Origin of the sequence: Aeromonas sp. Y318-1, from assembly GCF_027706125.1 — a bacterium.
Taxonomy (GTDB): Bacteria; Pseudomonadota; Gammaproteobacteria; order Enterobacterales; family Aeromonadaceae; genus Aeromonas; species Aeromonas hydrophila.
Genome location: NZ_JAPDCM010000007.1, coordinates 113128 through 170798, shown reverse-complemented (window position 1 = coordinate 170798; position 57671 = coordinate 113128). Strand labels below are relative to the sequence as shown.

Genomic DNA, 57671 nt, shown 5'->3' with positions numbered 1-57671 from the left:
GTGTCCACATAGATGCTCTGACCGGTACTGAGCAGCGGCAGGATGAAGGGGAAGACCTGCCCCTTGACCCGGATCAGCCCCACCAGGTAGGCCCCCTTGTTGCGGTAGAACACCTCCTTGAGCAGCTCGATGGCGAACGGCTCATCGTGCAGAATGGCCGGCCCGTTCTCGGCAAGATGGCGCTGGATGTCGACAATATCCCGCTGTTTGTCCTCATAGGGCAGGGTGAAGCTGTAATCCCCCAGCAGTTGGCTCAGGGTCTGCGGCAGGTGGGCGAGGTCGGTGCGATAGATGCGCAGCAGGGCGCTCAGGTCGGGGTGCTCCCCCCGGCTGCGAAACGGATGGATATAGAGGTTCTCGTCGCGAATGTTGCGATGGCGGAAGATGCGGCGATAGACGGAGTTGAAGAAGGACTCCGCCACCTCGAAGTTCTCGCACTTGGGCAGCAGATCGCTGAACGCCCCCTTCACTTGCTTGAGCAGGGCCTGGCTCGGCAGGGTTGCCCCCATCATCTGCTTGATCAGCGCCGTGGTGGCGCCGACGTGATGATCGTAGAGGCGAATGCGCTCGCGCCCGGCGAGCTGAACCCCGAGCCAGTCGCTGTTCTCGAAGCGGCTCTTGCTGCCCTGGGTGATTTCGAGAAACCGGCTGTAAAACGACTCGAAGCGTTGCAGAATCGTCTCGGCGACGGCCTGTTCCAATGGCTGCTGCATCTCTCTCTTCCTTGTGATCTGTCGGGCCGATGGCGCCTGGGATTGGCTGCAATTTGTTCACATTCCCGGCCACTATGGCAACATTCAAACGTCTGTTCAAGTGGCAATTTTCGGGTGAAAACGGTAGATTGCGCCCCTGTTTTGCCGATGATCCGCTGTTGTTTGCGCGTTCGGCCCTGCCCAGGAGAAAACCCGATGAGACTCTATTTTGTGCTGGTGGCCCCCGCCCGCCCCGCCAACGTGGGCGCTGCCGCCCGCGCCATGAAAACCATGGGCTTTGATGCCATGCGGCTGGTGGCAAGCCGGGTGCACGAAGAGGAGGAGGCGAGCTGGGTAGCCCACGGTGCGCAGGAGGTTCTGACCCAGGCCGAGGCGTTCGACACCCTGGAAGAGGCGCTGGCCGACATGGACCTGGTGGTGGCCACTACCGCCCGCCAGCGCGGCCGTTATCAGCACTACCTCACGCCGGCCGAGATCCGCGACCAGATCAAGGCCAAGCCGTCGCTGGACAAGGTCGCCATCGTGTTTGGCTGCGAGGAGTCGGGGCTCTCCAACGAGCAGCTGGCCCAGGTCGACCTCATCAGCTATCTGCCGCTCAAGGTGAGCTACCCGTCCCTGAACCTGGGGCAGGCGATCATGCTGTACGCCTACGAGCTGAGCCAGTTGCTTGATGAACCCGAGGTGCTAGCAGAAAATGTTGATAACACCGGACAGGTTCGGGTGCTGAAACGAAAAACAGCAGAAATTCTTGGTGAACTCGGAGTTTCGCAGGATGAAAAACTGCATCAATGGGTGATGGACCGAGTGCCCATGCTGCCGCAGCGGGATTTGAACATGCTCCACCTGCTCTGCAAAGACCTTGCCCGCAAACTTGGCAAAGAGGTTTAGGTTGACAGCCCTGCGCCCGGCGCGGTATTGCTAAAAGCCAGCTTCGTTCAAGAGTGTTCGTCATGCAGTTATTCACCAACGTCATCACCACCATTATTACCGGTACCACCACAGGTGGCACTGGGGCCGGTTGATGCGCTGACGAACAAGCACAGAAATCAGAAAAGGCCCGTACCCACCCAGTACGGGCCTTTTTGTTGGATGATTTTCAGAACCATTTTCGGGCAAATTTGCAAGGATCACAGGGAGAGAAAGCGATGAGAGTGTTGAAGTTTGGCGGGTCGTCACTGGCCGATGCAGAGCGTTTTTTACGGGTCGCCGATATCGCGGTGAATACCCACGGCCAATCCCAGGTTGCCCTGGTGCTGTCGGCACCGGCCAAGGTGACCAACCACCTGGTGGCTCTGGTGGAGCAGACCAGCCGCGGCATGGATGCCAGCAGCACATTGTTCGAGATCAACGGCATCTTCTCCCGCCTCTTGGCCGGCTTGAAGGCAGCCTATCCGGCGTTGGATGACAAGGCTCTGCAGGCTCGTCTGACCAGCGAACTGGATCAGGTGGAGCGGCTGATGCAAGGCATCCGCCTGCTGGGGCTCTGCCCGGACAACGTGCAGGCCCGCATCCTGAGTCGGGGCGAGAACCTCTCCATCGCCTTCATGCACGAGCTGCTGCGAGTGCGCGGCCTCGAGCTGGACGTCATAGTGCCGGAGCAGCTGCTGGTGACCGACGGCGGCTATCTGGAGGCGCACGTCGACATCGAGGCCTCCCGCCTGCGTTTCGCCGCCAAGGGCCTGCGCTCCGATTGCCTCTACCTGATGCCGGGCTTCACCGGTGGCAGCGACAAGGGTGAGACCGTGCTGCTCGGCCGTAACGGGTCGGATTACTCCGCCGCCGTGCTGGCCGCCTGTGTCGATGCCGAGTGCTGCGAGATCTGGACCGACGTCGAGGGCTGCTACAACTGCGACCCGCGTCTGGTGCCGGATGCTTACTTACTGAAAACCCTCTCCTACAAGGAGGCGATGGAGCTCTCCTACTTCGGTGCCAAGGTACTGCACCCGAAAACCATCGCGCCGGTGGCCCAGTTCCACATTCCCTGCCTCATCAAGAACAGCTTCAACCCGCAGGGGCCGGGCACCCTCATCGGCGTCGAGCAGGGGGATGACGACCTGAAAGTGAAGGCCATCTCGGATCTCTCCGGCATGTGCATGTTCAACGTCTCCGGCCCCGGCATGAAGGGCATGGTGGGCATGGCCGGCCGCATCTTCTCCGCCGTCTCCCGCGCCGGGGTCAGCATCGTCCTCATCACCCAGTCATCCTCCGAGTACAGCGTCAGCTTCTGTATCCACAGCTACGACTGCGACAAGACCCGCAAGGTACTGGAGCGCGAGTTCGAGCTCGAATTCAAGAACCAGCTGCTGGATCCGCTGGAGATCATGCAGGATCTGGCGATCATCTCCCTCATCGGTGACGGCATGCGCACCTCCAAGGGGATGGCGGCCCGCTTCTTCACCTCGCTGGCACAAGCCTCCATCAACATCGTCGCCATTGCCCAGGGCTCGAGCGAGCGCTCCATCTCCGCGGTGGTGCGGGATCGCAAAGTGGCGGAAGCCATCAAGGCCTGCCACCAGAACTTCTTCGGTAGCCAACAGTTCATCGATCTCTTCGTGGTCGGCGTCGGCGGTGTCGGCGCGGCCCTGGTGGATCAGATTGCCCGCCAGCAGCCGGTATTGGCCGAGCAGGGCACCGGCCTGCGGGTAGTGGGCATCGCCAACAGCCGCCAGATGGCGGTCAACAAGGATGGGCTGAACCTCGCCAACTGGCGTGAACAGCTGGTGGAGGCCCGTGACAGCTTCAGCCTAGAAGCGGTGCAAAAGCTGGTGGAAGAGAGCCACCTCATCAACCCGGTGATCGTTGATTGCACCTCCAGCGAGGCCATCGCCGTCCAGTACGCCGACTTCCTGGCCGCCGGCTTCCACGTGGTCACCCCGAACAAGAAGGCCAATACCGGGTCGCTCGATTACTACAAGGCGCTGCGCCGCACCGCCCGCCAGACCCGTCGCAAGTTCCTGTACGAGACCAACGTGGGCGCCGGCCTGCCGGTCATCGAGAACCTGCAGAACCTGATCAAGGCCGGCGACAAGCTGCGCGCCTTCGACGGCGTGCTGTCCGGGTCGCTCTCCTTTATTTTCGGCAAGCTGGATGAGGGGATGGCTTTCTCCGACGCCACCAAGATTGCCCGTGGCAACGGCTTTACCGAGCCGGATCCCCGCGACGATCTCAACGGCATGGACGTGGCCCGCAAGCTCCTGATCCTGGCTCGTGAGGCCGGCATGGCGCTGGAGCTCTCCGACGTGGAAGTGGAGCAGGCCCTGCCGCCCGGCTTTGATGTAAGTGGCGATGTGGAAGCCTTTATGGCCCGCCTGCCGGAGGCTGACGGCTGGTTCCGCGACCAGTTCGCGGCGGCCCAGCGTGAAGGCAAGGTGCTGCGCTACGTGGGCTCCATCGAGGGTGGCAAGTGCAAGGTCGCCATCAAGGCGGTCGGCGCCGACGAGCCGCTGTTCAAGGTCAAAGACGGGGAGAACGCGCTCGCCTTCTTCTCTACCTACTACCAGCCGATCCCGCTGGTGCTGCGCGGCTATGGCGCCGGTACCGAAGTGACCGCCGCGGGCGTCTTTGCCGACGTGCTGCGCACCCAGAACTGGAAGCAGGAGTTGTAAGCATGAGTTCAGACATGTACCAGAGCAGCAGCGTGGTGGCCTATGCCCCCGCCTCCAGCGCCAACCTGAGCGTGGGATTCGATGTATTGGGGGCGGCGCTCGCCCCCGTGGATGGCTCTCTGCTCGGGGATCGCGTCCAGGTCAAGGCGGCCGATGTACCGTTTGCCCTCTCTTCCGTGGGCCGTTACGCCCACAAGTTGCCGGCTGACCCGAAAAAGAACATCCTCCATGACTGCTGGCTCGCCTATGGCGAGGCGCTGGAGAAGCGGGGCCTTGGTCTCAAGCCGCTCGAGATGGTGCTGGAGAAGAACCTGCCGGTGGGCTCGGGTCTGGGTTCCAGCGCCTGCAGCGTGGTGGCGGCACTGGAAGGGCTGAACGCTTTTCACGGCGCGCCGCTCAATGAACACGACCTGCTGCTGCTGATGGGGGAGATGGAAGGCAAAATCTCCGGCTCCGTCCACTACGACAACGTCGCCCCCTGCTATCTGGGCGGCATGCAGCTGGTGCTGGAAGAGCACGGCGTCATCAGCCAGGGCATTCCGGTGTTTGACGAGTGGTACTGGGTGGTCTGCTACCCGGGCACAGTGGTCTCCACCGCCGCCGCCCGCGCCATTCTGCCGGCCCAGTATCGCCGGCAGGATTGCCTCACCTATGGCCGCCGGCTGGCCGCCTTCGTGCACGCCAGCTACACCGGGCAGGAGGGGCTGGCGGCGAGCGTATTGAAAGACGTGATTGCCGAGCCCTACCGCGCGGCGCTCATTGAAGGTTTTGCCGAAGTGCGGGCCCAGGCCGCCCAGAACGGGGCACTGGCCACCGGCATCTCGGGCTCGGGCCCCAGCGTGTTCGTGGTGATGAAGGATCTGGCCCAGGCCGAGCGGATGAAAGATTGGATGGATGCACATTTCGTGCAGAACGAAGATGGATTTGCCCGGGTTTGCAAACTCGACATGGCCGGGGCACGGGTAACAGGAAGCGAGCTATGAATCTTTACAATATCAAGGACAAGAGTGAACAGGTGAGCTTCGCCCAGGCGGTGCGTCAGGGTCTGGGCCGCGAACAGGGTCTGTTCTTCCCCGAGCGGCTCGAGCCGCTGGCCGATGTGGATGCCCTGCTCGATCTGCCGCTGGTGGAGCGCTCCGCCCACATCCTCAGTCACCTGCTGGGGGATGAAGTGGCCGCGCCTCAGGTACACGAGCTGGTCAAGGCCGCTTTCACCTTCCCGGCGCCGCTGGTCAAATTGAAAGATGGCACCTATGCCCTCGAACTGTTCCACGGCCCGACCCTGGCGTTCAAGGACTTCGGCGGCCGCTTTATGGCTCAGTGCCTGGCGGCGTTCAGAACCAACGACAAGATCACCATACTCACCGCTACCTCCGGCGACACAGGCGCCGCCGTGGCCCACGCCTTCTACGGGCTGGAGGGGATCGAGGTGGTGATCCTCTACCCCAAGGGCAAGATAAGCCCGTTGCAGGAGGCGCTGTTCTGCACCCTGGGTGGCAACATCCGCACCATCGCCATCGACGGCGACTTCGATGCCTGCCAGGCGCTGGTGAAGCAATCCTTCGATGACGAGGAGCTGAAAAAGGCCATTGGTCTGAACTCCGCCAACTCCATCAACATCAGCCGATTGCTGGCCCAGGTCTGCTACTACTTCGAGGCGCTGGCCCAGCTGCCGAAAGCCGATCGTGCCAAGGCGGTCATCAGCGTGCCGTCCGGCAACTTTGGCAACCTCACCGCAGGTCTTATCGCCAAGGCGCTGGGGCTGCCGGTGAAGCGCTTTATCGCCGCCACCAACGCCAACGACACCGTGCCGCGCTACCTGAAAACCGGCCAGTGGGATCCGCACCAGACTGTCGCAACCCTGTCGAACGCCATGGATGTGAGCCGCCCCAACAACTGGCCTAGGGTAGAGGAGCTGTGCCGTCGCAATGGCTGGGCGCTGGAGACCCTGGGGTCAGGCATGCGCAGTGATGCCGAAACCCGTGATGCGCTGAAACGCCTGCATGAGCTGGATTACCTGTGCGAACCCCACGGGGCGATTGCCTGGGATCTGCTGGGCGAACAGCTGGCTGAGGACGAAGTGGGGGTGTTCCTCTGCACCGCTCATCCGGCCAAGTTCAAGGAGTCGGTGGACGAGATCCTGGGGCTGGACGTGCCGCTGCCCGGTCCGCTCGCCAAGCACGCCGTGCTGCCGCTCTTGTCCCACAACCTGCCGGCGGAGTTTGCTCACCTAAGGGCCTTCCTGCTCGGTTAAGTTGATTGCCAATCCCCCGAGCTCGGGGGATTTTTCTATCCGTTGCTTTTTATCCGTGACAGGGCGGGCAAGCCGCCCCATAAGGAGTGAAGATGAGTCAGCATCCCCTTCGTGCTCTTATCGAGACCTGCGACGCCGCCATCTCCCGGCGCGATCTCGACGCCCTGATGGCCTTCTACGCCGAGGACGCCGCCCTGGTGGTCAAGCCCGGCATGGTGGTGCGCGGCATTCCCGCCATCCGCCGCGCTTTCACTGCCATCTCGGATTACTTTCAGGGGCAGCTCAAGGTGGAACAGGGCGCCATGGAGGTGATCGAGGGGGCCGACAATGCGCTGGTGGTCATGGAGACCCGGCTCAATTACCCCGATGGTCAGGGGGGCCTGACTGATGAAACCCGCCGCGCCACCTATGTGTTTCGCAAAGAAGCCGATGGGCAGTGGCGCTGCACCATAGACAACTCCTATGGCACTGCGTTGCTGGCAGCGGTGGGGGCCGACGTCCGGCCTTCTACTGATTAGAGCCGTGGCAACTTATCTCGGACGGGATGTTTTTTTATTTCCGATCATCCTGAACCGTGGCCCGATGAGCGCGATAGTCCTCGAACGGCTGGTTGTGATAACAGGATTGGCGGTCCGGTTAAGTGATTGACCAACCAGCACTCGTCGGGTTAGCCTCTTGGCTCTTCTGATATATGAGTACTTCCTCCGATGCGCATTTAACCTGTCCGCACCCCGCTTTTGATTCCTCTCCCGCCTGGGAGATCGGGTGCGTCTTACCGTGACAGGTTGATGCTGATTCCTTGCTTGTTTTCCCATTCGTGGACACGTGTCCCTGTCATTTGGCTTGGCTCTTGGCCTGCGGCTTCCGCATTGGCCCACAGGAGTTCAGATGACCCATATCGCATGTCATATCAACGCCTTGCAGCTGCCCTTCGGCGCCTGCACTGTGCCCCTTACCTTCACTTTGCCCGCTGCGGGCTGCACCCTGATCGGCCGCAACGGCATCGGCAAGAGCCTGCTGCTCGAACTGCTGGCGGGCCAGCGCCGCGCGGCTGCTGGCAAGATTGAGTGGTTGACCCCCATCAGCTGGTTGTCCCAGTTTGCGCCGGCTCAAGCTCATGACGGTGCAACCAGCGTGGCGGACCTTATCGGCTGGGGCGAGCCGCTGCGGGCCCTTGAGCGCATCGAGCAGGGGAGCTGCGCCCTGGACGATTTCGAGCGGCTGGCTGATCGCTGGAACCTGCGCAGCGATCTCGCCGACCTGCTGGCAGAGGCGGGCCTCAGACTCGATGCCCATGCCCCGGTCAGCACCCTGAGCGGCGGCCAGCTCACCCGTTTGCGCCTGCTGGCACTGTTTGCGAGACCAGCTCACTTTCTGCTGCTCGATGAGCCGGACAACCACCTGGATGCCAGTGGCATCGCGTGGCTGAGCCAGCGATTGGCCAGCCACAGTGGTGGCTATCTGCTGGTAAGTCACGACCGGCGGCTGCTCAATCAGGCCAGCCAGATACTGGAGCTGGGGGAGCAGGGGCTGCAGAGTGCCAGCCTCTCGTTTGAGGCATTTCTGGCGCAGCAGGCCGAGCTGCAGGCTGCCCGCAGCGCCCGGCTGGCACAGGCGGAGCGCCGTGAAAAGGCGGCGGCGCGCAGCGTGCAAAAGGTGCGCGAACAGGCAGCCAGACGAGCCAGCCAGGGGCGGCGCGAGCGCGGCTCCCAGGCCAAGATCCTGCTCGATTTCAAAGCGGAACAGGCGGGCAAATCCCTTGGCAAGGTGCTGGATCGCCACCAGCGGGGCCACAGTGCCCAGGTGGAGGAGCGCGCCGAGGCGGCAGCCGCGCTGGCGGCGGTGCAGCCGCTAGTCATGCAGTGGCCGGCGGAGCACGATCGCAAGGGGGCGGCCCAGCCGCTGGTGATCACGGCGGCGCGTCACAGGCGCTGGCATGGTCAGCAGGTAGATCTGGTGCTGCAACGGGGGGCTCGCTGTCTGTTGGCCGGTCGCAACGGCAGCGGCAAGTCGAGTCTGCTGCAGATGCTGCGCGGTGAGTTGGCGCCCGAGGCGGGCAGCTTTCGCATCAATGGCCGGCTGGTGTGTCTTGATCAGGGGCTCAGCCTGATTGCGCGAGACCTCAGCCCGCTGGCCAACCTGCTGGCAGTAGCACCGAGTCTTTCCGAGAGCGACGCGAGAACCCGACTGGCGGGTATCGCACTGTGCGGCGATCGCGCCCTGATGCCCTGTCATGGTCTGAGCGGTGGCGAGCGGCTAAAGCTGGGCCTCTTGATGGTGCTGGCGCAACTGCCCGACCTGTTGCTGCTGGACGAGCCGGACAACCATCTGGATCACCCCTCGCGCCAGTTGCTTATTCAAGTGCTGGCCGACTACCCGGGCACCCTGCTGCTGGTCTCCCACGATCCCGATTTTGTGGCCGGGGTGGGGGTTGAAAGGGAGTATTGGTTGGAGGGATAGAGGGATAAAGCGTGAGCCAGTCGGTTCATGGCTGGCTCAGAAAGGTGGTCGACTAGGGTTTTCTTGATTTTTGATAGATGTTCCTGATTTCTAATGTAGCGTAAGAAAGGCACCGATTTGAAGGTCAGTGCCGTGCACCGTACAGACAGTATTATGGAGGGCTAGTTCCCTCAATTTTACTTATTTTCATAATTTTTCTAGATATGACATCCTAGATGATCTTGCCATTTCCGCCGTAAGGTCTGAAATTAAATTAACTATGAATGCCTCCTCGGTAGCGTTATTTGCCTCCATCAACATACTAGTAAGTTTTGCTACTTTTGTTTTAGCGTCAATACTTATTGGAGAGTAGCTTACGTACTCGTAAACAAATCGAAGAAGCCCACATACCTCTATTGTTCTTCTCCCTTTCAGAGATGTTGGTATGAAATAATTACCGTCAACTACCTTTATGTGTTCATTATATTCATCCAAATGTGGATGTATTATTATATAATCAGTGCCTGATTCAGGTAATATTTTTTTATCCTTATTTACAAGAACGTTTTTATTACCTTTCTCTGTATTGCAATCTTTACAGGATATACAAAGATTTATAGACTCAAACATAAGTTCAGGATGACTGCTTTTAGGTATTATATGTTCAGTGTCCCAAGCGGCATTATGCTTGACAGAAACTCTCTGTCTGCAGTATGGGCAAGTGTAATCCTGAGCTTTAAGATAATGATTCTTTATTTCTTTTTTGAGCTTTTTTAAATCAACATCATCGTCTCTATCCCAATAAGAACCATTAATTTCTGTTTTTGGTAGAGCCTTGAACACACCTATTTTAACTAGGGCGTCTTTGGAAAAATCGATAGCTTTAATTCCCATGCCTAGCTACCTTCATTGCCTTTTCTGCCAATGAAATTAATTTTCCAACAGGATCACTATCATCGATTATTCCTTTGAGAGATATAATGTCCTTGATGCTTGTATATTCTTCCTGTGATATTTCTTCATGTGCAGAGAGCTTGGTTAAGAACGCAATTAGCATTCTGGTAAGATATTCATTTTTATAGCCAGGAGCCTTGAATATGCTTGCTAGCTGAAAATCTATAGACTTGTTAATAAACTCCTTTGCATCTCTTGCTAATCCATCCTGCATTGAGATAACGAAACAGTTTTCATTGACCAGTTTTGATGTGATTTGAGGGGAGTGTGTAGCGATAATAAAATGGCAGCCATTATAATGCCTAAAAGTATCAATCAAGATAGGTATATATCTTTCTTGCCATTCAGGATGTAAGCAAATTTCTGGCTCATCAATGCATATTAAGGAGTTGTCCTCAATTTGACTGGCTATTCCTATTATGCTCATTACTATACATTGCTCACCAGAGCTAGCATCGCTTATCTTGTATTTGAAACCACTGTCTTTTTTCTTTAAAAGAATATCTCTTGCTGTTATGAATCCTTGCTCTAATAAATGAACGAAGGCATTAATCCTCTTGTCATTATAAGATACCTTCACATCTTCGAAAAATAATTCATTACCATGTATTTGTATTGTACCTGTTCTACCTGTTCTATCTATATCTAAACCCTTCATCATATCAACAGTATGCATTATGTTATCTTTATAGTAATTATTGTCACTGCTTACATAGTGATTGGAATTTATAGAATTGAAAGGTGTTACATTCAAGAACTCACTTGAAAACGAAGATGTTATATCTTTTGATTCAGTAACTTTCTTTAGCTTTGAGTTTGAAAACTTATAGCTAAAGAATATTTCAATCTTATCTTCATATCCTAGATAGGCAAGAACTCGACCTATCTCACTCATGTCTATATTATGATAAAGAATAGAGGATATAAGTTTTGATATTATTCTTGATAGATATTCCTTACTAAGGTTTAATGTATTTCCTAGTCCTCTTACACCTAGGTACGAATAGTAGCTAAGTCGTTCTCTCTTTCTAGGCACTGGAAATTTGTCAAACGCACTAGTAGAAACAGCAATGATTTTATTTATTATATTGCCTTGTTCTATTTGGTAGCTAGAGTTTTCAAAGGTTCGCTCTCTTCCATTTATATAAAACTTATCATGGCTTTCAGCTCTATATGATATGAAATCATTTACAATAGCACTAAGTAAGCGGCTTTTTCCTACTCCATTTTTCCCTGTAATTATGCTGTAAATGTTTTTATTTTTATTTATCTGATTATCGTTTAATAAATGGTATGTTTTGTTTTTTAATGTTACGGATTTAATCAAAACAATCTCCAAGCTCCGTATGGAAAATATTTTCCATCATCTTAATAATAGATATATTGTCAGCTCCACTCTACCGCCCGTGGATTACAGCTTCCAAAATGCTCCATTGATCAGCGAGGGCTGCAGCCCATCACCGATGAATAGGCACCGGATGGCTATGTTAAGCCAATCGAATCTGATCTCACCAGTCAAAAAATGACGTAACTATCAGGAATATCTGCGTTTTATGCGCTGGCTCAAGAAATCGCTGTGGTGGGGGCCGGATTCCCATGGCCCTTGATTCTATTGGGGTTGGCGAGCGTTGCGTAGAAGAGGGGTCTGACTTGCTGTTGAGACTGAACTGGACGGGGAGAATCCCGCTTAGCCAATCGGCGCTATAGTGCGGCCATGGTGCCCTGTGCTCCGTGGCCCTGGCTGGCAAGGCGGGGGATTTACGGCAACAATCAGCTGTTGTCATAACAGTTACTTGCAATCAGATCACCATGCAAACAGGTCACCATGTCAACACATCACAATAAGGAACGTCATATGAAGCGTATTGCCATCCTGTTCGGCCTGCTCTGCGGCAGCATGCTGCTGGCCAATCCGGTCTTTGCCAACGACGCAGCCCAGTTGCAGTGCGAGGCGCAGGCTGCGGCCAAAAAACTGGCGGGCGCGGCCAAAACCAGCTTTGTCGGCAAGTGCGTGAAAGATGCCGCCGGTGCTGTGAGCGGCGAGTGCGAGAAGGCGGCAGCGGACAAGAAGCTGGCCGGAGCGGCCAAGAACAGCTTTATCCAGAAGTGCGTGAAGACGGGCGCGGCGGTGGATCCTGCGGCCAAGTGCGAGAAGGCGGCGGCCGACAAGAAGCTGGCTGGCGCGGCCAAGAACAGCTTTGTCCAGAAGTGCGTGAAGGATAGCGCCGCCAAGTAAGGCATTTTCTCATCCGGTGTGTTTGCGGGGGGCCATCAGGCCCCCCGCGCTTTTTGGGGCGGGCACTGTTGCGTTATCGCTGAGCGGGTGACGGGGCGTTTGCCGCAGGGGCAGGGCTGATTTAGGGCAGACAAGTGGCAGAGAAGGAGGGCAACCCAGAGAGCCTTGGAGAAGTTGCCGGAACTGGGATCTCGATCGGGGCAACAGGACTTTTGTCCTGCAAGGGGCGAGGAGGCGGGGGCTAGGATGCCCTCATACACACGAGTCAAACTGGAGCACAACAATAATGACCGCTCATATCAATGCCAACCCGGGCGATTTCGCCGAGACCGTCATCATGCCGGGGGACCCGTTGCGGGCCCGCTATATCGCCGAGACCTTTCTGACCGATGCGCGCGAGGTGACCAATGTGCGCAACATGCTGGGCTACACCGGCTACTACAACGGCCAGCGTATCTCGGTGATGGGCCATGGTATGGGGATCCCCTCCATGGTGCTCTACGCCCACGAGCTGGTGAACGACTTCGGGGTCAAGCGCATCATTCGCATCGGCAGTCTGGGGGCGACCCAGCGCCACGTGCAGATGCGTGACGTCATTCTGGCGCAGGCGGCGGGCACCGACTCCCCGACCAACGCCAAGCGCAGCGCCGGTTACCAGATGGCCACCTCGGCCGATTTCGCCCTGCTGCACAAGGCGTTTACCAAGGCGCAGGAGAAGGCGATTCCGGTCAAGGTGGGCAATATCTTCACCGGCGATCTCTATTACGATCCGGACGAAAACCTGATCCCGGCGCTGGAGAAGTTTGGCGTGCTCGGCATCGACATGGAGGTGGCCGGTCTCTACGGGCTGGCCCATCAGCAGGGGATAGAGGCGCTCGCCATCCTGACTGTCTCCGACCACTGCCTGACCGGTGAAGAGACCACTGCCGAGGAGCGGCAACTCTCCTTCAACCAGATGATCGAGCTGGCGCTGCACACCGCGCTGTAAGCGCCGCGGCCCGCCCAACCCTGCACGCACCCTGACCTTATGAGAGATCCAATATGAACAATAAGCTCTCCCTCACTGCCATCAGCTTCCTGGCCAACTTTGTGATGGCCGGTTTTGCGACCCAGTTTGGCATGCTGATCGACCCCATCGCCGCCAAGTTCGGCGCCGACGTCAATCAGGTGGCCTCCATCTTCTCCCTGCTCAACGGCGGTGCGCTGGCGGGCACCATTGCCGCCTTCTTCCTCATCGAGAAAGTAGGCCTCAAGCGGATGACGCTGCTCTGCTACGGCCTGATCGCGCTGGCGGCGGCTTCGCTTCATCTTACCGGCTCGCTCTATGTGGTGATGGTGGCCATGACGGTGATCGGTCTGTGCGGCGGGGTAGGGCTCTGCATTGCGGGGACCCTGGTGGTGAGCGTCTGGCAGGCGCGGATGCAGAGCACCATGCTGGTGGTGCAGGATGCCACCTTCAACGTGGCCGGGGTGGTCTTCCCGCTTATCACCACCTATACCCTGACCCACGCCATGGCGTGGAGCTGGAGCTATCTGGCGGTGGGCGTGGTAGCGCTGGCGACCATGCTGGTGGCGGTGCTGACCAACTTCCGCAGTTGCGAGGCGGGCGGCGAGAGCGCCGGCAACGAGCACTCGGAGTGGAACCTTGGCATCATCAGCGGCGGGTTGGGGCTTTTTCTGGGCATGCTGGCGCTCTACACCTTCCTCACCTGGGCGCCCATGTTCGTGAAGAACAAGTTCGGCATCCCCTTCGAGGAGGCGGGCAATATCATCACCCAGTACTGGACGGCGGCCTTGCTCGGCGCGCTGGTCTCGACCGCCATCGTGACCCGCATTGCGATCCGCACCTTCCTCTTGGTGATCATCACGCTGGCGATGGGGATGACGGCGCTTATCGTCACCACCGACAACCTGAGCCAGCTGCCATACCTCACCTACGGTTACGGCTTTGTCTGCGCCGCGCTCTACAACGCCTTTATCGCCTACGGGGTGTCGTTTGTGCGCCAGGCATCGAGCAAGAACGTCTCCTACATCCTCATCAGCGGCAGCGCGGGGGCCATGTTCAGCCCGGCCATCAGCGCCATGTTCGAGCAGGTGATCGGCTTGCAGGCGGTGATGTACGCCATCCCGCTTATCTATGGCGTGATCCTCGCCATGCTGGTGGCGTCGCTGCGCATGGCCCGGCCCCAGCCTTGTCTCGCCTGAGCGGGGGAGTAAACAGCAAGAGGGGCGGTATAAACCGCCCCTCTTTTTTGTCTTTAACTGGCAACTGATGCCTGTGACTTATGGCTGCTCCAGAAAGGCCTTGAGCCCCGCCAGATCGCGGATCTGCAACCCCTCCTCGCCGCGCTCCACCAGTCCCTTCTCCATCAGCTCTTTCACCGCCCGCCGGTAGACCCGGTCGGTCGTGCCGAAGCGTTCCGCCTCCTGATACCCCTTGCGAAAGCCGCTCACCGGGTTGTGGTGGCAGTGGCTGTGATAGAGGTCGAGGGCGATGTTGTAGCTGATGGGGTAGAGCATGCGGCAGGTGAAGATATCCACCGTGTCCTGATAGTCGATGGCAATGGCGGTGGCAAAGAAGAGCGCCACCTTGGGGTGGGCGACCAGCGCCTGCTCCAGCTGCTCACCGTCGATGCGGGCCACCTCCAGCGGCTCCTCGGCGATGATGTCGAGCTGGCAGCGGTAGCCGGTGAAGAACTCCATTTCGCCAAACAGCTGGTGGTCGCACTCCAGGGTGCCGAGCTGAAAGCGGCGACCATTCATGGCGGTGTGGCCCATGGCGATGCGGCCGCTCTTGACCAGCACCAGATCCCGCAGCGGTTCGCCCTGGCGCATCAGGGGCTCCCCCTCGGGGATGAGACGCTGCTCCGTGATGCAGGAGCTGACCACCTGTTCGATGAGATCGTGGCCGGCTTGCCAGTGGGGCTGAAAGCGCCCCTTGAGAAGGGGTTTGAGTTGCATGGGGTTCCGGGTCGTCGCCAAACACAAACGGCTATTACACACCCTGCCGCTGGCAGACTCCAGCCCGAAGACGCTGAGGGCCGGTGTGAGCATGCGAGGGTGTGACGGGGATCGGGCTGACAGGGCAGGGGGGGATACGGCTGGAGCGGATAGGGCGGGAGCACAGCCCGCGCCATCCGGCTCAGATTATCAGACCGGACTCAGGGCGCTGGCGCCGCTCTGCTCCAGGCTGGCCAGGGCAGTGCGCAGCCGGGCCAGACCGATGGGCTTGTAGAGGCACTCGTCCATACCGGCGGCCAGACAGCGCTCCCGCTCACGCGCGGTGGCGTGGGCGGTAAAGCCCCAGATTGGCAGCGTGTGGCCGCGGGCGCGCAGGCGGCGGGTCAGCTCGAAGCCATCCATCAGCGGCATCTGGCAGTCGGTGATGATGAGCTCGAAGTCCTGATTCTGGAGGGCTCGCAGCGCCTCGGCGCCGTTGCCGCGCACGCTCACCTCGTGGCCCAGGTGCTTGAGCTGCTGGCGCAGCAGCACCTGGTTGGCGTGGTTGTCGTCCACCACCAGCACCCGCAGTCGGCCGGCGGCGGCAGGGGGTGAGGGCCGCTTGGGGGAGGGCACCATGGCCGACGCGGTGTCGAGCGGCGCAGGCAAGGGTTCGCACTCTGGTTCTGGCGCTGGCGCCAGCGGGGTGAGCGGCAGCCGGATCCTGAGCTCGGTACCGGCGCCAAGCTCGCTGCTGACCGCTATCTTGCCCCCCATCAGCTGGCACAGCATGCGGGCGATGTTGAGGCCAAGACCCGTGCCGGCGAACTGGTAGGGGTCGTGGGCGCGGTAGAAGGGGTTGAACAGTCCGGGCAGCTTGTCGGGGGCGATGCCCACCCCGCTGTCGCGAATAAGCAGGTGCAACTGGGGTTGCTCCGCGCTCCCCGCGAGGCTGGCCTGCAGGCTCACTTCCCCCCGCTCGGTGAACTTGATGGCGTTGCCGAGCAGGTTGAAGACGATCTGGCGCAGGCGCGGCCCGTCGATCAGCACCCGCGGCAGGGGATCCAGCTCGACCCGGTAGTTGAGCCCCTTCTGTTCGGCCATGCCCGCAAAGGCGCGGGCCACCGATTGCAACAACGGCGCCAGCTCGCACGGCTCGGGGGCCAGGGTCAGCTGGCCCGACTCGATGCTGGAGATGTCCAGCACGTCGCCGATGAGATCCAGCAGGCCGTTGGCGGATTCGGAGGCGATGCGCAGCTGCTCGCCGGTGTAGGGGGCGAGGGCTGGATCCTGGCTCGCCAGCTCCAGCATGCCGAGGATGGCGTTCATGGGGGTGCGGATCTCGTGGCTCATGGTGGCCAGAAAGTCGCTCTTGGCGCGGCTGGCGCGGTCGGCCTGCTCCTTGGCGCGGCGCAGCGCCTCCTCCATGGTCTTGCGCTCGGTGATGTCGATCCAGCCGTTGATCACCCCGCTGATGGCGCCGCGGTAGTCAAAGTAGGGCACCATCCAGTGGTAGACGAACTGGCGCGGGCCGCGCTGGCTGAAGATGCGATCCGACAAGATGGGGCTGCCGCTTTGCAGCACCTGCTGAAAATCCTGCTCCAGGGTGGTGATGGCCTCGGCGCCAAGCAGCCCCTTGAGCCCCTCGGCAAACGAGGTGCCGAGCACCCGCTCGATGGGGGCGTTGAGGATGGCCAGGTACTTGCTGTTGCAGAGGATCACCTTGCCGCCCTTGTCACGCACCACGATGGGGTGGGGCAGGCTCTCGCCGAGCGCCTCGATGAAGCGCACGTGCTCCTCCAGCTGGCGGCGGGAGGCCTGCTCCGAGCGGGCCAGCCGGTTGAGCATGCGGTTGCGATAGAGCAGCAGCAGGGCGACGGCGAACAGGCCGGCCAGCAGCAGGTAGAAGTAGGGGGCGTTGCGCTCCATGAAGGTGGGGGCCGGCAGTTTGCGGTTGCGCCACTGGTAGCTCATGGTGGCCAGCTCGTTGGGAGCGATGGAGAGGATGGTCTTGTCGATGACATCCATCAGCATCCGGTTGCCCGGCAGGCTGGCAAAGCCCATCCGGATGGGCTGGTTGTCGGCGGGGCCGGCGATGCGGATCTGGCTGAGCCGGCCACACTCCACCGCATGCTGGGCAAAATAGAGCGGCACGATGGCGGCGTCGAGCCGGCCGTCGTCGACCGCCGCCATCGCTTCGTCGGCGCTCTCCAGATAGCTCACCCGGCTGTTGTCGAGCCGCCTGGCAATGGGGTTGTAGTGGGTGCTGCCCACCCGTTTGCCGGCGAGCTGTGCCAGATCGCCGCTCAAGGCATCCCCCTTGCGGGCCACCAGCACATAGATGTCGTCGGTGGCATAGGGCAGGGAGGGGCGCAGCCGGTAGCTCTCGGCCACCGGGCGGGAGATGGCGCCGATGAGATCCAGCTCGCCCCTGAGCAGGGCCTCGTTGCGCGCGAGCTCCGAGCCATAACTGACGAACTCGAAGCGCAGGCCGGAGCGCCGGCTGATCTTCTCCAGCATCTCCACCGACATGCCGGTGAGCTGGTTGTCGTAGTCGCGCACCCCGTAGGGGTAGAGATCGTCCATCAACCACACCCTGACCGGGCCTGCTGTCGCCAGCCAGGCGCGCTCCTCTGCGCTGTAGAGCTCGCCGGGGCGCTCGACGATGTCGCGGATGGGGCCGTTCCACTGGCTGAAGATGAGGCTGTGGGTAATGTCGCTCACCCCCGCCAGGGCGTGATTGAGCAGTGCCAGCAGCCGGGGGCTGTCGGCCGAGACCGCGAAGCGAAAGCCGTCTGCCGCGATGGCGGGCTGCGCCTGGCTGCGCTGCCGGATCTTGTCGAAGCGCTCGCTGTTGAGGTAGTGCAGGGAGTGGGGATCGCTTAGCAGCAGCGGCTCGCGGCCGAAGAAGACCGCATCGAAGGCCGCCACGTTGGAGGGGTAGTTGACCAGCACCAGATCCGGGTAGTAGCGCTTGAAGGCGGCCTCGTCCACATACCCCTGCACGGTGGCGACCCGCTGGCCCGGCAGCAGCAGCGGGCCCTGTTCGGCGGCGAGCGCCGAGAAGACGGGGGCACTGCTGAAATAGCGCTGGCTGAGGGCGATGCCCGCCTGGTCGGGGCCGCTCAGGCTGAGGTTGCCGAGATTGACGAGGTCAAGCTCCCCGGCCCGCAGCGCCGCCAGTGCGCTGCGCTTGTCGTCGAACACCCGCAGCTCGACCGGCTTTTGCAGGGTCTTGGCGACGATGTCGAGATAATCGGCGGAGATCCCCTCGAAGTGCTCGTCCGGCCCGGTCATGGCGAACGGGCGGTAGTCGTGGCGCAGGACACCGACGCGCAGCAACGGGTGCCGGGCTAGCCACTGCTGTTCGGCCGCCTGTGTGGGGGCCGGGCTGCTCTGCAGGTAGTGACGGCTGTGCAGGGTGAGCGCCTGGGCGCAGAGGGGAAACAGCAGGCAGAGCAGCAGCAGGGGTCGAATAAGGTTCATTGCCGGCTTGTGCCCCTCCCGCTGGTCAGATGGTGATCGAAAGCGGCGATTCTACCGAAGAGCGGCGGACAATGAACCTCTATTCAGCAGTTTGTCAGTGTGGGCGCCATAAAAAATGGCGGGAAGTGACCCGCCATCTTGCGTTGCCTGGCGCTGCCAGGGCTCAACCGAAGCGGTAGGAGCCCATGTAGAGGCTGCCGCCATCCCAGCTGTCGTGCAGCTTGACCGGCTTGTCCTGACCGGCTGCGCCGAGCGCCACGAACAGCGGGCGCAGGTGATCATCGTGGGGATGGGACTCCACCGCCCCCGGTGCCCGTGCGCGGTAATCTTCCAGCGCCACCCGGTCGCCCTCGCTCATGGTCAGCTCCAGCCAGTTGACGAAGCTGCGGGCCCAGCCCGGCACTGGCGAGTTCTCCGGTCCCAGTGCCCGCAGGTTGTGGGTAATGGCGCCGGAGGCCAGGATGCCGATCCCCTGGGCGCGCAGTTGCTGCAACGCTTCCCCCAGTTGCCACAGCTGGCGCGGGGTGAAGCTGGCCGGGATGGAGAGCTGCACCAGCGGAACGCTGCTGGCGGGATCCATCAGCGAGAGCGGTGACCAGACTCCGTGATCCAGCTCGCGGCGCACCGGCTCGGCGGGCAGGCCCGCCAGCAGCAGCTGATCGCTCACCGCCTCCTGCAGCCAGAGCGGGCTGCTGGCCGGCCAGCGGATGTGGTAGAGCGGCTCGGGGAAGCCGTAGAAATCGTACATCAAGGCCGGGTTGGGCTCGACGTTGATCTGCAGTTCGCTGCGGGTAAACCAGTGGGCCGAGATGACCACCAACCCCTTGAGGTCGCCAAGGCGCAGATTTTTGAGGAAATGGGTCGCCGGCTGGTCGCGCAGAACCAGATCCGGGGCGCCATGGGAGATGAACCAGACGGGGGCGATAGACATGACAGACTCCATATGCGTTGTGCCGGTGCGCGGCGCACCAGAAAACTGTGGGCCAGGGCGACATGCCACTGACGATATGGTCATTATCTGCCCCGACAATGAAGTTAACAATCCAGCTTGATGAATAAGCACTGTTCACTATTGGTTGATAGTGATGGGGGGAGGGCGGTTTTACTCATGACAAGGCCGGCGCAGTGGCCGACCCAGGGAAAGGCTGAGAGCGTCTTGCCCCACAGCCATCAGTTCATCTTGATGCGGACTTAATCCCTAACAGCGCCACCTCGCAGGTCAGCACGGGCGCTGGGTGGGATCTGACCGGTTTACTGAATCCCCAGCAGTTCCACGTCGAAGATCAGCACGGGCGCTGGGTGGGATCTGGCCGGCTTACTGAATACCCAGCAGTTCCACATCGAAGATCAATACAGATCCCGGCGGGATTTTGCCGGCGGCGCGATCGCCGTAGGCCAGGTTGGCGGGGATGTAGAAGCGGGTCTTCTCCCCTTCCACCATCAGCTGCACCCCTTCGGTCCAGCCGGCGATCACCTGGTTGAGGCCGAACTCGATGGGCTCGCCGCGGGCGACCGAGCTGTCGAAGACGGTGCCGTCCAGCAGCTTGCCCTCGTAGTGCACCTTCACCTTGCTGGTGGCGGTGGGGTGAATTGTGCCGGTGCCCGGGGTCAGCACTTCATACTGCAGGCCGGAGGCGGTGGTGGTCACCAGGGGTTTTTCCTTGTTGGCGGCGAGGAACTCGGCGCCCTTGCGCACGTTTTCCACGGCCTGCTTCTTGTTGTTGCTGCTCGAGTAGAAGTAGTAGGCGACGCCGGCAACCAGCAGCGCGATCAAAACGAATTTCATCGGGTATCCCTATGTCGTGAAATGCCGAGAGGGCAGTGAGAGCGGCATCTTATCCCAGCCGGGGGGCGAGGGCGAGCCGGCGGGCGGCAAGATGTGACTGGACGGGCAAAGCCTGAGCCAGAGCCGGTGCCGAGGGACGCAGCGCATCCCCCGGCCCCTGTCGTTACTTGGCGGCCACCATCATCAGGGCGGGCAGAGCGAAGAAGAGGCCCGCCACGTAACCGAGCGCCAGCAGCTTGTTCTCGCTGCCGACCCGGGCCAGCCCCTCGGCCGCCTTGACCGGCAGCTCGCGCAGGAAGGGCACCCCATAGATGAGCACCACGGCGAACAGGTTGAACAGCACGTGCACCAGGGCGATGGTCAGCGCCAGCTTGGCCCCGGCGCCGCTGATGGCTGTGGCGGCCAGCAGGGCGGTGATGGTGGTGCCGATGTTGGCGCCCAGGGTGAAGGGGTAGAGCTGACGGGTGCTGAACACGCCGCCGCCGGCCAGCGGGATCATCAGGCTGGTGGTGGTGGAAGAGGACTGCACCATCACGGTGACCAGGGTGCCGGAGGCGATGCCGGTCAACGGGCCGCGGCCCAGCGCCCGGTGCAGCAGATCCCTGGCACGGCCCACCAGCACTCGCTGCAGCACCTTGCCGAGCCAGGTGACGCAGCCGAGGATCAGCAGGATGCCGATACAGATGGTGGCGATGGCAGGCCCTTTGCCCGGCAGGAAGGCCACCAGGCCGTCGATGAAGGTGAGTGCCGGGGAGAGCAGCGGCTTCATGAAGTCCATCCCCTGCATCGACATGTCGGCGGAGCCCGCCAGCAGGTCGGCCAGCGCCTCGGCGCTCTTTTGCAGCAGGCCGAACATCAGTTCCAGCGGCAGGAAGATGAACACCGCCAGCAGGTTGAAGAAGTCGTGCACGGTGGCGGCGGCAAAGGCGCGGCGAAACTCACCCCGATCCCGGATATGGCCGAGGGAGACGATGGTGTTGGTGATGGTGGTGCCGAGGTTGGCGCCCATCACCATGGGGATGGCCATGCCGATGGGCAGGCCGCCGGCCACCAGGCCGACGATGACCGAGGTCACCGTGCTGGAGGATTGCACCAGCGCGGTGGCCAGGATGCCGAGCAGCAGGGCGACGAAGGGGTTGCTGGCGAAGGCGAAGATCTGGGCCGCGCCCTCGGCGCCGCCGGAGAAGCCCTTGAAGCCGTGGGAGACGGCGCCGACGGCAACCAGGATCAGGTAGATCAGAGTGATGACAGCGAGCCAGTTGAACAGTGGGCCGGTACGACGGGTCTGCTGTTGTGCGAAAGATGGGGTGCTGTGCATGAAGCCTCTTGGGACAGTCTGCGTGAAAATGGACGGGCGCATTAGACCAAGGCTCCATGACAGAAATATGACAAAGTGACACTTTTATGATGCTTTGATGACATGGACGGCGGGGCCCATTGGACAGGAGGTGTCGGAGCTGGCCGGGATCCCGGCCGCTTTGGCCGCAGATCCCCCGCGCGGCTTGCAGCCGGGAGTCAGGGGGCTATGCTGCCCCCTTTCCTTCCCTCAACGAGAGTGATGTTGTTATGCGTGCATGGGTGCTGTGTCTGTCCCTGGGTCTGCTGTCTGCCGGTGCGCAGGCGAGCGTGTTCAAATCCGAGTGCAACCTCGACAAGGCGGTGAAGAACGAGGCGCTCAACGCGACCCTGGGGGTCAAGGGCAACTGCGATACCGACAAGCTGGTGCGCCAGCAGAAAGAGAAGGCCAAGGCCGAGGTGAAGAAGCACACCACGGATGCGCTGGACCAGAAAACTGCCGGCCTCAAAGAGGGCAAGAGCCAGCTGCAGGGGACCCAGCAGAAGGTCAATCAGGCCGGTCAGCAGCTCAAGCAGACCCAGCAGGATGTGAAGGCGGTGGCCAAGGATCCGCTCAAGGCGGCCGCCACCGCGGTGATCAATCAGGGCTGATCTGCCAGCCTGCTTTGGGCGGGGCCGCGAGCGCGGCGTGCACAGCAAGAAGGGGAGCCATGGCTCCCCTTCTGCATTTGTGCGTCTGCTCGTCGCCCTTACTGGGAGTCGGCCGCCTCTTCGTACTGACGGAAGGGGATGCGGAACACCGCGAGGCGCAGGAACAGGTAGGTGACGCCAAGGCCGGCCCAGATCAGGCCCAGCTCCAGCGAGCTCTGCTCCAGGTTGATCCAGAGCGCGCCTATGGTGGCGGCGCCCAGCAGTGGCAGCACCAGGAACAGCAGGTGTTCCTTGAGGCTCTTGTTGCGCTTCTCGCGTACCCAGAACTGGCCGATGACCGACAGGTTGACGAAGGTGAAAGCCACCAGGGCACCGAAGTTCACCAGCGCCAGCGCCATGTCCAGATCGAACGATACCGCGGAGAGCGCCAGGGCGCCCACCATCAGCACGTTGATGGCCGGGGTGCGGAATTTCGGGTGGATGTAGCCGAATACTCGCTCCGGGATCATGCGATCGCGCCCCATCACGTAGAGGATGCGCGACACGCCGGCGTGGGCAGCCATGCCGGAGGCCAGTACGGCTACCGTGGTGCACACCAGCACCACGCTCTGGAACAGGGTGCCGCCGACGTAGAGGGCGATCTCCGGCAGCACGGCGTCCGGCTCCTTGAAGCGGGCCAGATCCGGGAAGTAGAGCTGCAGGAAGTAGGAGACGGCCACGAAGATGATGCCGCCGATGAGCGCAGTCAGCACGATGGCGCGCGGGATCACCTTGCCGGCGTTGGGGGTCTCTTCGGAGAGCGAGCTCAAGCCGTCAAAGCCCAGGAACGAGAAGCAGAGGATGGTCGCGCCGGTAAACAGCGGCACCATGCCGGCCGACTCGAAGTGGAACGGCCGGCTGCTCAGCAGGGTGGCCGCCCCTTCACCGTGATAGATGCCCCAGCCCATCAGGCCGAGGAAGACGGTGATGATGGCGAGCTGGATGAAGACGATGACGCCGTTGAAGTTGGCCACCAGATTGATGCCGCGCAGGTTGAGGAAGGTCATCACGGTCACCAGACCGAAGATGAAGATCCAGGGCTCGACGCCGGGGAACATGGCGGTCAGGTAGATCTTGGCCAGCAGGATGTTGATCATCGGCATGAACATGTAGTCGAGCAGGGAGGACCAGCCGACCATGAAGCCGATGTAGGGGTTGAACACCTTCTGGGCATAGGTATAAGCCGAGCCCGCGGAGGGGAAGCGGCGCACCAGATGGCCGTAGCTGAAGGCGGTCAGCAGGATGCCGCCGAGCGCCAGCAGATAGGCGGTGGCGACGCGGCCTTCGGTAATGTCACCGACGATGGCAAAGGTATCGAATACCGCCATGGGTGTGAGGTAAGCCAGACCCATCACCACTACCTGAAAGAGGGTGAGCGTCTTGAGCAGCTTGGCACCGGCCATCACGCTTTCTCCTCTGCGATCGCCAGGTCGGCGAAGGGGGACGGGATCAGGGACGCAGCGCGTCGCTGGACACAGGGGACGCCGGTCTGCAGCACAGACGGGTGGCGTACGCCGGCGGGCACCGGCAGGAAAGCAGTGAAATGCCCCATGTTTTTCCTCACAACGTCGGGAGATTGCCTGGCAATCTCGATATCAATTCCGGTACAAAGTCCGGCCTCTTGGTGAATGTGGTTTTCCCCTAAAAAACGAAGAACCGATGCTGCAAAAAACATCGGCTCTCAGGGGCGGCGTATTGTGCCCTCAGGGGGGGGAGGAAACAAGCAAAAAAGCCCCGGTCGGGGGATTTTGTTGACCTGGGTCAGGTTGGGCTGCGCCACCGGGCTGGCAGCCAGTGTTGACGGGGGCTGCAGCGACGCAGGCCCAGCGCGAAAATGGCTGTTGCGCAGGGCTGACAGGGGTAAAAAAAAGCGCCCGCAGAGGGCGGGCGCGGTGAAAGCAAAGAAGGCTCAGGAAGCGTCGGTTTCAGGACGGCGCAGCTGGACCCGGAACACGGTGAGGCGCAGCAGCAGATAGAGGGCGCCGAGAGCGGCCCAAATCAGCCCCAGCTCGAAGGAGGCTGGCTCCAGGTTGAGCCAGAGCACGCCGATGCAGGCGGCTCCGCACAGGGGCAGCAGCAGGAACATCAGATGGTCCCGCAGCGTCTTGTTGTGACCGAGCTTGACGTAGAAGTGGGCGATCACCGCCAGGTTGACGAAGGTGAAGGCCACCAGGGCACCGAAGTTGATCAGCGCCAGCGCCATCTCCAGGTCGAATGACACCGCCGAGAGGGCCAGTACCCCCACCAGCAGCACGTTCAGGGCCGGGGTCTGCCAGGTCGGGTGAACGTAGGCGAAGAAGCGGCTCGGCAGGGCGCGATCCCGCCCCATCACGTAAAGCAGGCGTGACACGCCGGCGTGGGAGGCGAGTCCGGAGGCCAGCACCGCCACCGTGGTGCAGACCAGCACCACCGCCTGGAACAGCTTGCCGCCCACATAGAGGGCGATCTCCGGCAGCACCGCATCCGGTTGCTGGAAGCGGGAGATGTCCGGGAAGAACAGCTGCAGGAAGTAGGAGACGGAGATGAACAGCACGCCGCCGATCAGCGCCGTCAGCACGATGGCGCGGGGGATCACCCGGGAGGCGTCCGGGGTCTCTTCGCTCAATGTGGTGATGGCGTCAAAGCCGAGGAACGACAGGCAGAGAATGGAGGCGCCGGTGAGCAGGGGGGCCATATTCATGTGCTCGGAGAAGAAGGGACGGCTGCTCGCCACCGTGCCGAGCCCTTCTCCATGGTAGACACCCCAGGCGATGAGGCCGATGAAGACGGCGATGATGCTGAACTGCATGATGACGATCAGGCTGTTGAAGTTGGCCACCAGCTTGATGCCGCGCAGGTTGAGCAGGGTCATGACGGTGGCCAGACCGAGAATGTAGGTCCAGGGTTCCACGCTCGGGAACAGGGCCTCCATGTAGATCTTGGCCAGCAACATGTTGATCATCGGCATGAACATGTAGTCGAGCAGGGAGACCCAGCCCACCATGAAACCCACGTAAGGGTGAAACACCTTCTGGGCATAGGTATAGGCGGAGCCTGCCGAGGGAAACTTGCGTACCAGGTGGCCGTAGCTCATGGCGGTGAACAGCATGCCGATGAGGGCGAACAGGTAGGCGGTGGGCACATGGCCTTCGGTGATCTCGGTGACGATGCCGAAGGTGTCAAACACGGCCATGGGGGTCAGGTAAGCCAGCCCCATGATGACCACGTGCCACAGTTTGAGGCTTTTTTTCAGGCCGACGGGTTGGGCATTCATTGTGCTTTCCCCTCAATCCGGGCCGAAGGGATCAGGCTGACGGTATCAACCTGGGCATAGGGGGCGCCAGAGAGGCGGCGCAGACCGGCGTGTGCCGGCAGGAAAGCAGTGAAATACCCCATGGTGTTCCTCACTAGAGAAGCGGGTGTCGTGAGATGGCAACCCATCTCGCTATCATTTCCGGTCGGTTCCGGCCTCGTTGTGGATTTGTTTGCCGTAAAAAAAGAACCTGACTCAGCAAGTGGTCGGTCCTTTGTTGCGGCGGCGCATTGTGCATTCGTGTTGCCCCCTTGACAAGCATATCAAGGGGGCAAAAACGCATTTTTTTGCACTGATGAGCGGATGTTGCGGTTCTGATCAGTCCTGGGCTGCCAGCAGGGCCTGTTCGAGCAGATCCAGCCCCTCGTCGATGAGGGCCGGCGAGGCCGTCAGCGGCGCCAGGAAGCGGATGACGTTGGCGCGCACGCCGCAGGCCAGCAGCACCAGCCCGCGCTTGCCCGCCTCGGCCACCAGTCGCTTGGTGAGGTCGGCATCTGGTCTGGCCGCATCGCGCTGCTTGACCAGCTCCATGGCTACCATGGCGCCGGGGCCGCGGATGTCGCCGATACAGTCAAAGCGCTCCGCCAGCTGCTGCAGGCGGGCCTTGATCTGCTCGCCCTGAGCCTGGGCCCGTTGGTTGAGCTGCTCCTCTTCGATCACCTCCAGCACCGCCAGGGCAGCGGCGCAGGCGATGGGGGAGCCGGCATAGGTACCGCCCAGACCACCCGGCTTGGCGGCGTTCATCACCTCCGCCTTGCCCACCACGGCGGAGAGCGGGAAGCCGCCAGCCAGGCTCTTGGCCAGGGTCATGATGTCCGGCTCGATGCCGGCATATTCGGTGGCGAAGGTCTTGCCGGTGCGACAGAAACCGCTCTGGATCTCGTCGCAGATGAGCAGGATGCCGTGCTGATCGCACAGCTGGCGCAGGCGCTGCATGAAGCTGGCGGAGGCGGGGTAGAAGCCCCCTTCACCCTGCACCGGCTCGATGATGATGGCGGCCACCCGGGTCGGTTCGATATCCGAGCTGAAGCAGAGATCCAGCGCGGCCAGCGCATCGGCCTCGCTCACCCCCAGGTAGTCGCTCGGGAAGGGCAGGTGATAGACCTCTCCCGGGAAGGGGCCGAAGCCGGTCTTGTAGGGCACCACCTTGCCGGTGAGCGCCATCCCCATCATGGTGCGGCCGTGAAAGCCCCCCTTGAAGGCGATGGTGCCGCTGCGACCGGTGTGGGCACGGGCGATCTTGATGGCGTTCTCCACCGCCTCGGCGCCGGTGGAGAGAAACAGGGTACGCTTCGGGGTGGGGCCGGGCACCAGGGCATTCAATTTTTCCGCCAGCTCGATATAGCCGGGATAGGGGGTGACCTGGAAGCAGGTGTGGCTGAATTTTTCCAGCTGTGCGCGCACCGCCGCTACCACTTTCGGGTGGTTGTGGCCGGTGTTGAGCACGGCGATGCCGGAAGCAAAATCGATGTAGCGGTTGCCCTCCACATCCCACAGCTCGGCATTTTGCGCCCGCTCGATAAACACCGGCAGCAGGGTGCCGACGCCGTTGACCACGGCCGCTTCACGGCGCGCTTGCCACGCCTTGTTTGATGCTGACTGACTCATCTTTCCTCCCTGAGGGGCCGGGGGCCCCTGTCTCAATGTGGCGAGGCCCCCTTGGGAGCACTCACTTCGTCCTTGTGAATTGATATGGCTGCGCCGGCGGGGGACGGGCCCCTGTTGCAGGCCCGGCCGCCGGCGCAAGATGTGACTGCCTAGCGGATGCCACCGAAGCAGAGGTATTTGGTCTCGAGGTACTCCTCCAGCCCCTCGGCCGCCCCTTCACGACCGAAGCCCGACTCCTTGATGCCGCCAAAGGGGGCCAATTCGGTCGAGATGATCCCCTCGTTGATGCCGACCATGCCGTATTCGAGCTGCTCGGCCACCCGCCAGACGCGGGCGATGTCGCGGCCATAGAAGTAGGCGGCGAGGCCATATGGGGTGTCGTTGGCCAGGGCGATGGCCTCGGCTTCGGTCTCGAAGCGCACCAAGGGCGCCACCGGGCCGAAGATCTCCTCCTGCAGGATGGGGTTGGCTTTATCGACCTTGCCCAGAATGGTGGGCTGGTAGAAGAGCGGGCCGGCGGGATGGGCTTCGCCCCCGAGCAGCAGCTCGGCGCCGGCGGCGGTGGCCTGTTTGACCAGCTCGGCCACCTTGCTGGCGGCGGCCGGGTTGATGAGCGGGCCTATCTGGGTGCCCTCGCTCATGCCGTCGCCCACCTTGAAGGCTTTGACTGCGGCGGTGAGCTTCTCGACGAAGGCGTCGTAGATGCCGGCTTGCACCAGGATGCGGTTGGCACAGACACAGGTCTGGCCGGCGTTGCGGTATTTGGAGGCGAGTGCGCCGGCAACGGCGGCGTCGAGGTCGGCGTCGTCAAACACGATGAAGGGGGCGTTGCCACCCAGCTCCAGCGACAGCTTCTTCATGGTGTCGGCGCACTGGCGCATCAACAGCTTGCCGATGCGGGTGGAGCCGGTGAAGGAGAGCTTGCGCACCGTCTTGTTGTTGCACAGCTCGTTGCCCACCGCTGCGGCCTGATGGCTTGTGACGATGTTGATGACTCCGGCCGGGATGCCTGCCTGCTCCGCCAGTGCCGCCAGCGCCAAGGCACAGAGCGGGGTCTCGGCGGCCGGCTTGATGACGATGGTGCAACCGGCTGCCAGCGCCGGGCCCGCCTTGCGGGTGATCATGGCGATGGGGAAGTTCCAGGGAGTGATGGCGGCGACCACCCCCACCGGCTGCTTGATGGTGGCCAGCCGGCGATCGCTGGAGAAGCCTGGAATGGTGCGGCCGTAGGCGCGTTTGCCCTCTTCCGCGAACCACTGGATGAAGCTGGCGCCGTAGGCCACTTCCCCCTTGGCCTCGGCCAGCGGCTTGCCCTGCTCGCAGGTCATGATGCGGGCCAGCTCCTCCTGGTTGGCCATGATGAGCTCGAACCAGGCGTAGAGCCGGTTGCTGCGCTCCTTGGCGGTGAGCGCGGCCCAGCCGGGCTGGGCCGCGTGGGCGGCGGCGATGGCGCGGCGGGTGTCACCCTCGTCCATGTCGGGCACCTGGGTAATGACCTGACCGGTGGCCGGGTTGTGCACCTCGAACCGGCGTCCGCCGCCGGCTTCACACCAGCGGCCATCTATATAGGCAAGGGATTTGATCAGGGAGAGTGCGGGTTGTGATGCTGACATAGATAGCAAGCCTCGATTGTGGGTCAGGGGGCCGGCTCATCCTGTGCCGCCACCGTATAGAATAATAAGCACAGGAAGACCATAAATTGAGCCGAAATGTTTTTCAAGTGTTAAATATATTTGAGTAAACTGTGTCTCGCGTGCTAGAAATGGAGCTGTTGGAGCGATTTTACCGGTTTTTGCGGTGCAGGGTGTGCAAAATAATGAACGGCATGTGCTGTGCAGGATAACAAACAGGCCGGTCAGGTTGACTCGCTATTTTAACCGGGTGCCCAGCTGGCACCTGACAGGCACACAGGGAGGTGGCCGAATGCAGCAATCACAGGGCGAGACGCGCTGGCAGTCCATGACCGACAACCCCATGACGGACAAGAGCGTGGCGCAAAGCATGGGCGAGCGTCTGGCGGCGACCCGCCGCCGGCTCGGGCTCTCCCAGCGGCGGGTCGCCGAGCTGAGCGGGCTGACCCATGGCGCCATCTGCATGATAGAGCAGGATAAGGTGAGCCCCTCGGTGGCCTCTTTGCAAAAGCTGCTCAGCGTCTATGAGCTGCCGCTGTCGCGCTTCTTTGCGGAAGAGGAGGGCGGTACGCCGAGCGTGGTGATCAAGGCCGAGCAGCTGATCGAGCTGGGCAGCCAGGGGGTCTCCATGAAGCTGGTGCACAACGGCAACAACCGCCGCCAGCTCGGTTTCATGCTGGAGACCTACGCCCCCGGTACCGACACGGGCGGCCAGGTCACGCATCTGGGGGAGGAGGTGGGCACCGTGCTGGAGGGGTCGGTGATCCTGACGGTGGCGGGCCAGGCTTATCCACTCAGCGCCGGGGACAGCTACGTGATCGACACGGGCGAGCCCCACAGTTTCAGCAATCCGTCGGGGCAGGTGTGCCGCATCGTCAGCGCCCACACCCCGGCCAACTTCTAGTGCCGAGACATCGTCTCGTTTGGGAAAAGAACCGGTAAGGAAACAGGGATCATGACCGAACATGTAAACAGTTACTACGCAGCCAGTGCCAACAAACACGCACCCTATCCGACGCTGACCGAACAGCTGGAGTGCGACGTCTGCGTCATCGGGGCGGGTTATACCGGCCTCTCCAGCGCGCTGCACCTGGTGGAAAAGGGCTATTCGGTGGTGGTGCTGGAGGCGGCCCGGGTGGGCTTTGGCGCCAGCGGTCGCAACGGCGGCCAGATCGTCAACTCCTACAGCCGCGATATCGACACCATAGAAGCGAACTGCCCGCCAGATCAGGCCAGGCTGCTCGGTTCCATGCTGTTTGAGGGGGGCCAGATCATCCGCGAGCGGATCAAGCGCTACAACATCCAGTGTGATCTGCAGGAGGGCGGGGTGTTCGCCGCCGAGACCGAGAAGCAGCTGCACGAGCTCAAGGCGCAGCAGGCGCGCTGGGAGAAGTGGGGCAACGACAAGCTGGAGCTGCTCGATGCCGACGGCGTGCGCGAGGTGGTGGCGAGCGATCGCTACGTCGGCGCCCTGCTCGACAAGAGCGGCGGCCACATCCACCCCCTCAACCTGGCGTTGGGGGAGGCGGAGGCTATCCGCTTGCAGGGTGGCAAGATCTTTGAGCAGTCCGCCGTCACCAGCATCACCCCGGGCACGCCTGCGCTGGTCAAGACCGCCAAGGGGGCGGTAAAGGCGCGCTTCGTGGTGGTGGCCGGCAACGCCTACCTCGGCAATCTGGTGCCCGAGCTCGCCAGCAAGAGCATGCCCTGCGGCACCCAGGTGATCGCCACCGAGGTGCTGGGAGAGGAGCGGGCCCGCTCGCTGCTGCCGCAAAACTACTGCCTGGAAGATTGCAACTATCTGCTCGACTACTACCGTACCTCCGGTGATCACCGGCTGATCTATGGCGGTGGCGTGGTTTATGGGGCGCGAGATCCGGCGGACATCGAGCGGCTGATCATTCCCAAGATGCTGAAAACCTTCCCCCAGTTGGCGGACGTCAAGGTGGAGTACACCTGGACCGGCAACTTCCTGCTCACCCTGTCGCGCCTGCCGCAGTTTGGTCGCATCGGCCCCAACATCTACTACATGCAGGGCTACAGCGGCCACGGTGTTACCTGCACCCATCTGGCGGGCAAGCTGCTCTCCGAGGTGTTGAGCGGCCAGGCGGAGCGCTTCGATGCCTTCGCCAAACTGCCGCACTACCCCTTCCCCGGTGGCCGCCTGTTCCGGATCCCCTTCACCGCCGCCGGTGCCGCCTGGTACACCCTGCGCGACCGGCTGGGAGTGTGATTGCCAGGCAGTCCATAGCAACAACAAGGCCACCCTGGGGTGGCCTTGTTGTTTGGCTGCTTAGTGACTTGTGAGCCCTGGCGGCGAGTCAGTGGTTACTGCGCTCGCAGCGGGGTGGCCGGCCAGAACTTGTGGTAGAAGTCGAGCCAGCCCTCCAAGTGGCCCTGCAATAGCTCGGGGTGGGGCGAGTGCTGGAAGATGGCGATCTGCTCTGGCGTGATCATCTGCCAGCCGTAGTTGAGGGGCATGCTGAAGGTGCCCTCCACCTGATTGATGTCGCTCAGCGCCGATTGCTTGTCGGGCCGCTCGATGAGGGTGCGATCCGTCACCAGGAAGATGAGCTGGTTGCCGAGCACCGCCTGATAGGCGCTCACCATCCACTTCGCCTTGGTGTAGCGGTCGCGCTCGATGACGGTGAACTTCCCGGCTCGGCAGACGGCGTAGTAATCCGCCTCCTTGGAGGCGAGGTGCATCTCGTAGTTGCAGCCCAGGCTGTTGATGAGCACCAGGCCCACCAGCATCATGCCGGTGGCGCTGAGCCCGAAGAGCAGGCGGATCAGGGCGGCGCGTTTCATGGCTTCTTTTCCTCGAATTTGGCCTGTTCTTCCCCGACCATCAGCCAGATCTCGCCTGCTGCCGGAGTGGGCAGACGAGATGCCGCTTTCTGGGTTCGGCAGAGCGTGCCCTGACCGGCCGGTTCGCAGCGCACCGAGACCCAGGTTGCGCTCAGATAGAGGCCGGTGAGCAGCAGCAAGGCGAGAAACAACCCCATCACCCCGAGCAGCAGCCGTTGTTGCCAGCGTGGCAAAGGGATGGGCACGGCATCCCGGGAAGCGGCAACGGGCAGGGCGGCGACAGGCTCGTCCACCTCCGGCAAGGGCGCTGGGTCGGCAGGTTCGCTCAGGGAGGGCGTGCTGGCTGTGGGGATGACCTGCATGGCGGCGGGCGACAACATCAACAGATAGCCCTGGCGGGGCAAGGTGCGGATCACCGCCTCCTGCTCCGGGGTATCCAGATAGCGGCGCAGGTTGGCAATGGCCACGGGCAGGGAGCTGGCACTCACCGGTCGCCCGTCCCAACCGATGGCGAGTAGGGTCTCCTTGCTGTGCAGGCTGCCGGCATGGGTCAGGAAGAAGTGCAGCAGACGCGCCTCCGCGGCAGACACGCGCACGCTGGTTGGGTTTCCATCCTGAGAGCGGGTCAGGGTGAGCTGTTTCGAATCCAGAACAAAGCGACCGAAGGCATGCAGGTGAGGGGCGTGATCCGGATCCATGGCGCGGTGATCGTCTCGCAGATGATGTTGCTTATTAATAGGTAGAGAGTGAAATCTGACGGGGGCGCTACCCCTTGTCAAGGGATAGATGGGAGCCGCAGAGGTTGGCTCCCCACGAGTGTTAGAGGCAAGGGGCGGGCACCGGATGAACAGCTGCTCGCCCCGTGGCAGGATGGTGCTGCTCAATGGACTACATACATGCCGAGCAAGGTGCCAGCAGCACTGAAGCAACACGCGAAGAAGGTGTCAGACGGTAAAAGAGGCGTGTTTGCCATGCTCGTTTCGCCAACCATCGACCAGCTGAAATACATATTCAGTCAGTGTGGCAGTAGCTTCACTTCCCTGTTCACTATTTAATTGATTGCGATTGAAAAAATTGTTGCTGTCATCATTCCTTTTATTTTTATGCTGATGGTCAGCGTAATAACCGAGGGCGCCGGCAGCCCCGCATCAGTGGCGCCAACAAGCGCATTATGGCTCTTTATATTCTGGCGGCTGGTGCTGGGAAGGCTTGATGAGATCATCAATGCCAAACATGGTCGCATATTTAAATCCTGTGAGTCAGGAGGGGTTATAACCTGATGTTGTGGCCTGCAGAGTAACTGGCCGGTTCAGTTAAATGCCAACGAAAGATCATTATTAAAAACCATTAAAATACATAAAATCAATTGGTTATACTCATTCCGCTCCATTGCGGCACCAAGTCTGGCGGTGCTGCCATGTCAGGCGTTGCTGGCCAGCCGGCTGCGGGCAGTGGAGGGCTGGTGCAGTATTGGTAACCAGTGTGCAATGCGAGCTAGCCCGTTAATAGTTTTTAATAATGTTTATTGTATTGCCGGATAGCAGCTCATCAATATATTTTCAAATTGACTCGCTTTGACTCGAATGTTGAAAAATAACGGCAAGAGAAGATTGCCCTTCAACCCATCAGCTATCTGGCAATGCCAAGAGGTAAATTATGAACTGGTATTTCAATGCATTTAAAAACTATTTCAATTTCAGCGGGCGGGCATCCCGCCAGGAATATTTCATGTTCCTGCTGATCAATACCGTGATATGCGTTGCCCTGTCGCTGGTGTTCAACGCCCCTGAGCAGCTCAATTATCCCTTGGGTGTATATGGCTTGCTGACGCTGATCCCGACCGTGGCGCTGGGGGTACGCCGCTTGCACGACACCAATCGCACCGGCTGGTATCTGCTGGTGGGGGCCATTCCGGTGTTGGGTTTCCTGATCCTGCTCTTCTTCAAGCTGCAAAAAGGCTCGACTCTGCCCAACCGCTACGGGGCCGCCCTGCTGTGAGCCCGTCTGCACCAACCTTGCATAAAGAAGAACACCGCCAGCTGGCGGTGTTCTTCTTTATATGGGCTTTTATTGAGCCAGGGATTTCAGTTGCTGCTTGTCCGGCGGGTTGTTCCAGTCGATGGGGCCGTGGGTAAAGCGGTATTGCAGGCGCGGCAGGCTGGTTTCCAGCCACTCTTCGCGAAAATAGGCGTAGCCCTGATCCCAGTCCGGGTCGTTGGCCCAGCCGGTTTGCAGGAAGTAGAGCCGGGTGCCCTGGCCTTCCGGCACAAACCGTAGGCTGACCTGGGTCTTCTGCAGGCGGATGTGGGGCAGGGAGGGCGGGAAATTCCAGCTGAAGCTGAGCAGGTCGTGGGGCATGACGGCCATCACCCGGCAACCTTCGCTGCCACGTTCACCCAGCGGGGCATCGGGTCTGAAATAGATTTCGAAGGGACCATTCGGTTCGGGCACCATCAGGCACTCCGGCGCCAGAAAACTGCGCAGGCCACTCTCGGTTGTCCAGGCGCGCCAGACATCGTCGATATGGGCCGGAACAAAGATGTTGCCTTGTATCTGCTTGTTATCCATAAATCAGCGAGCCTCAAACCATCCATACATGGGACTCAGGCAGTATAGCCCCATGGCTTATGAAATGGACAGAGGTGTGTCACACCCCTGCCATCGCCGAGAGACTATTATGCCCGTGCGATTTGACATGGTGCCTGTGTTCCATCGAGAGTGGGGTCAGGCAGTCACAATGACAAGGACGCTTTGATGATCAGAGTCATGCAAGAGACGGATATTCCCCAGTTGGCACAGCTGTTTCTCAAAGGGCGGCGGCAGACGTTTCACTGGGTCGATCCCGCGCATTTTCGGCTGGAAGATTTTGACGAGCAGACCCGGGGCGAGCAGATCTGGGTAGCCGAGCAGGGGGGAGCGCCTTGCGGGTTTGTCTCCATCTGGGGAGATGAAAGCTTCGTTCACCACCTCTATGTCTCGGCCGACTGGCATGGGCAGGGGGTGGGGCGTGCCCTGCTGAGTCACGGGTTGGCCTCTTTTCAAAAGCCCGCCTCGCTCAAGGTGGCGGCCCACAACACTGCGGCGCTGGCCTTTTATCATCGATTGGGGTGGCAAAATACGGCAGAAACCGGCCACTGCGAGATCACCGGCTCTTGGCGGCGGTTGATCCTGGAATAGTGGGCAAGATCCCTGGGTCTATTCCATCAGGCGGTCTGAGAGGGATCCCCGGCAGTGTCGGCTGCCGGTAATATATAGTGTCAATCGTCTACCTTGAGTCTCATGTGGGTGAGTCAGGTTTTAACAACCGTGGCCAATTGTAAAAATAGCGGTCGTAACTGTGATGGAAAATATAACGGGGCACATCTGCGCTATTTGCCATACCCGGTATGGGGAATTGCATGGCAAAAGATGAGCTGGCGTGACGTAATGGGGAATGGCTGAATAAAGTCAGCGGTATATTCAGCCGCTCTTTTTTGTTAAGAAAGTGACAGCGGCTATAAAATCATTATGTTGTCATCAAACAGCCGTGCTATTCTCAAGCTGTGTTATCCCTGTGACAAACAAAAATAATTCTGTGAGGAAGTAATGAACGAGTTTCTGAAAGTTCTGCTGAACATTCGCAGCCTGCGCGCTGCCATCCGTGAATTGCCGTTTGAACAGCTGCAAGAAGCAAAAGAAAAGTTCGAGCTGGTATATAACGAGCGTGCCGAGTCTGTTGAACAAGAGCGTGCCGAACAGGAAGAGCGTCAGCGTAAGCTGAGCGAGTTCACTGAAATGCTGCAGCAGGCCGGTATCGATCCCCGTGAGCTGCTGAACAGTGCCGCCGCCCCGGCTGCCGCTGCTGGTGCGACCAAGAGCAAGCGCGCCCCGCGTCCTGCCAAGTACAAGTACCAGGAAGATGGCCAGGAGAAAACCTGGACCGGTCAAGGTCGCATGCCGAAAGCCATTGCCGAACAAGTGGCACTGGGCAAGGATCTGAATGATTTCCTGATCTGATCCACGGGATCAGTCATGAATGATGCCGCCCATGAGGCGGCATTATTATTTGTGCTCACCAAAAATATCTTCTGTCAATTCCCCAACTCCCCTGATACGACCTTGCTGTGTCACATTCAGACCGGTGCTCTGCATGCCAATTGGTCGCCCCATGATGGAACGATTAATTGCAGATGGTCGTACCGATGGTTCCCCGTGCACGCTTTTGTTGTCATCGTGATCATCGGAATGTCAGCCATATCTGGACTCATATAGCCCGTCAGGTATTAGCTGGCTGACGATGTGGCAATGGGAAAAGCACTAAGTCAGTCGCAAGGCGTGCCTCATTTTTGTTCCGCAACGCGCTGGATTTTACGGTGTGGTTATCTTCTCTGACTCGGGGGAACCGCTTGTCTGCGGCGTGCAGTGGGTAATACCTGAGCCAACATATTATTAATTCCAGCCGGATCCGAATGTCAGCGTACTTTGCATGGAAAAAGAGTGAGCTGGTCATTTAATCGGTAGACCAGAGCGGTCGACAGGGCAGGAATATCGGCAAAATAATAAGGCTCCCGTTGTGGGAGCCTTATTGCTGATGGTCGTTCAACTTGCCAACTGGGCATGCCAGCGGGCGGTGTCCGGTTGTGCCCGACCAGGGTGCAGGCGCCGTGTCTCGACGGCCTCTGCCAGCATGGCGAGCAGGGTCTGGGTATCGTCCCAGCACAGACAAGCATCGGTGACCGACTGGCCATATACCAGCTCGGTCAGCGGCGCCGGTTTCTGGCTGCCCCCCTGCAGGAAGCTCTCGACCATGACGGCGGCGATGGTGTCGCTGCCTTCCCCCAGCTGGCGGCAGAGCTCTCCTGCTACCCGGATCTGGTTCTTGTGCAGTTTCTGGCTGTTGCCGTGGCTGCAATCTACCATCAGCCGGGGCGTGAGCCCCTGCCGTGCCAGTCGCTCGGCCGCCTCTTCCACGTCGCTCTGGTGATAATTGGGGCGGGTGCCGCCGCGCAAGATGATGTGGCCGGCCGGGTTGCCCTCACTCTTGATCACCACCATGCCGCCCTGGCTGCCGGGGGCGGTAAACAGGTGGGAGGCTTCGCTGGCCTGGATGGCATCGATGGCCACCCGGATGTTGCCATCGGTACCGTTCTTGAAGCCGATGGGACAGGGCAGGGCCGAGGCCAGCTGCCGGTGCACCTGTGACTCCGTGGTCCGGGCGCCGATCGCTCCCCAGCTGATGAGATCGGCCAGGTAGAGGAAGCTGGTGGTATCGAGAAACTCGGTGGCGGTGGCCAGCCCCAGCTGGTTGATGTCGAGCAGCAGCTGGCGTGCCAGCTGCAGGCCATGGCCTATGTCGTTGCTGCCGTCCAGATGGGGGTCGAACACCAACCCCTTCCAGCCCACCGTGGTGCGGGGTTTCTCGAAATAGGTGCGCATCACGATCTGCAACCGATCCCGATAGTCGTGGGCCAGCACCGCCAGCCGCCGGGCGTAATCGAGGGCGGCGAGGGGATCGTGAATGGAGCAGGGACCGATGACCACCAGCAGGCGATCGTCTTCCCCGCTCAGGATCTGGCGAACCTGCTGACGGTGCTGATCGATCCGGGTTGCCAGGTCGGCGGGACATGGGTGAAGTGCCAACAGGTCGGCAGGAGTGGGGAGAGCCTCCACCGCGAAGGCGCGCATTACCGAGTTCAAGACTGCCATCTGGATTACCTTGCTGTGCAAATGGAGTGAATGACGTGCACTCCACACCGGGACCCGGGCGAGGGAGCTGCAATGGGGCGTCATCACCTGTTATTGTTGAGAGTGATTATCATTATCTTGTTGTCGGCCACAAATGCAAGCACAACCGAGTGGCATACCAGAATGGGGGGGAGAGCAGGCGGGTGGCATTGCACCAATGGCAATCAAGCCCATGGCTGGCAGACCATGAGCTTGATATTTCAGGGGAAAATCAGCTGATTCAGCTGTCCATCACGTCGTGACGCGCATGGTGATAGGCCTCTTCATCCTTGCCGTGGCGCCAGTAAGGCACGGCGTAGACCCGGGTTCGATCCACCTCGAGTGTGCGCCGCACGTGGCGACGCATGGGGACCACCAATCCCTCTTCCCCGCCGAACCAGAAGTAGCTCTGTTGCTCCTCCAGCGGCAGGGCGGTGAAGTACTCCACCAGCGGCGCCGTCTCTTCGGGGGAACCGACAAACCAGCGCAGGGTTACCCCGGCGGGCAGCGACAGATCCTGCACATCTTCCTGATAGGGCACCAGCAGGGCGATGTGGCCGCGGGCATCGGCGGGCATCACCTCGGCCATGGCGCTGATGGCGGGCAGGGCGGTGAGATCCCCCACCATGTAGTAGTGGCTGGCAGGCTGCAACATGGGGTCCGGACCACCTGGGCCCGAGATGGCCAGCAGGTCGCCGGGCTTGACCTCGTTGGCAAAGCGGCTGGCGGGGCCGCCATCGCCGTGCAGGGCGAAGTCGATATCCAGCTCCAGCGCCTCGCGGCGAAATGCGCGAATGGTGAAGGTACGCATGATGGGGCGCTGGCTCGGATCTTCCCAGCGCGGCCCCTGCGGAGTGGGGGTGGGCAGTACGGCATGGGCCTGGCCCGGCTGGGGCAGCATGATCTTGATATGGGCGCCGCCACAGGTGAAGGGGTAGTCAGCGAGCTCCGGGCTGGTCAGGCAGATCCGGCGCAGGTGCGGGCTCACATCCTGAATGTGCTTGACCGTGAGCAGACGGGGACGATTGACCGGGGCGGACTGGGACATGGGCATACTCCTGACTGATAATGGCGCCCATTTTTCATTAAATGAAAATTATTATCAATTGCTTTGTGTGCCAGCGGTCAGACCCTGGCTGAGGGAAAAAGGAACACAAGGGGAAAAAATAAGGAAGATGCCTGATGCCCTCGCGCGGTGCGAGGGCATGAGGTAAGGCCGGTCAGCTGCGGTCGCTCCCCCCCAGTGCCTTGTAGATCCTGGCCATGGTGTTGAGCTGCTCCTTCTGCTGGCCGAGCAGGGCGAGCTCGGCATCCCACAGCCGGTTCTGCTCATCCAGCCAGGGTTGCACCCCGGTGGCGCCAGCCTGGTAGCGGGCTCTGGCCAGCCGCTCCGCCTCTTTGGCAAAGTCCAGCTGCTCAGCCAGGTAGTTCAGACGCTGCTCGCCGTGGTGGCGGGCGGCCAGACCATCCTCCACCTCCACCAGCGCGCTGTAGAGCTGCTTGCGAAACTCCGCTTCGGCTATCTGGTAATCGAGCCTGGAGCCCGCGATGGCGAGCCGGGTCTTGTTGTACTCGAGGAAGGGCAGCGCCAGCGTGGCGCTCAGGGTACCCACCGGGTTTTGCAGCACCTGGGTCAGGGTGTCCGAGCTGCTGCTGGCCCCGCCGGTCAGGCTCAGGGTGGGGTAGAAACCGGTGCGGATATCGTCCCCCTTCGCCAGGGTCTTGCGCAGGCGCAGCTCGGCGGCGCGCACGTCGGGGCGCCGCGCCAGCACATCGGCCGGAATGCCGACCGCCAGCGTGGGGATGGGGGCCGTCGGCAGCGCCTTGGGTTCGAACGTCAGCGGGCCGCTACTGCGACCGAGCAACAGCCGCAAGGCATTGCGGGCCTGCTCCTGCTGCATCAGGAGCGAGCTGAGCTCCGCCTGCTTGCCGGCTTTCTGCTGGCTGGCCTGCACCAGGTCGAGCCGGGTCACGGCGCCGGCCCGGTACTTGGCCTGGGTCAGCTGCTCGGCGCGCTCATAGTTGGCGAGCTGCTGCTGGCCGAGGGTGATGGCCGAGCCGAGATAGGCCAGTTGCCAGTACTGCTCCAGCGCCTTGCCAATCAGCATCAGACGGGTGGCCGCCAGATCCTGGGCGGAGGCCTCGGCCTCCCAGCTCGCCTGATCCCGCACCGAGGCGAGCCGGCCCCACAGATCCACCTCGTAGCCGAGGGTGAGGGAGGGACCCATGCTGCCGCTGGCCTTGCCGCTGTTCAGGTCCTTGGTGCCATTGCCGCTGATGCCGGCATTGACCGAGGGGGTCAGGTTGGTATCGGCCAGATCGGCGCCGAGCAGGGCACTGCGCAGGCGCAGACCGGCTACCTGCATGTCCGGGTTGGCGGCCAGCACGGCCTCGATCAGCCGATCCAGCTCGGGGTCGTGGAAGCCTTGCCACCAGGGGCCGGCCTGCTGCCGGGTGAGGCCGTCGTCCGGCTGTTGCCAGTGGCCGGCCAGCGCCAGCTCTTGCCGCTGATAGCTGCTCTGCTGGCTGCAGGCGCCGAGACCGAGCGCCAGGGTGAGGCAGAGCCCCAGTTTGGATAAGTGGTACATCGTCATTCCCTCGCCAGCGCCTCGACCGGGTCGAGCCGGGCGGCATTGCGGGCGGGCAGGTAGCCAAACAGGATCCCGATGAGCGAGGAACAGCCAAACGCCATCAGGATGGAAAAGAGCGAGAAGTGCATCTGGATGCTCTCCACGAACAGGGAGAAGAGCAGGCCTATGAAGAGGGAGACGCCGACCCCGAGCATGCCGCCCAGCAGGCTCACCATCACCGCCTCGATCAGAAACTGCTGCAGTATGTCCGACTGGCGGGCACCGACCGCGATGCGGATGCCGATCTCGCGGGTTCGCTCCACCACCGACACCAGCATGATGTTCATCACCCCGACGCCGCCGACGATGAGGGAGATCACCGCGATGGCGGAGACCAGCAGCGTCATGGTGGCGGTGGTTTTCTCCACCGACTTGATGATGCTGTCGCTGCTGAAGGTGAAGAAGTCCTTCACCCCGTGGCGCTGGGTCAGCAGCTCGATGGCGGCCTGTTCGGCCAGCGCCGGTTGCACCCCGTCCTTGACCCGGATGGTGAGCTGGCTGAAGTGGTTCTGGGAGATGAGACGGCTCATCACGGCGCTGTAGGGCAGCCAGACGTTCACCGACTGGCTGCTGCGGCCAAACCCGGTCTCCTCTTCCACCACGCCGATGATGCGCACCGGAAGGGTGCCGACCAGCACCACCTGACCGACGGGATCCTGCTTGCCGAGCAGGCTCTCGATGGTCTTGCCGTCCACCACCGCCACCGCCGCCCGATTCTGGATGTCGCGCTCGTCGAACAACCGGCCGTTGGTGAGCTTCATCCCCTTGACCCGGAAGAAGTCGTTGCCGACCCCCACTATGCTGCCGCTGCTGGTCTTGTTGCGATAACGCAGCTGGCCGGGGGCGGCTATCTGGGGACTGGCCCCTTCCAGGTAGGGCTGACCGAGCAGGGCGTCGAGATCCCGCTTGTTGAGGGTCTGGATGCTGGCCGCCTTCTCGTCCCCCCAATCCTTGCCGGGGAAGATGTCGATGGTGTTGGTGCCCATGGCGTTGATCTGGTCGATCACCTTGGCACGGGCCCCCTGGCCGAGCGCCACCACGCTCACCACGGCGGCGATGCCGATGATGATGCCAAGCATGGTGAGGAAGGTGCGCATGCGGTGGGCCAGCATGGCGTGCAGCGCCATGCGCGCCGCTTCCCGGTAGCGATCCCAGTCGTGGCCTGCCCCTTCCTTGCTGGCAGGGGCGGCGGTCGGGGTCACGGGGACGGCCGCCGGCTTGCGGCCGCTGTCCTCCTGCACCCGGCCATCTTTGAGGGTGATGATCCGGTCGGCGTGGCTGGCCACCTCCATGTCGTGGGTCACCAGAATGATGGTGTGGCCCTGGGCGTGGAGCTCCTTGAGAATGGCCATCACCTCCTTGCCGCTCTGGCTGTCGAGGGCCCCGGTCGGTTCGTCCGCCAGGATCACCTCGCCACCGTTGGCCAGCGCCCGGGCGATACTGACCCGCTGCTGCTGGCCGCCGGAGAGCTGGCTCGGGGTGTGATGGCTGCGATCGCTGAGCCCCAGCCGGGTGAGCAGCGCCAGGGAGCGGGCCTGGCGCTCGGCCCGTGGCGTACCGGCGTAGACGGCCGGGATCTCCACGTTGGCGGCGGCATTGAGGTGCGGCAGCAGGTGGTAGCGCTGAAAGATGAAGCCGAAGTGGTGGCAGCGCAGCCGGGCGAGGGAGAGGGCATCCAGGGTGGCGGTATCCTGGCCGCGGAACAGGTACTGGCCGCTGCTCGGCCGATCGAGGCAGCCCAGCAGGTTCATCAGGGTCGACTTGCCGGAACCGGAGGCGCCGACGATGGCGATCATCTCCCCCGCCTCGATGGTGAGGTCGAGCGGATGGAGCACGGTCACTTCCTGCTCCCCGCTCTGGTAGCGGCGCTCGATCCCCTTGAGCTGGATCAGCGGCTCGCTCACAGCATGATCTCCACGTCATTGTTGCTGGCCGGCTTGCCCTGACCCAGGGTGACCTTCTCCTGTTCGCTCAGGCCGCTGACCACTTCGATCTTGATGTCGTCCTTCATGCCGGTCTTGATACGGCGGGTCTCCTTCTGATCGTCCTCCTTGAGCAGGGTGACCTCGTACTCGTTCTCCCCGAGCTTCTTGCCAAGGGCGGTCTGCGGAATGGTCAGCACCTGCTTGCGCTCGCCGAGCACTATGGTGACCTGGGTGGTCATGGCGACCCGCAGGGTGTGATCGGGGTTGGGCACGTCGAACAGGGCGTAGTAGTAGACGGCGGCGTTGCTGGTGGCCGTGGTGCTGGTGGCCTGCTCGTTGATGTTGGTGGGAGCCAGCTCGACGGTGCGCAGGGTGCCGTGGTAGCGGGTATCCGGGTCTCCCATCAGGGTGAAGTAGACCGGCATGCCGGCCTTGACCCGGGTGACGTCCGCTTCCGAGATCTGCGCCTTGACCGTCATGGTCTCCAGGTTGGCGAGCTTGAGCAGGGTCGGCACCGTCTGGCTGGCGGCCAGGGTCTGCCCCTGACGGGTCACAATGCTGACGACGGTGCCATCCATGGGGGCCTGAATGCGGTTGTAGCCGAGCTCGGTCTTGGTTCGCTCCACCTTGATCTGGGCATTCTCGACCTCGGCCTGGGCGCTCTGCAGCTCGGCCTTGGTCACGGCCAGGAGGGCTTCGGCGCTCTCCAGATCGGCGCGCGAGCTCGCCTCCTGCCTGAACATCTGCTGCTGACGGCGCCAGCTCAGCTCATTCTGCTTGAGCTGGGCCTGCTTGATCTTGAGCTGGGCGCGGCGACTGGCGAGATCCGCCTCGGCGGTCTTGAGGTTGTTCTGGGCGATCAGCGGGTCGATCTCGGCCAGCAAATCCCCCTGCTTGACCTTCTGGCCCGCTTCCACCGCGAGATAGGTGACCTGGCCGGAGACCTGGGCACCGACGTCCACCTGCTCGATGGCCTGCAGTACCCCGCTGGCCAGCACGGTCTGCTCCACATCCTGACGGGTTACCTGGGCGGTCAGCACCGGCTCGGGCGTCTTGCTCGGCCAGAGCAGCCAGCCGATGGCGAGCAAGAGGACGAGGGCGAGCAGGGCAATTTTTCTCTGCTGGGGAGTTATGTTCATGTTTCACCTGAAAGAAGCGAGCGAAGGCGTGCAAGGGCAATATCCTGCAGCAAACGAGGCTTAAAAAACAGCGATGAATATGTAAGGAAACATGTAGATAGCCTTGTCATTAGGCCGGGACAGTGAGGAGGGAAAGCAGGGGATGGCGGGGTAAAAAGGACCCCGAAAGAGAGGTGGTAACAGGGTGCCCACCTCGCGGGTGGGCACCCCGGTCATCAACCGACGGCTTTGAGCTGCTCGCTGTAGGGCTCGTGGCAGATCTGGATGTCAATCGGCAGCTTGTAGATGAGCAGGCGGGCCAGGGAGCCTTCCATCCAGTGGTGGCGGCTGCCGACCAGCAGCAGATCGGTCGGGTGGGCGGCCAGCCAGCGTTTCAGGTCGGGTACCACGTCATCGACCACCAGACACTGATAATCCACCGGGTGCTGCAGGGTGGTGATGAGTTCGCTGATGATGGCCTTGGCATCCAGCGTGCCCTGGGCGCTGCGCTCCTCTTCCGACAGCGACAGGCTCTTGCGGCGCATCTTGCTGCTGTGGGTCAGGTGCAACAGGGTCAGCTCGCCCCCCATGGCTTGTGCCAATTGACTCGCTTTGGCCAGCGTCTCCTGCTCGTAATCCTTGCCTTCCAGCAACAGCACAATATTGGTTGAGGTCATAAGCAGTTCTCCCTTGGCATGGCGCGGGTCACCGGGGACAAACGGCCTGTCCCATACCACTGTGTGCCCGCTATGTGTCGCATAGCACGAACCTGGCTCTCTGTACGGCAGGCGTCACCTCGTGTCGGTGATGCATCGCCAGGCCATGTTCGTTTACATCATCATAACAGACTGAGTTGAATGGAAAATGAAGGAAAACCGGGTTTTGGCGGGAAAATGGGGTACGAGGCGTTAAAAGTGTGAGCAAAGCATGAGTTGCCTGGCCGGGAAGCGCCATGAATAGGCCGGTGAGGCAGAGGGTGAAGGGGACTGAAAAGAGGAGTGGGCGGCGAACCGGCAGAGGCCGGCCCGCCGCCTGGGGTCAGATCTGCTCGCCGGAGAGATAGCGGGTCAGCCAGGGCAATCCCTCCTTCTTGCGGCTGACGGCGCCAACCAGATGCGTCGGCTGCTCGGGCAGAATGCCGTTGCTGGCGAAGTAGAGCTGGCTGCCCCCCTTGGCCAGGTCGGTCAGCATCAACACATAGGCATCCAGCTCGTCCTGCATCAGCCGCTCTTGCATGGCTTGTTCCAGCTCGGCCTGGCGGCTGTGCAGCTGGGCGGGATCCATCACGCAGATCTGGCTGACATAGAGCTGGTAGCCGGCGATCTGGTAGGCCTTCTCGTCGGCGGCAAGCAGCTCGGTCATGGGGGCGTCACCGAGCTGGGTGCGGCGTTCCAGCAGGGTCTGGGCAAAGGGCTCCAGCGCCAGATCGGCCAGCGGCAGCAGGGCATGGACGGCGGCGCGGTCGCGGGCCGTGGTGGTAGGCGAGGTGAGGCTGAAGGTATCGCTGATGATGGCCCCCAGCAGCAGGCGAGCCTGGGCGCGGGAGAGGGTGTCATAGCCCATCAGCTCCAGCAGCACGGTGGCGCTGCACCCGACGGCCCGGATCCAGGCATCGAGCGGGCCCCGGGTGATGAGGGTACCGATGCGATGGTGATCGATGAGGCCCTGCACGTCCGCCTCGGCCAGCCCTTCTGGGCCTTGCTCCAGCTCGCTGAAATCCACCAGGAACACCTCCTTGTTGGCCACGCTGCCCTGCAGCAGAGGCGGGGCGGCAACGCCGGCGGTTTCCAGAATGAAGCGGGTCTCGGCGATGGGCTCGCCGAGGGCGTAGGCCTGGGCCGCCCGGCCCTGACGATTGAGCCAGTCGGCGGCAACCAGAGCGGTACAGATACTGTCGCTGTCGGGATTCTTGTGACCAAACACGTGGAGCATGGTGCCATTCCTGCGGTTGATGACGTACCTGAGGCAAGATCAGGTATGCGGGGCAAATGGGAAAACAGGGGGCTGGCCCCCGCTCTGGTTTCACTCTATGCGCCGTCCCCGCTCATGGCAACCGGCGCAAGCCACCCTGCGGCGGGCGAAACCCTGTGGTCAAAGGGGCGCACACTTCTGCTGCTGAATCGTCTTGGGGCAGGACAGGGAGGCAGACCAGGGCGGCAGATTAGAGCTGGAAGGGAGGCAAGCCCGGACAGGGAGATAAGCGGGAGGAGATGGCCGCGTGGCAAGCGCCGGCAGGCTCGCCCATCGCCGCAAGGTTCACGCCGCAGACGTTGAAGAGGAGATGCGGGCAAGCAAAGTGATGAGACTGTGGCTCGGGTTGGTTAGCGACAAGGATGCTCCAACCCGGTCAGGCAGGCCCTGCCGTGCAAAGCACCAGGGGTGACCCTTCAGGATGCGGCAACGGCGGCATGGTGATGATGCACCTGTTGCTCAGCCGCAAACCGCCGTCACCAGCAGGCGGGGTTACGTGGGGCACCTGATCCTCACCGTGGGCCCCGCGTTCAGATGGCTGGCCTTTGTCTCAGCAGGCCAGCAGTTCGCGGGCGTTGGCCAGGGTATTGTCGGTGATCTGGTCTCCCCCCAGCAGGCGGGCCAGCTCGTTGAGGCGGGCCCCTTGATCCAGTGCCTGCATCTGGGTTTCCGTGGTCTTGCCGTCGGTGTGCTTGCTGACCACCATGTGCTGATGGCCCTTGCCCGCCACCTGTGGCAGGTGGGTGACCACCATCACCTGGGTGGATTCACCCAGCTGACGCAGCAGGCGCCCCACTACGGCGGCAGTCGGGCCGCTGATCCCCACGTCCACTTCGTCGAAGATCAGGGTGGGAGTGGAGACCTTGCGGGCGCTGATGACCACGATGGCCAGGCTGATGCGCGACAGTTCACCGCCGGAGGCCACCTTGCCGAGCGGCTGGATGGGCTGGCCTGGGTTGGTGGTGACCATGAACTCCACCCGATCGATGCCAAGGGGTGAGAGGCTGCTCTGGGCATCGGGGCGTACCTCGATGGCGAAGCGGCCATCCGGCATCGCCAGCTCGTGCATGCTGGCACTCACCTTGGCGCCGAGTTCCTCGGCGTAGCGCTGGCGACTCTGGCTCAGGGCCTCGGCGGCCTGCACGAAGGCCAGGCGGGCCTCGGCCAGCTCGTCTTCCATCCCCTCTAGGCGCTCCTCGTCGGAGTTGAGGCGGGCCAGATCGGCGGCCAGCTCCTGGTGATGCAGGGCCAGCTCGGCCGGTTTGACGTGGTGCTTGCGGGCGAGATTGATGGCCTTGGAGAGGCGGGCTTCCAGCTCGTTGAAACGCTCGGGGTCCAGCTCCAGCCGGTCCAGATAATTGCGCAGTTCGCTGTGGCTCTCCTGCACCCCGATCAGCGCCTCGTTGAGCATGCCGAGCACGTCGCCAAGCCGGCTATCCATGGCGACCAGGCCCTCGGCCCGATCGACGACGGTCTGCAGCAAGCCGGCGATGGTGGTCTCTTCGTTGTCATAGAGCAGGTCGAGACAGGCGCCGCACTCCTGCATCAGCTCGGTGCCGTTGGCCAGACGCTGGTGCTCCTCTTCAATTTCTTCAAACTCCCCCGGCTGCAGGGCGAACTCGTCCAGCTCCTGCACCTGATATTCGATGAGCTGGCGACGGGCCTCCCGCTGCTGCTGCTCGGCCTTGAGCCGGTTGAGTTCGTTCTGCAGCTGGCGCCACTGCTGGTAGTGACGACGTACCTCATCGAGCAGCAGATGGTGGCCGGCGTAGCCATCGAGCAGGGCGAGCTGGTAGTCGGGTTTGAGCAACATCTGATGGGCGTGCTGACCATGGACGTTGACCAGCAGCTGGCCCAGGTTCTTGAGCTGGGTGAGGGGGACGGGCACGCCGTTGATGTAGCTGCGCGAGCGCCCCTCGGCGGAGATGACCCGCCGCACGATGCACTCCCCTTCGTTTTCCAGCTCGTTGGTGGCCAGCCAGGCGCGGGCGGCCGGGTTGCCGTCCAGCAGGAAGCGGGCGCTGACCTCGCTCTTGTCGCTGTCCGGTCGTACCATGCCGGCCTCGGCGCGCTCTCCCAGGCACAGGCCCAGGGCGTCGATGGCGATGGATTTACCGGCCCCGGTCTCACCCGTGATGCAGGTCATGCCCGGTTGCAGATCGAGTTCGAGAAACTTGACGATGGCGAAGTTGTTGACGGTCAGCTGGGTCAGCATGGTCTCATCCTGTATGGGCCAACATTACTGTGTATGCATCCAGTATATACTGGTTTTCCATACAGTAAAGAGTCGACCCGCAACAGGATGAGCAGGAACGTCAAGCGAGCGTCAGAACAGCTTGCTGCCCCAGCCAAGCTTGTTGCGCAGCACGTGGAAGTAGCTGTAGTCGAGCGGATGCACCAGATGCAGCTTGTGGCTGCTCTTCTTGATGAGGATCTCGTCCCCCGGGTGGACCGCCAGGGTCACCTGACCGTCGCAGCTCACCTGCATGGCGTCGTCCTGATTGTCCGGTGAGACTAGCAGCCGCACTTCGCTGTCGGCGTCCAGCACGATGGGGCGGCTGCTCAGGGTGTGCGGGAACATGGGCACCAGCGTGATGGCGTTGAGTTTGGGGGTGAGGATGGCCCCCCCCGCCGACAATGAGTAGGCGGTGGAGCCGGTGGGGGTGGCCACTATGATGCCGTCCGAGCGCTGGCTGTACATGAAGCTGCCGTCGATGTAGACCTCGAACTCGATCATGTGGGCAATCTTGCCCGGGTGCAGCACCGCCTCGTTGACCGCCAGGTTGTTGGACTTGCGTTCGCCGTGGCGATAGACCGCCGCCTCCAGCAGGAAGCGGTGCTCGCTCTTGTAGTGGCCACACAGCACCTGCTCCAGCGGCAGCAGGTAATCCTGCGGCGAGAGATCGGTGAGAAAACCGAGATTGCCCCGGTTCACCCCGATCACCGCCACGTCGAAGCGCGACAGCACCCGCGCGGCCCCCAGCATGTTGCCGTCACCACCGACCACGATGGCGAGATCCGCCTGCTGGCCCAGCTGCACCAGGTCCATCACGTTCTCGTCCATGATGCCGAGGGCATGGGCCACCCGGCTCTCCACCAGGACCCGAAAACCGCGGGTGGTCAGGTATTGATGCAGGCCGGTCAGGGTCTGGTTGGCCCCTTCGTGGTGGGGTTTGCCAATCAGGGCGATGGTTTTGAACGGAGAATCCATAGTCTGTCGGGTCTGGGATGAGTATTGGGGGGAGTATACCGCGCTTTGGGGGGGATTTGTCTGCCACCGGCTGGTCCGGCCGCAGCGGATGCGGGGAAAAAGCCCCAAATTGCCCGCCGCCGCACGCTCTTGGCGATAATGGCGCCCTTTTCCCCTTGAAAGCCGGGGATCCATCCCCATAATAGCGCCAACATAGTCGGCCCATTGCCGTCCGGTCGCTCAACCGGGTGGTCGGGCCCTCAATAAGTAACCCCGGAATTGGAGATGTCATGAACCACGAAGAACAAAAGGTTGAAGCGATGGAGCAAGTGGAAGCCCAGCCAGTCGAGCCGACCGATGTAGACAGTGAAGTGACAGCCGAGCAGGCCCGCATTGCCGAGCTTGAGGCACAACTGGATGCCGCCCAGCAAGCCTCCCTCGAGGAGCGCGAGCGTGCCATTCGTGCCGTCGCCGAGATGGAAAACCTGCGTCGCCGTGCGGCCCAGGACGTGGAGAAGGCCCACAAGTTCGCGCTGGAGAAGTTCGCCGCCGAGCTGCTGCCGGTACTGGACAACCTGGAGCGTGCCATCGAGCTGGCCGACAAGGAAAACGAGGCGCTCAAGCCGATGATCGAAGGGGTCGAGCTGACCCTGAAATCCATGCAGAGCTCGGTCGGCAAGTTCGGCCTCAACCCGCTGGACCCGCTCAATCAGCCGTTCGACCCCAATGCCCATCAGGCGATGAGCATGATCGAAAACGCCGAGCTTGCCCCCAACACCGTCATTGCGGTGATGCAGAAGGGTTACGAGCTCAACGGCCGCGTCATTCGTCCGGCCATGGTGATGGTTTCCAAGGCCCCGGCCTGAGCCCCATCGCTGTGCTGAGCCCGCCGCTCGGCGGGCTTTTTATTGGCAAGTGCCCCGGCTGCGTGGTCGCCGGGTGCGCAGATAGCCGGTCTTCATCCTGCCAATGGCAATGAATGAAGGCAGGTTTTTTCAGGGCGGGGCTTGAAGCGGCGGCTTGCGACCCCATATAGGATGCAAGGCCACGGCGGCACAAAAAATTTGATGCCGGGAGCTTGAAAGCCAGATTGGCAGCCCCCACCTAGCCGTTAACGCATTAAGGCGAGCCCCTCGCCAGTTTATTCAAAGTATTTGGAGATTCGTCAAATGGGTAAAATCATCGGTATTGACCTGGGTACTACCAACTCCTGCGTCGCTATTCTGGATGGCGACCATGCTCGCGTGATCGAGAACGCGGAAGGCGACCGTACTACTCCGTCCATCATTGCCTATGCCGATGACGGCGAAATCCTGGTTGGTCAGCCGGCCAAGCGCCAAGCCATCACCAACCCGAAGAACACGCTGTTCGCTATCAAGCGTCTGATCGGCCGTCGTTTCGAAGATGACGAAGTACAGCGCGATCTGGAGATCATGCCGTACGCCATCGCCAAGGCCGACAACGGTGACGCCTGGGTAGAAGTCAAAGGCAAGAAAATGGCACCGCCGCAGATCTCTGCCGAAGTGCTGAAGAAGATGAAGAAGACCGCCGAAGATTATCTGGGCGAGCCGGTGACCGAAGCGGTCATCACAGTGCCGGCCTACTTCAACGACGCCCAGCGTCAGGCTACCAAGGATGCCGGTCGCATCGCCGGTCTGGATGTAAAACGCATCATCAACGAACCGACTGCCGCGGCTTTCGCCTACGGCGTGAACAAGGTCAAGGGCGAGCGCAAGGTTGCCGTCTATGACCTGGGTGGCGGTACTTTCGACATCTCCATCATCGAGATCGACGAAGTGGAAGGCGAGACCACCTTCGAAGTACTGGCGACCAACGGTAACACCCACCTGGGTGGTGAAGACTTCGACAACCGCGTCATCAACTACCTGGTTGAAGAGTTCAAGCGCGAGCAGGGCATCGACCTGCGCAAGGATCAGCTGGCCCTGCAACGTCTGAAAGACGCAGCCGAGAAAGCCAAGATCGAGCTCTCTTCCGCTCAGCAGACCGACGTGAACCTGCCGTACATCACTGCAGATGCCACCGGTCCGAAGCACATGAACATCAAGGTGACCCGCGCCAAGCTGGAATCCTTGGTGGAAGACATGGTGAAAGACTCCCTGGAGCCGGTCCGTGTCGCCCTGAAAGACTCCGGTCTGGCCGTTGGCGAGATCGACGACGTCATCCTGGTAGGCGGTCAGACCCGCATGCCGATGGTGCAGAAGGCCGTTGCCGACTTCTTCGGCAAAGAGCCGCGCAAAGACGTCAACCCGGACGAAGCCGTGGCCATGGGTGCTGCCATCCAGGGTGCCGTACTGTCCGGTGACAAGACCGACGTACTGCTGCTGGACGTGACCCCGCTCTCCCTGGGTATCGAAACCATGGGCAGCGTGATGACTGCGTTGATCGAGAAGAACACCACCATCCCGACCAAGAAGTCCCAGGTGTTCTCCACTGCCGAAGACAACCAGTCTGCCGTGACCATTCACGTGCTGCAGGGTGAGCGCAAGCGCGCCAGTGACAACAAGTCTCTGGGCCAGTTCAACCTGGAAGGCATCCGCCCGGCACCGCGTGGTCTGCCGCAGATCGAAGTGACCTTCGACATCGACGCCAACGGCATCCTGCACGTCTCCGCCAAAGACAAGGAGACCAACAAGGAGCAGAAGATCACCATCCAGGCCTCCTCTGGTCTGTCTGATGACGAGATCGAACGCATGGTACGCGAAGCCGAAGCCAACGCGGCCGAGGACAAGAAGTTCGAAGAGCTGGTGCAGACCCGCAACCAGGCTGATGGTCTGGTCCACTCCGTCCGCAAGCAGATCACCGAAGCCGGTGAAGCCCTGCCTGCCGACGACAAGACCAAGATCGAAGCCGCGCTGAGCGAGCTGGAAAGCGCCATCAAGGGTGACGACAAGGCTGCCATCGAAGCCAAACAGCAGGCTCTGCTGGAAGCGTCCCAGAAGCTGATGGAAATTGCCCAGCAGCAGGCTCAGGCACAAGGCGCCGCAGGTGCTGACGCCGGTCAGTCCTCTTCTTCCGCCAAGGCTGACGACGACGTGGTCGACGCCGAGTTCGAAGAAGTGAAAGACGACAAGAAGTAAGCCCGACCCAGATGGGCGAAGCAGGCTTCGCCCATCGGCTCAGAATCTGTTCACGGTCTGTCGCGAGAGGCCGTCAGCAAGGTAAAGAGCAGCGCAAGAACCGGAGTGTATGTGAATACATGAGGATTCTGAGCAGCACATGAGCCTTGATCACGGCTTCGTAGTAAGAGTGTGAGCAGATTCGTCAATGAATTTACGGGCGTTGGGTGACCAACGCCCGTCTGCGTAACTGCTGATATAGCAACAGGATAAGTATGTCGAAGCGCGATTTCTACGAAGTGCTCGGGGTATCCAAGGATGCCGACGAACGCGAGATCAAGAAGGCGTACAAGCGTCTGGCCATGAAGTATCACCCTGACCGCAACCAGGGCGATGCCGGGGCCGAAGAGAAGTTCAAAGAGGTCAAGGAAGCCTACGAGATCCTGACCGATGCCAATCTGCGTGCCCGCTATGACCAGTACGGCCACGCCGGCGTGGATCAGAGCCAGGGTGGCGGTGGCCACGGCGGCTTTGGCGGCGGCGCCGATTTCGGCGACATCTTCGGCGACGTGTTTGGCGATATTTTTGGTGGCAGCCGTGGCGGCGGCCGTCGTGGCCCGGCCCGTGGCTCCGATCTGCGCTACACCATGGAGCTGACGCTGGAAGAGGCGGTACGCGGGGTCTCCAAGGAGATCAAGGTGCCGACCCTGGTCCACTGTGAAGTCTGTAACGGCTCCGGTGCCCACACCGGCAGCTCGGCCCAGACCTGCCCGACCTGCCACGGCTCCGGCCAGGTGCAGATGCGCCAGGGCTTCTTCGCGGTGCAGCAGGCCTGTCCGCACTGCCACGGTCGCGGCAAGATCATCAAGGATCCGTGCCGCAAGTGTCATGGCGAGGGTCGCTACCAGAAGACCAAGACCCTGTCGGTCAAGATCCCGGCTGGCGTCGACACTGGCGATCGCATCCGTCTCTCCGGCGAAGGGGAAGCGGGGGAAGCCGGCGCACCGGCGGGCGATCTGTACGTACAGGTGCACGTCAAGGAGCACGAGATCTTCGTGCGTGACGGCAACAACCTCTACTGCGAAGTGCCCATCAGCTTTACCGCGGCGGCCCTGGGTGGCGAGATCGAAGTGCCGACCCTGGATGGCCGGGTCAAGCTCAAGGTCACCCCGGAGACCCAGACCGGCAAGATGTTCCGCATGCGGGGCAAGGGCGTGAAGTCCGTGCGCTCCGGCCAGGTGGGGGATCTGATGTGCAAGGTGGTGGTGGAGACCCCGGTCAAGCTGACCGAGTCCCAGAAAGAGCTGCTGCGCCAGCTGGACGAGTCCTTCAGCGGCGCCGCCGCCAAGACCCACAAGCCGAAATCGGAAGGCTTCTTCGAAGGGGTGAAACGCTTCTTCGACGATCTGACCAGCTGATTTTCGCGACCCAGATATAAAGAGCCGGCCCTGTGCCGGCTCTTTTTTTGCCTCTGTTTTAGCAAGATCCCCGCTTATTGAGTGGATCCCGATGAGGGATCTTCCTCACAACTTCCGCCAATTCCTGCTGTACGAATGTTATCCCGCTCACACTGCGGCTGAAACGGTTTAGCTGGCATATTGAGTTAGCTAAATTGGTTTAGCTATGCTCTCGTCGTCGATAACAACAGGCCCGACCGGGCAACAGATGACAGGTGAGGACGATGACGATGTGCAAGAACAAGTTGGCGCTGGCGGTAGCGCTGGGATTGGGGATGAGCAGCCCGCTGTGGGCGGCGGATGGCGGTATCGAGGCCCGTCTGGCAGCGCTGGAGGCGCGGGTGCAGGCAGCCGAGGCGCGCGCCACCGCCGCCGAAGCGCGGGCCGATGAGGCCCAGAGCAAGGCAAACGAAGCCCGCGAGACGGCAGTGGTGGCCAAGGCCCAGAGCGAGAAGGTGGACAAGCAGACCGCCGGGGCCCAGGGCTTCGAGTTCCACGGTTATGCCCGCTCGGGCCTCTTGGTCAACGGCAATGGCAACGGGGGCCGCGGCGGCCCCTACATCACCCCGGCCGGCTCGGTGGGCGGCGCCGTGGGTCGCCTTGGCAACGAGGATGACACCTACATGGAGGCCAACCTGCTGAAGACCCAGACCTTTGCCGATGGCAGCTGGGCCCGTTACAAGCTGATGCTGGCGGACGGGGTGGAGACCAGCAACGACTGGACCGCCAGCGATTCGAGCCTCAATACCCGTCAGGTGTTTGCCGAGATCGGCAATCTGGCGAGCTTCGACGGCCCCTTCAAGAGTGCGGTGCTGTGGGCGGGCAAGCGCTTTGACCGGGACAACTTCGACATCCACTGGCTCGACTCGGACGTGGTGTTCCTGGCCGGCACCGGCGGCGGTGTCTACGACGTGCAGCTGGCCGACAGCTGGAAGGCCAACTTCTCTCTCTACGGGCGCGACTACGGCGACATCAGCGCCAGCGGTCTCTCCGACATCGAGAGCTACATCCTCACCATGAACAACCGCGTTGGCAACTGGCAGTGGATGGTGAACGGCCTCTCCGCCAAGGACAACGAGACCCGCATCAACGATGGCGGCGCGGGCAGCGAAGCGGCGAACAAGGGGGCGCACACTCTGCTGGCCTACCACGCCGACAGCTTCTTTGGCATCAACCCCGGCTTCTCCAAGGCGGCGGTGCTGTATGGTCATGGCCTGGGTGCCGAGCTCAAGGGACTGGGCTCCGACAGCGAGCTGCTGCCGGACGCCGATGCGGTGCGCCTGGCGGTGTTTGGCGCCACCGATCTCGCCCCGCGCTGGCGCATCGCCCCGGCCCTGCTGGCCGAGCAGAGCAAGGATCGTTACGTGAAGGGGGACGAATACCGCTGGGTGACCCTCAATGGCCGGCTGGCCCAGGTGCTGAGCCAGAACGTCGAGCTGGTCTACGAGGCCACCTGGCAGTACATGGACCTGGATCCCAAGGGCTACAAGGGCCGCCAGGCGGTGAGCGGCGACTTCACCAAGCTCACCTTCGCTCCCACCTTCAAGGCGCAGACCGCCGGTTTCTTCGAGCGGCCCGAGCTGCGGGTGTTCGCCACCTGGATGGATTGGTCTTCCGAGCTCGACCACTACGCCAGCAACGATGCCATGGGTCAGAGCAACTTCACCGCCGGCGGTGAGTGGAACTTTGGCGTGCAGATGGAAACCTGGTTCTAGTTCGTTATCCCGATCACAAAAATGGCAGCCGGTGCCGGGATCTGTTGGTTGGCTAAAACGGTTTAGCTGATAATGCCAGCCAACAGAACAGAGTCCGGGTTTGGCAGTCGATCCGATGCAGCAGTGGAGTAGCAAGGTGACGAATCGTGTGTGGGTAATGGGGGATGCGGTGGTGGACTTGATCCCGGAAGGGGAGAGGCACTACCTCCAGTGTCCGGGTGGCGCACCCGCCAATGTGGCAGTTGGCGTGGCACGGCTTGGTGGCGATGCGGCCTTTATCGGCCGGGTCGGCGGAGATCCGTTCGGCCGCTTCCTGGCCAAGACCCTGAGCGGGGAGGGGGTGGATATCGCTGCGCTGCGGCTCGATCCTGACCATCGCACCTCTACCGTGCTGGTGGCACTGGATGAAGAGGGGGAGCGCAGCTTCACCTTCATGGTGCGCCCCAGCGCCGACCAGTTCCTCACCCCGAATGAGTTGCCCCGCTTCGACGCCGGTCAGTGGCTGCTCACCTGCTCCATTGCGCTTGCCAACGAACCGGTGCGCGGCAGTTGCCTGCAGGCCATGGCGGCCATCAAGGCGGCCGGGGGACGGGTCTGCTTCGACCCCAACCTGAGGCACGAGGTGTGGGGCAACCCGGCCGAGATGCTGCCGCTGGTGCGCGAAGCCATCGCGCAGGCGGATGTGGTCAAGCTCTCCATTGAGGAGCTGCAACTGCTGAGCGGTCTGGATGATCTGGCGGCGGGGCTCGCCACCATGGCGGGGCCGGCGCTGGTGCTGGTAACCCAGGGGGCGGCCGGTGTGGTGGCCCGCCTGGGTGGCGAACAACTGGCGTGGGTGGGGCCGAAAGTGACCCCGCTCGACACCACAGGGGCGGGGGACGCCTTCGTCGCCGGTCTGCTGGCGGCCCTGGCCGGGCGTTCGTCGTTGCCGACCCTGGCCGAGCTGCCCGCCATCCTGGCCCAGGCCCACGGCTGCGGGGCGCTTGCCACCACCGCCAAGGGGGCGATGACGGCGCTGCCGACCCGCTCCGAACTGGATGCCTTTTTGCGATCAGGCGCAAGTGGCTGTTGATCCGCGGCTAGAAGCCCGGCTCGACAGCCCCTACTCTCATGTGACTAGGGCCCGCCAGTGTGGCGGGTCATAAGAGGAAGAATATGAATATCAGTGCGATAGCCAAGGATCTGGTGCCCCTGCTCGGGGGCAGGGAGAACATCGTCAGCGCCGCTCACTGTGCCACCCGGCTGCGGCTGGTGCTGGCGGACGACAGCAAGGTGAACAAGGCCGCCATCGACAAGCTGGAGGGGGTCAAGGGGTGCTTCAGCAACGCGGGCCAGATCCAGGTGATCTTCGGCACCGGCCTGGTCAACAAGGTCTATGCGGAGTTCGTGACGCTGACCGGCACCGGCTCCGCCAGCAAGGCGGAGCTGACCGACATGGCGACGGCCAAGCTCAACGTGGCCCAGCGGCTGGCGCGGACCCTCTCCAACATCTTCGTGCCGATCATTCCGGCCATCGTCGCCTCGGGTCTGCTGATGGGGCTGCTCGGCATGGTGCGCACCTACGGCTGGGTCAACGCCGACAGCGCCCTGTTTGTGATGCTCGACATGTTCAGTTCGGCGGCCTTCATCATTTTGCCGATCCTGATCGGCTTTACGGCGGCGCGGGAGTTTGGCGGCAATCCTTATCTGGGTGCGACCCTCGGCGGCATTCTCACCCACCCGGCGCTGACCAACGCCTGGGGGGTGGCCGGTGGCTTCAAGACCATGGACTTCTTCGGGCTGGACGTGGCCATGATCGGCTATCAGGGCACCGTCTTCCCGGTGCTGCTGGCGGTCTGGTTCATGTCCCACCTGGAGAAACAGCTGAGAAGGCGCATTCCGGACGCGCTGGATCTGATCCTCACCCCGTTTTTGACCGTCATCATCACCGGCTTCGTGGCGCTGCTCTTCATCGGCCCTGCCGGGCGGGTGCTGGGGGATGGCATCTCGTTCGGTTTGAGCGCTCTCTATGAGCAGGCAGGCTGGCTGGCGGGGCTGGTGTTCGGCGGCACCTATTCGCTGATCGTCATCACCGGCATCCACCACAGCTTCCACGCCATCGAGGCGGGGCTGCTGGCCAATCCGCAAATTGGCGTCAACTTCCTGCTGCCCATCTGGGCCATGGCCAACGTGGCCCAGGGCGGAGCCTGTCTTGCGGTCTACTTCAAGACTCGCGACGTCAAGATCAAGGCCATCACGGTGCCGGCGGCCATGTCCTGCCTGCTCGGCATCACCGAGGCGGCGATCTTCGGGGTCAACTTGCGCTACATCAAACCCTTCCTGGCCGGCCTGTTTGGCGGGGCTTGCGGCGGCGCCTACGTGGTGGCGGCCAAGGTGGGTATGACGGCGGTGGGGCTGACCGGCATTCCCGGCATGGCCATCGTCCAGCCCATGAGCCTCATTCACTACATTGTCGGGTTGGTGATCGCCTTTGGCGCCGCCTTCGCCGCCTCCTACCTGCTCAAGTACAAGGTGGAGTGATGAAGGACGTCGCATTGCTCAACCAGATTGTCCGATCGCTGCTGGCCGGACAGCTCAAGGCGGCGACCGATCCCCATCGGCCCCGCTGGCACCTGGCGGCCCCGGTGGGGCTGCTCAACGACCCCAACGGCTTTATCGAGCACGGCGGGCGCTACCACCTCTTCTACCAGTGGAATCCGCTCGGTTGCGAGCACCGCAACAAAAGCTGGGGCCATGTCAGCTCGACCGATCTGTTGCACTGGCAGCACGAACCGGTGGCGCTGCTGCCCACCGAGACCTATGAGAGCCACGGCTGCTACTCGGGCTCGGCGGTGAGCGACGAGCAGGGGCGCCTGACCCTCATCTACACCGGCAACGTCAAATACCCGGACGGCAGCCGCACCGCCTATCAGTGTCTGGCCCGTGCCGACGATGAGGGGGGCTTTGCCAAGCTGGGCCCCGTGCTGGAATTGCCTGAAGGCTACAGCGGCCATGTGCGCGACCCCAAGGTGTGGCACGACGGTCGGCAGTGGCTGATGGTGCTGGGGGCTCGCACCCTGGACGACAGGGGGGAGGTGCTGCTCTATCGCGGCGACGTGCTGGATGCCTGGACGTTGGTCGGCCCCGTCGCCGGCAGCGGGCGCGGGG

The 57671-nt window shown here is 61.8% G+C and carries 49 protein-coding genes (2 of these 49 only partly in view); 22 read left to right on the top strand and 27 right to left on the bottom strand.

The window, feature by feature from the left end; translation table 11 throughout:
- Positions 1-713 carry the beginning of a bifunctional isocitrate dehydrogenase kinase/phosphatase gene (aceK, locus tag OKB87_RS12450; protein ID WP_024943685.1) on the bottom strand. Its footprint begins 1015 nt before the window's first position, so the window shows 713 of its 1728 coding nt (coding positions 1-713); it begins with the start codon at positions 711-713; its stop codon lies beyond the left edge, outside the window.
- Positions 714-908: 195 nt separating this feature from the next.
- Here aceK and OKB87_RS12445 point away from each other — a divergent pair, with 195 nt between their 5' ends.
- The 6 genes from OKB87_RS12445 to OKB87_RS12420 all read left to right on the top strand — a co-directional run bounded on the left by OKB87_RS12445 (position 909) and on the right by OKB87_RS12420 (position 9032).
- Entirely contained in the window at positions 909-1601 is a 693-nt protein-coding gene (locus tag OKB87_RS12445; RefSeq protein WP_270827619.1) for a tRNA/rRNA methyltransferase, read from the top strand.
- Between the two features lie 257 nt (positions 1602-1858).
- Positions 1859-4318 carry a bifunctional aspartate kinase/homoserine dehydrogenase I gene (gene thrA, locus OKB87_RS12440; protein ID WP_270827618.1) on the top strand — a complete coding sequence of 820 codons (2460 nt, stop codon included), beginning with the start codon at positions 1859-1861 and terminating at the stop codon, positions 4316-4318.
- 2 nt (positions 4319-4320) lie between these two features.
- Positions 4321-5301: a homoserine kinase gene (gene thrB, locus OKB87_RS12435; RefSeq protein WP_005303083.1), complete on the top strand. Its 981-nt coding sequence runs from the start codon at positions 4321-4323 to the stop codon at positions 5299-5301.
- Positions 5298-6572: a threonine synthase gene (thrC, locus tag OKB87_RS12430; RefSeq protein WP_270827617.1), complete on the top strand. Its 1275-nt coding sequence runs from the start codon at positions 5298-5300 to the stop codon at positions 6570-6572. Before thrB ends, thrC begins: the two co-directional genes overlap by 4 nt.
- 92 nt (positions 6573-6664) lie before the next feature.
- A complete protein-coding gene (locus OKB87_RS12425; protein ID WP_270827616.1) occupies positions 6665-7090 on the top strand; it encodes a YybH family protein in 426 nt (141 codons plus the stop codon).
- Between the two features lie 370 nt (positions 7091-7460).
- Positions 7461-9032 carry an ATP-binding cassette domain-containing protein gene (locus tag OKB87_RS12420; protein WP_270827615.1) on the top strand — a complete coding sequence of 524 codons (1572 nt, stop codon included), beginning with the start codon at positions 7461-7463 and terminating at the stop codon, positions 9030-9032.
- Positions 9033-9218: 186 nt separating this feature from the next.
- On the opposite strand, the gene OKB87_RS12415 is transcribed toward OKB87_RS12420, so the two are convergent.
- Positions 9219-9905 (bottom strand): HNH endonuclease, encoded by a 687-nt coding sequence (locus OKB87_RS12415; RefSeq protein WP_270827614.1) that lies wholly within the window; start codon positions 9903-9905, stop codon positions 9219-9221.
- Positions 9895-11292, bottom strand: coding sequence for an AAA family ATPase (locus tag OKB87_RS12410; RefSeq protein WP_270827613.1), 1398 nt, complete (start codon positions 11290-11292; stop codon positions 9895-9897). Before OKB87_RS12410 ends, OKB87_RS12415 begins: the two co-directional genes overlap by 11 nt.
- A 528-nt stretch (positions 11293-11820) precedes the next feature.
- Here OKB87_RS12410 and OKB87_RS12405 point away from each other — a divergent pair.
- The 3 genes from OKB87_RS12405 (at position 11821) to tsgA (ending at position 14406) form a co-directional block, all read left to right on the top strand.
- On the top strand, positions 11821-12201 hold the full coding sequence (locus OKB87_RS12405; RefSeq protein WP_270827612.1) for a hypothetical protein: 381 nt from the start codon (positions 11821-11823) through the stop codon (positions 12199-12201).
- Positions 12202-12487: 286 nt separating this feature from the next.
- Positions 12488-13189 carry a purine-nucleoside phosphorylase gene (gene deoD, locus OKB87_RS12400; protein ID WP_005303072.1) on the top strand — a complete coding sequence of 234 codons (702 nt, stop codon included), beginning with the start codon at positions 12488-12490 and terminating at the stop codon, positions 13187-13189.
- Between the two features lie 53 nt (positions 13190-13242).
- Positions 13243-14406, top strand: a complete 1164-nt coding sequence (tsgA, locus tag OKB87_RS12395) for an MFS transporter TsgA (protein ID WP_270827611.1) — start codon at positions 13243-13245, stop codon at positions 14404-14406.
- A 78-nt stretch (positions 14407-14484) separates the two neighbouring features.
- On the opposite strand, the gene OKB87_RS12390 is transcribed toward tsgA, so the two are convergent.
- From OKB87_RS12390 to OKB87_RS12370, 5 genes are all read right to left on the bottom strand, one after another.
- Entirely contained in the window at positions 14485-15162 is a 678-nt protein-coding gene (locus OKB87_RS12390) for a Crp/Fnr family transcriptional regulator (RefSeq protein WP_270827610.1), read from the bottom strand.
- A gap of 189 nt (positions 15163-15351) precedes the next feature.
- A complete protein-coding gene (locus OKB87_RS12385) occupies positions 15352-18627 on the bottom strand; it encodes a response regulator (RefSeq protein ID WP_270827609.1) in 3276 nt (1091 codons plus the stop codon).
- 163 nt (positions 18628-18790) lie between these two features.
- On the bottom strand, positions 18791-19558 hold the full coding sequence (locus tag OKB87_RS12380) for a DODA-type extradiol aromatic ring-opening family dioxygenase (RefSeq protein WP_043159659.1): 768 nt from the start codon (positions 19556-19558) through the stop codon (positions 18791-18793).
- 384 nt (positions 19559-19942) lie between these two features.
- The gene (locus tag OKB87_RS12375) at positions 19943-20413 is read right to left on the bottom strand and encodes an FKBP-type peptidyl-prolyl cis-trans isomerase (protein ID WP_076360166.1); all 471 of its coding nucleotides are present in this window, start codon (positions 20411-20413) and stop codon (positions 19943-19945) included.
- Between the two features lie 163 nt (positions 20414-20576).
- A complete protein-coding gene (locus OKB87_RS12370; protein ID WP_024945097.1) occupies positions 20577-21731 on the bottom strand; it encodes a sodium:phosphate symporter in 1155 nt (384 codons plus the stop codon).
- A gap of 248 nt (positions 21732-21979) precedes the next feature.
- On the opposite strand from OKB87_RS12370, the gene OKB87_RS12365 reads away from it, so the two are divergent.
- Positions 21980-22360 (top strand): hypothetical protein, encoded by a 381-nt coding sequence (locus tag OKB87_RS12365; RefSeq protein ID WP_026080453.1) that lies wholly within the window; start codon positions 21980-21982, stop codon positions 22358-22360.
- 98 nt (positions 22361-22458) lie between these two features.
- Here OKB87_RS12365 and OKB87_RS12360 read toward each other — a convergent pair whose 3' ends face one another.
- The 6 genes from OKB87_RS12360 to OKB87_RS12335 form a co-directional block, all read right to left on the bottom strand.
- Positions 22459-23802 (bottom strand): APC family permease, encoded by a 1344-nt coding sequence (locus tag OKB87_RS12360; protein ID WP_041218484.1) that lies wholly within the window; start codon positions 23800-23802, stop codon positions 22459-22461.
- Complete coding sequence (locus OKB87_RS12355; protein WP_162901840.1) at positions 23802-23951, bottom strand: hypothetical protein; 150 nt, start codon at positions 23949-23951, stop codon at positions 23802-23804. The genes OKB87_RS12360 and OKB87_RS12355 overlap by 1 nt, the downstream gene beginning before the upstream one ends.
- Before the next feature lie 357 nt (positions 23952-24308).
- Entirely contained in the window at positions 24309-25652 is a 1344-nt protein-coding gene (locus tag OKB87_RS12350; protein WP_187267676.1) for an APC family permease, read from the bottom strand.
- A complete protein-coding gene (locus tag OKB87_RS12345) occupies positions 25649-25774 on the bottom strand; it encodes a hypothetical protein (protein WP_257622350.1) in 126 nt (41 codons plus the stop codon). Before OKB87_RS12345 ends, OKB87_RS12350 begins: the two co-directional genes overlap by 4 nt.
- 235 nt (positions 25775-26009) lie before the next feature.
- The gene (gabT, locus tag OKB87_RS12340; RefSeq protein ID WP_270827608.1) at positions 26010-27299 is read right to left on the bottom strand and encodes a 4-aminobutyrate--2-oxoglutarate transaminase; all 1290 of its coding nucleotides are present in this window, start codon (positions 27297-27299) and stop codon (positions 26010-26012) included.
- Between the two features lie 149 nt (positions 27300-27448).
- The gene (locus OKB87_RS12335; RefSeq protein WP_270827607.1) at positions 27449-28912 is read right to left on the bottom strand and encodes an NAD-dependent succinate-semialdehyde dehydrogenase; all 1464 of its coding nucleotides are present in this window, start codon (positions 28910-28912) and stop codon (positions 27449-27451) included.
- A gap of 310 nt (positions 28913-29222) precedes the next feature.
- On the opposite strand from OKB87_RS12335, the gene puuR reads away from it, so the two are divergent.
- Both puuR and OKB87_RS12325 read left to right on the top strand, forming a co-directional pair.
- On the top strand, positions 29223-29834 hold the full coding sequence (puuR, locus tag OKB87_RS12330) for an HTH-type transcriptional regulator PuuR (RefSeq protein ID WP_187267673.1): 612 nt from the start codon (positions 29223-29225) through the stop codon (positions 29832-29834).
- A gap of 51 nt (positions 29835-29885) precedes the next feature.
- Positions 29886-31163, top strand: a complete 1278-nt coding sequence (locus OKB87_RS12325; RefSeq protein ID WP_270827606.1) for an NAD(P)/FAD-dependent oxidoreductase — start codon at positions 29886-29888, stop codon at positions 31161-31163.
- A gap of 95 nt (positions 31164-31258) precedes the next feature.
- Here OKB87_RS12325 and OKB87_RS12320 read toward each other — a convergent pair whose 3' ends face one another.
- From OKB87_RS12320 to OKB87_RS12310, 3 genes are all read right to left on the bottom strand, one after another.
- Positions 31259-31738, bottom strand: coding sequence for a hypothetical protein (locus OKB87_RS12320; protein ID WP_268015362.1), 480 nt, complete (start codon positions 31736-31738; stop codon positions 31259-31261).
- Complete coding sequence (locus OKB87_RS12315) at positions 31735-32436, bottom strand: winged helix-turn-helix domain-containing protein (protein ID WP_270827605.1); 702 nt, start codon at positions 32434-32436, stop codon at positions 31735-31737. The genes OKB87_RS12320 and OKB87_RS12315 overlap by 4 nt, the downstream gene beginning before the upstream one ends.
- A 353-nt stretch (positions 32437-32789) precedes the next feature.
- The gene (locus tag OKB87_RS12310; protein WP_270827604.1) at positions 32790-32981 is read right to left on the bottom strand and encodes a hypothetical protein; all 192 of its coding nucleotides are present in this window, start codon (positions 32979-32981) and stop codon (positions 32790-32792) included.
- A 413-nt stretch (positions 32982-33394) separates the two neighbouring features.
- Between OKB87_RS12310 and OKB87_RS12305 the strand changes: the two genes are divergently transcribed.
- A complete protein-coding gene (locus OKB87_RS12305; RefSeq protein ID WP_270827603.1) occupies positions 33395-33736 on the top strand; it encodes a DUF805 domain-containing protein in 342 nt (113 codons plus the stop codon).
- Between the two features lie 69 nt (positions 33737-33805).
- Here OKB87_RS12305 and OKB87_RS12300 read toward each other — a convergent pair whose 3' ends face one another.
- On the bottom strand, positions 33806-34306 hold the full coding sequence (locus OKB87_RS12300; RefSeq protein WP_270827602.1) for an SRPBCC family protein: 501 nt from the start codon (positions 34304-34306) through the stop codon (positions 33806-33808).
- A 186-nt stretch (positions 34307-34492) separates the two neighbouring features.
- Between OKB87_RS12300 and OKB87_RS12295 the strand changes: the two genes are divergently transcribed.
- On the top strand, positions 34493-34915 hold the full coding sequence (locus OKB87_RS12295) for a GNAT family N-acetyltransferase (RefSeq protein ID WP_270827600.1): 423 nt from the start codon (positions 34493-34495) through the stop codon (positions 34913-34915).
- 408 nt (positions 34916-35323) lie between these two features.
- Positions 35324-35734 carry an H-NS family histone-like protein gene (locus OKB87_RS12290; protein ID WP_017410727.1) on the top strand — a complete coding sequence of 137 codons (411 nt, stop codon included), beginning with the start codon at positions 35324-35326 and terminating at the stop codon, positions 35732-35734.
- A 582-nt stretch (positions 35735-36316) separates the two neighbouring features.
- Here OKB87_RS12290 and OKB87_RS12285 read toward each other — a convergent pair.
- The 9 genes from OKB87_RS12285 to nadK form a co-directional block, all read right to left on the bottom strand.
- Positions 36317-37423 (bottom strand): 3-deoxy-7-phosphoheptulonate synthase, encoded by a 1107-nt coding sequence (locus tag OKB87_RS12285; protein WP_270827599.1) that lies wholly within the window; start codon positions 37421-37423, stop codon positions 36317-36319.
- A gap of 259 nt (positions 37424-37682) precedes the next feature.
- On the bottom strand, positions 37683-38489 hold the full coding sequence (locus tag OKB87_RS12280) for a siderophore-interacting protein (protein WP_042065747.1): 807 nt from the start codon (positions 38487-38489) through the stop codon (positions 37683-37685).
- Positions 38490-38661: 172 nt separating this feature from the next.
- Positions 38662-40035 carry an efflux transporter outer membrane subunit gene (locus tag OKB87_RS12275; protein WP_270827597.1) on the bottom strand — a complete coding sequence of 458 codons (1374 nt, stop codon included), beginning with the start codon at positions 40033-40035 and terminating at the stop codon, positions 38662-38664.
- Positions 40032-41975, bottom strand: coding sequence for a MacB family efflux pump subunit (locus OKB87_RS12270; protein WP_270827596.1), 1944 nt, complete (start codon positions 41973-41975; stop codon positions 40032-40034). Before OKB87_RS12270 ends, OKB87_RS12275 begins: the two co-directional genes overlap by 4 nt.
- Entirely contained in the window at positions 41972-43135 is a 1164-nt protein-coding gene (macA, locus tag OKB87_RS12265) for a macrolide transporter subunit MacA (RefSeq protein ID WP_139388932.1), read from the bottom strand. Before macA ends, OKB87_RS12270 begins: the two co-directional genes overlap by 4 nt.
- Positions 43136-43350: 215 nt before the next feature.
- Positions 43351-43791 (bottom strand): universal stress protein, encoded by a 441-nt coding sequence (locus tag OKB87_RS12260; protein ID WP_016351469.1) that lies wholly within the window; start codon positions 43789-43791, stop codon positions 43351-43353.
- A gap of 361 nt (positions 43792-44152) precedes the next feature.
- A complete protein-coding gene (locus OKB87_RS12255) occupies positions 44153-45046 on the bottom strand; it encodes a DHHA2 domain-containing protein (RefSeq protein ID WP_039213427.1) in 894 nt (297 codons plus the stop codon).
- A gap of 589 nt (positions 45047-45635) precedes the next feature.
- Positions 45636-47300, bottom strand: coding sequence for a DNA repair protein RecN (gene recN / locus OKB87_RS12250; RefSeq protein WP_039213426.1), 1665 nt, complete (start codon positions 47298-47300; stop codon positions 45636-45638).
- 111 nt (positions 47301-47411) lie between these two features.
- Entirely contained in the window at positions 47412-48296 is an 885-nt protein-coding gene (gene nadK / locus OKB87_RS12245; protein WP_005303013.1) for an NAD(+) kinase, read from the bottom strand.
- A 269-nt stretch (positions 48297-48565) separates the two neighbouring features.
- Here nadK and grpE point away from each other — a divergent pair, with 269 nt between their 5' ends.
- From grpE to OKB87_RS12210, 7 genes are all read left to right on the top strand, one after another.
- Complete coding sequence (gene grpE, locus OKB87_RS12240; protein ID WP_011706782.1) at positions 48566-49141, top strand: nucleotide exchange factor GrpE; 576 nt, start codon at positions 48566-48568, stop codon at positions 49139-49141.
- A 303-nt stretch (positions 49142-49444) separates the two neighbouring features.
- Positions 49445-51373: a molecular chaperone DnaK gene (dnaK, locus tag OKB87_RS12235; protein ID WP_011706781.1), complete on the top strand. Its 1929-nt coding sequence runs from the start codon at positions 49445-49447 to the stop codon at positions 51371-51373.
- Between the two features lie 254 nt (positions 51374-51627).
- Positions 51628-52770: a molecular chaperone DnaJ gene (dnaJ, locus tag OKB87_RS12230; protein WP_011706780.1), complete on the top strand. Its 1143-nt coding sequence runs from the start codon at positions 51628-51630 to the stop codon at positions 52768-52770.
- Positions 52771-53033: 263 nt separating this feature from the next.
- Positions 53034-54524 (top strand): carbohydrate porin, encoded by a 1491-nt coding sequence (locus OKB87_RS12225; RefSeq protein WP_270827595.1) that lies wholly within the window; start codon positions 53034-53036, stop codon positions 54522-54524.
- A gap of 115 nt (positions 54525-54639) precedes the next feature.
- Positions 54640-55596, top strand: a complete 957-nt coding sequence (locus tag OKB87_RS12220; protein ID WP_168756098.1) for an aminoimidazole riboside kinase — start codon at positions 54640-54642, stop codon at positions 55594-55596.
- A gap of 83 nt (positions 55597-55679) precedes the next feature.
- Complete coding sequence (locus OKB87_RS12215; RefSeq protein ID WP_168756080.1) at positions 55680-57044, top strand: sucrose-specific PTS transporter subunit IIBC; 1365 nt, start codon at positions 55680-55682, stop codon at positions 57042-57044.
- On the top strand, positions 57044-57671 hold the beginning of the coding sequence (locus OKB87_RS12210; protein WP_168756081.1) for a glycoside hydrolase family 32 protein. It continues 788 nt past the right edge of the window; 628 of the gene's 1416 nt are visible here — the first part of the coding sequence; it begins with the start codon at positions 57044-57046; its stop codon lies beyond the right edge, outside the window. Before OKB87_RS12215 ends, OKB87_RS12210 begins: the two co-directional genes overlap by 1 nt.

Excerpts from the sequence above, each read along its gene's own strand:
- OKB87_RS12445 (WP_270827619.1), top strand. The coding sequence starts at position 909 with ATGAGACTCTATTTTGTGCTGGTGGCCCCCGCCCGCCCCGCCAACGTG.
- thrA (WP_270827618.1), top strand. The coding sequence starts at position 1,859 with ATGAGAGTGTTGAAGTTTGGCGGGTCGTCACTGGCCGATGCAGAGCGT.
- thrB (WP_005303083.1), top strand. The coding sequence starts at position 4,321 with ATGAGTTCAGACATGTACCAGAGCAGCAGCGTGGTGGCCTATGCCCCC.
- thrC (WP_270827617.1), top strand. The coding sequence starts at position 5,298 with ATGAATCTTTACAATATCAAGGACAAGAGTGAACAGGTGAGCTTCGCC.
- OKB87_RS12425 (WP_270827616.1), top strand. The coding sequence starts at position 6,665 with ATGAGTCAGCATCCCCTTCGTGCTCTTATCGAGACCTGCGACGCCGCC.
- OKB87_RS12420 (WP_270827615.1), top strand. The coding sequence starts at position 7,461 with ATGACCCATATCGCATGTCATATCAACGCCTTGCAGCTGCCCTTCGGC.
- OKB87_RS12415 (WP_270827614.1), bottom strand. The coding sequence starts at position 9,905 with ATGGGAATTAAAGCTATCGATTTTTCCAAAGACGCCCTAGTTAAAATA.
- OKB87_RS12405 (WP_270827612.1), top strand. The coding sequence starts at position 11,821 with ATGAAGCGTATTGCCATCCTGTTCGGCCTGCTCTGCGGCAGCATGCTG.
- deoD (WP_005303072.1), top strand. The coding sequence starts at position 12,488 with ATGACCGCTCATATCAATGCCAACCCGGGCGATTTCGCCGAGACCGTC.
- tsgA (WP_270827611.1), top strand. The coding sequence starts at position 13,243 with ATGAACAATAAGCTCTCCCTCACTGCCATCAGCTTCCTGGCCAACTTT.
- OKB87_RS12390 (WP_270827610.1), bottom strand. The coding sequence starts at position 15,162 with ATGCAACTCAAACCCCTTCTCAAGGGGCGCTTTCAGCCCCACTGGCAA.
- OKB87_RS12385 (WP_270827609.1), bottom strand. The coding sequence starts at position 18,627 with ATGAACCTTATTCGACCCCTGCTGCTGCTCTGCCTGCTGTTTCCCCTC.
- OKB87_RS12380 (WP_043159659.1), bottom strand. The coding sequence starts at position 19,558 with ATGTCTATCGCCCCCGTCTGGTTCATCTCCCATGGCGCCCCGGATCTG.
- OKB87_RS12375 (WP_076360166.1), bottom strand. The coding sequence starts at position 20,413 with ATGAAATTCGTTTTGATCGCGCTGCTGGTTGCCGGCGTCGCCTACTAC.
- OKB87_RS12370 (WP_024945097.1), bottom strand. The coding sequence starts at position 21,731 with ATGCACAGCACCCCATCTTTCGCACAACAGCAGACCCGTCGTACCGGC.
- OKB87_RS12365 (WP_026080453.1), top strand. The coding sequence starts at position 21,980 with ATGCGTGCATGGGTGCTGTGTCTGTCCCTGGGTCTGCTGTCTGCCGGT.
- OKB87_RS12360 (WP_041218484.1), bottom strand. The coding sequence starts at position 23,802 with ATGGCCGGTGCCAAGCTGCTCAAGACGCTCACCCTCTTTCAGGTAGTG.
- OKB87_RS12355 (WP_162901840.1), bottom strand. The coding sequence starts at position 23,951 with ATGGGGCATTTCACTGCTTTCCTGCCGGTGCCCGCCGGCGTACGCCAC.
- OKB87_RS12350 (WP_187267676.1), bottom strand. The coding sequence starts at position 25,652 with ATGAATGCCCAACCCGTCGGCCTGAAAAAAAGCCTCAAACTGTGGCAC.
- OKB87_RS12345 (WP_257622350.1), bottom strand. The coding sequence starts at position 25,774 with ATGGGGTATTTCACTGCTTTCCTGCCGGCACACGCCGGTCTGCGCCGC.
- gabT (WP_270827608.1), bottom strand. The coding sequence starts at position 27,299 with ATGAGTCAGTCAGCATCAAACAAGGCGTGGCAAGCGCGCCGTGAAGCG.
- OKB87_RS12335 (WP_270827607.1), bottom strand. The coding sequence starts at position 28,912 with ATGTCAGCATCACAACCCGCACTCTCCCTGATCAAATCCCTTGCCTAT.
- puuR (WP_187267673.1), top strand. The coding sequence starts at position 29,223 with ATGCAGCAATCACAGGGCGAGACGCGCTGGCAGTCCATGACCGACAAC.
- OKB87_RS12325 (WP_270827606.1), top strand. The coding sequence starts at position 29,886 with ATGACCGAACATGTAAACAGTTACTACGCAGCCAGTGCCAACAAACAC.
- OKB87_RS12320 (WP_268015362.1), bottom strand. The coding sequence starts at position 31,738 with ATGAAACGCGCCGCCCTGATCCGCCTGCTCTTCGGGCTCAGCGCCACC.
- OKB87_RS12315 (WP_270827605.1), bottom strand. The coding sequence starts at position 32,436 with ATGGATCCGGATCACGCCCCTCACCTGCATGCCTTCGGTCGCTTTGTT.
- OKB87_RS12310 (WP_270827604.1), bottom strand. The coding sequence starts at position 32,981 with ATGCGACCATGTTTGGCATTGATGATCTCATCAAGCCTTCCCAGCACC.
- OKB87_RS12305 (WP_270827603.1), top strand. The coding sequence starts at position 33,395 with ATGAACTGGTATTTCAATGCATTTAAAAACTATTTCAATTTCAGCGGG.
- OKB87_RS12300 (WP_270827602.1), bottom strand. The coding sequence starts at position 34,306 with ATGGATAACAAGCAGATACAAGGCAACATCTTTGTTCCGGCCCATATC.
- OKB87_RS12295 (WP_270827600.1), top strand. The coding sequence starts at position 34,493 with ATGATCAGAGTCATGCAAGAGACGGATATTCCCCAGTTGGCACAGCTG.
- OKB87_RS12290 (WP_017410727.1), top strand. The coding sequence starts at position 35,324 with ATGAACGAGTTTCTGAAAGTTCTGCTGAACATTCGCAGCCTGCGCGCT.
- OKB87_RS12285 (WP_270827599.1), bottom strand. The coding sequence starts at position 37,423 with ATGGCAGTCTTGAACTCGGTAATGCGCGCCTTCGCGGTGGAGGCTCTC.
- OKB87_RS12280 (WP_042065747.1), bottom strand. The coding sequence starts at position 38,489 with ATGTCCCAGTCCGCCCCGGTCAATCGTCCCCGTCTGCTCACGGTCAAG.
- OKB87_RS12275 (WP_270827597.1), bottom strand. The coding sequence starts at position 40,035 with ATGACGATGTACCACTTATCCAAACTGGGGCTCTGCCTCACCCTGGCG.
- macA (WP_139388932.1), bottom strand. The coding sequence starts at position 43,135 with ATGAACATAACTCCCCAGCAGAGAAAAATTGCCCTGCTCGCCCTCGTC.
- OKB87_RS12260 (WP_016351469.1), bottom strand. The coding sequence starts at position 43,791 with ATGACCTCAACCAATATTGTGCTGTTGCTGGAAGGCAAGGATTACGAG.
- OKB87_RS12255 (WP_039213427.1), bottom strand. The coding sequence starts at position 45,046 with ATGCTCCACGTGTTTGGTCACAAGAATCCCGACAGCGACAGTATCTGT.
- recN (WP_039213426.1), bottom strand. The coding sequence starts at position 47,300 with ATGCTGACCCAGCTGACCGTCAACAACTTCGCCATCGTCAAGTTTCTC.
- nadK (WP_005303013.1), bottom strand. The coding sequence starts at position 48,296 with ATGGATTCTCCGTTCAAAACCATCGCCCTGATTGGCAAACCCCACCAC.
- grpE (WP_011706782.1), top strand. The coding sequence starts at position 48,566 with ATGAACCACGAAGAACAAAAGGTTGAAGCGATGGAGCAAGTGGAAGCC.
- dnaK (WP_011706781.1), top strand. The coding sequence starts at position 49,445 with ATGGGTAAAATCATCGGTATTGACCTGGGTACTACCAACTCCTGCGTC.
- dnaJ (WP_011706780.1), top strand. The coding sequence starts at position 51,628 with ATGTCGAAGCGCGATTTCTACGAAGTGCTCGGGGTATCCAAGGATGCC.
- OKB87_RS12225 (WP_270827595.1), top strand. The coding sequence starts at position 53,034 with ATGACGATGTGCAAGAACAAGTTGGCGCTGGCGGTAGCGCTGGGATTG.
- OKB87_RS12220 (WP_168756098.1), top strand. The coding sequence starts at position 54,640 with ATGCAGCAGTGGAGTAGCAAGGTGACGAATCGTGTGTGGGTAATGGGG.
- OKB87_RS12215 (WP_168756080.1), top strand. The coding sequence starts at position 55,680 with ATGAATATCAGTGCGATAGCCAAGGATCTGGTGCCCCTGCTCGGGGGC.